The 56,521-nt window shown below is 70.9% G+C and carries 49 protein-coding genes (1 of these 49 cut by a window edge); 25 read left to right on the top strand and 24 right to left on the bottom strand.

Going from position 1 to position 56,521, the window contains the following annotated elements:
* The 5 genes in view from ACFV9O_RS01105 to paaA are tightly spaced (each overlapping or abutting the next) and all read right to left on the bottom strand, a layout consistent with a single transcriptional unit that may run on beyond the window.
* A protein-coding gene (locus ACFV9O_RS01105; RefSeq protein ID WP_385410808.1) for a 2Fe-2S iron-sulfur cluster-binding protein crosses the window boundary here: on the bottom strand, positions 1 to 310 show its beginning. Its footprint begins 743 nt before the window's first position; only the first 310 of its 1,053 coding nucleotides appear in the window; its start codon is at positions 308 to 310; its stop codon lies off the left edge, out of view.
* Positions 311 to 805 carry a 1,2-phenylacetyl-CoA epoxidase subunit PaaD gene (paaD, locus tag ACFV9O_RS01110; protein WP_385410810.1) on the bottom strand — a complete coding sequence of 165 codons (495 nt, stop codon included), beginning with the start codon at positions 803 to 805 and terminating at the stop codon, positions 311 to 313.
* Positions 799 to 1,500, bottom strand: a complete 702-nt coding sequence (paaC, locus tag ACFV9O_RS01115; RefSeq protein ID WP_385410811.1) for a 1,2-phenylacetyl-CoA epoxidase subunit PaaC — start codon at positions 1,498 to 1,500, stop codon at positions 799 to 801. Before paaC ends, paaD begins: the two co-directional genes overlap by 7 nt.
* Positions 1,497 to 1,787, bottom strand: coding sequence for a 1,2-phenylacetyl-CoA epoxidase subunit PaaB (gene paaB, locus ACFV9O_RS01120; protein ID WP_385410813.1), 291 nt, complete (start codon positions 1,785 to 1,787; stop codon positions 1,497 to 1,499). The genes paaC and paaB overlap by 4 nt, the downstream gene beginning before the upstream one ends.
* The gene (gene paaA, locus ACFV9O_RS01125) at positions 1,784 to 2,809 is read right to left on the bottom strand and encodes a 1,2-phenylacetyl-CoA epoxidase subunit PaaA (protein ID WP_385410815.1); all 1,026 of its coding nucleotides are present in this window, start codon (positions 2,807 to 2,809) and stop codon (positions 1,784 to 1,786) included. The genes paaB and paaA overlap by 4 nt, the downstream gene beginning before the upstream one ends.
* 117 nt (positions 2,810 to 2,926) lie before the next feature.
* Between paaA and ACFV9O_RS01130 the strand changes: the two genes are divergently transcribed.
* From ACFV9O_RS01130 to ACFV9O_RS01140, 3 genes are all read left to right on the top strand, one after another.
* Positions 2,927 to 3,661 (top strand): DUF5819 family protein, encoded by a 735-nt coding sequence (locus tag ACFV9O_RS01130; RefSeq protein WP_385410817.1) that lies wholly within the window; start codon positions 2,927 to 2,929, stop codon positions 3,659 to 3,661.
* Between the two features lie 155 nt (positions 3,662 to 3,816).
* Complete coding sequence (locus ACFV9O_RS01135; RefSeq protein ID WP_385411109.1) at positions 3,817 to 4,998, top strand: HTTM domain-containing protein; 1,182 nt, start codon at positions 3,817 to 3,819, stop codon at positions 4,996 to 4,998.
* Entirely contained in the window at positions 4,995 to 5,657 is a 663-nt protein-coding gene (locus ACFV9O_RS01140) for a TrmH family RNA methyltransferase (RefSeq protein WP_385410818.1), read from the top strand. Before ACFV9O_RS01135 ends, ACFV9O_RS01140 begins: the two co-directional genes overlap by 4 nt.
* Before the next feature lie 107 nt (positions 5,658 to 5,764).
* Here ACFV9O_RS01140 and paaN read toward each other — a convergent pair whose 3' ends face one another.
* Entirely contained in the window at positions 5,765 to 7,426 is a 1,662-nt protein-coding gene (paaN, locus tag ACFV9O_RS01145; RefSeq protein WP_385410820.1) for a phenylacetic acid degradation protein PaaN, read from the bottom strand.
* A gap of 125 nt (positions 7,427 to 7,551) precedes the next feature.
* Here paaN and ACFV9O_RS01150 point away from each other — a divergent pair, with 125 nt between their 5' ends.
* The gene (locus tag ACFV9O_RS01150; RefSeq protein WP_385410822.1) at positions 7,552 to 9,084 is read left to right on the top strand and encodes a 3-hydroxyacyl-CoA dehydrogenase; all 1,533 of its coding nucleotides are present in this window, start codon (positions 7,552 to 7,554) and stop codon (positions 9,082 to 9,084) included.
* A gap of 5 nt (positions 9,085 to 9,089) precedes the next feature.
* A complete protein-coding gene (locus ACFV9O_RS01155; RefSeq protein WP_385410824.1) occupies positions 9,090 to 9,683 on the top strand; it encodes a TetR/AcrR family transcriptional regulator in 594 nt (197 codons plus the stop codon).
* Between the two features lie 98 nt (positions 9,684 to 9,781).
* Here ACFV9O_RS01155 and ACFV9O_RS01160 read toward each other — a convergent pair whose 3' ends face one another.
* Positions 9,782 to 10,297 (bottom strand): Lrp/AsnC family transcriptional regulator, encoded by a 516-nt coding sequence (locus tag ACFV9O_RS01160; protein ID WP_385411110.1) that lies wholly within the window; start codon positions 10,295 to 10,297, stop codon positions 9,782 to 9,784.
* 213 nt (positions 10,298 to 10,510) lie between these two features.
* Here ACFV9O_RS01160 and pdhA (ACFV9O_RS01165) point away from each other — a divergent pair, with 213 nt between their 5' ends.
* From pdhA (ACFV9O_RS01165) to ACFV9O_RS01195, 7 genes are all read left to right on the top strand, one after another.
* The gene (gene pdhA / locus ACFV9O_RS01165) at positions 10,511 to 11,671 is read left to right on the top strand and encodes a pyruvate dehydrogenase (acetyl-transferring) E1 component subunit alpha (RefSeq protein WP_385411112.1); all 1,161 of its coding nucleotides are present in this window, start codon (positions 10,511 to 10,513) and stop codon (positions 11,669 to 11,671) included.
* Entirely contained in the window at positions 11,668 to 12,684 is a 1,017-nt protein-coding gene (locus tag ACFV9O_RS01170) for an alpha-ketoacid dehydrogenase subunit beta (RefSeq protein ID WP_385410826.1), read from the top strand. The genes pdhA (ACFV9O_RS01165) and ACFV9O_RS01170 overlap by 4 nt, the downstream gene beginning before the upstream one ends.
* Positions 12,684 to 14,249, top strand: a complete 1,566-nt coding sequence (locus ACFV9O_RS01175) for a dihydrolipoamide acetyltransferase family protein (protein WP_385410828.1) — start codon at positions 12,684 to 12,686, stop codon at positions 14,247 to 14,249. The genes ACFV9O_RS01170 and ACFV9O_RS01175 overlap by 1 nt, the downstream gene beginning before the upstream one ends.
* Before the next feature lie 142 nt (positions 14,250 to 14,391).
* On the top strand, positions 14,392 to 15,249 hold the full coding sequence (locus tag ACFV9O_RS01180) for an NTP transferase domain-containing protein (protein WP_385410830.1): 858 nt from the start codon (positions 14,392 to 14,394) through the stop codon (positions 15,247 to 15,249).
* Between the two features lie 167 nt (positions 15,250 to 15,416).
* Positions 15,417 to 16,745, top strand: a complete 1,329-nt coding sequence (locus ACFV9O_RS01185) for a molybdopterin molybdotransferase MoeA (RefSeq protein WP_385410831.1) — start codon at positions 15,417 to 15,419, stop codon at positions 16,743 to 16,745.
* Positions 16,746 to 16,765: 20 nt separating this feature from the next.
* The gene (locus ACFV9O_RS01190; protein ID WP_385411114.1) at positions 16,766 to 17,821 is read left to right on the top strand and encodes a potassium channel family protein; all 1,056 of its coding nucleotides are present in this window, start codon (positions 16,766 to 16,768) and stop codon (positions 17,819 to 17,821) included.
* 32 nt (positions 17,822 to 17,853) lie between these two features.
* Positions 17,854 to 18,912, top strand: coding sequence for an NAD(P)H-quinone oxidoreductase (locus tag ACFV9O_RS01195; RefSeq protein WP_385410833.1), 1,059 nt, complete (start codon positions 17,854 to 17,856; stop codon positions 18,910 to 18,912).
* A gap of 85 nt (positions 18,913 to 18,997) precedes the next feature.
* Here the strand turns inward: ACFV9O_RS01195 and ACFV9O_RS01200 are convergent, their stop codons facing one another.
* The 6 genes from ACFV9O_RS01200 to ACFV9O_RS01225 all read right to left on the bottom strand — a co-directional run bounded on the left by ACFV9O_RS01200 (position 18,998) and on the right by ACFV9O_RS01225 (position 26,961).
* Positions 18,998 to 19,534, bottom strand: a complete 537-nt coding sequence (locus ACFV9O_RS01200) for a bacterial proteasome activator family protein (protein ID WP_385410834.1) — start codon at positions 19,532 to 19,534, stop codon at positions 18,998 to 19,000.
* 109 nt (positions 19,535 to 19,643) lie between these two features.
* The gene (locus tag ACFV9O_RS01205; RefSeq protein ID WP_385410836.1) at positions 19,644 to 22,505 is read right to left on the bottom strand and encodes an FtsX-like permease family protein; all 2,862 of its coding nucleotides are present in this window, start codon (positions 22,503 to 22,505) and stop codon (positions 19,644 to 19,646) included.
* Positions 22,502 to 23,263, bottom strand: coding sequence for an ABC transporter ATP-binding protein (locus ACFV9O_RS01210; RefSeq protein WP_385410837.1), 762 nt, complete (start codon positions 23,261 to 23,263; stop codon positions 22,502 to 22,504). The genes ACFV9O_RS01205 and ACFV9O_RS01210 overlap by 4 nt, the downstream gene beginning before the upstream one ends.
* Positions 23,264 to 23,369: 106 nt before the next feature.
* Positions 23,370 to 23,984, bottom strand: a complete 615-nt coding sequence (locus tag ACFV9O_RS01215; protein WP_385410838.1) for a PadR family transcriptional regulator — start codon at positions 23,982 to 23,984, stop codon at positions 23,370 to 23,372.
* Positions 23,985 to 24,104: 120 nt separating this feature from the next.
* Positions 24,105 to 25,055: a hypothetical protein gene (locus ACFV9O_RS01220; protein WP_385410840.1), complete on the bottom strand. Its 951-nt coding sequence runs from the start codon at positions 25,053 to 25,055 to the stop codon at positions 24,105 to 24,107.
* A gap of 256 nt (positions 25,056 to 25,311) precedes the next feature.
* Positions 25,312 to 26,961 carry a protein kinase gene (locus ACFV9O_RS01225; protein WP_385410841.1) on the bottom strand — a complete coding sequence of 550 codons (1,650 nt, stop codon included), beginning with the start codon at positions 26,959 to 26,961 and terminating at the stop codon, positions 25,312 to 25,314.
* A gap of 307 nt (positions 26,962 to 27,268) precedes the next feature.
* On the opposite strand from ACFV9O_RS01225, the gene ACFV9O_RS01230 reads away from it, so the two are divergent.
* Positions 27,269 to 28,909, top strand: a complete 1,641-nt coding sequence (locus ACFV9O_RS01230) for a protein kinase (RefSeq protein ID WP_385410842.1) — start codon at positions 27,269 to 27,271, stop codon at positions 28,907 to 28,909.
* A gap of 8 nt (positions 28,910 to 28,917) precedes the next feature.
* Here ACFV9O_RS01230 and ACFV9O_RS01235 read toward each other — a convergent pair whose 3' ends face one another.
* From ACFV9O_RS01235 to ACFV9O_RS01245, 3 genes are all read right to left on the bottom strand, one after another.
* On the bottom strand, positions 28,918 to 29,967 hold the full coding sequence (locus tag ACFV9O_RS01235) for a phosphotransferase (protein WP_385410843.1): 1,050 nt from the start codon (positions 29,965 to 29,967) through the stop codon (positions 28,918 to 28,920).
* Between the two features lie 15 nt (positions 29,968 to 29,982).
* Positions 29,983 to 30,414, bottom strand: a complete 432-nt coding sequence (locus tag ACFV9O_RS01240) for a pyridoxamine 5'-phosphate oxidase family protein (protein ID WP_385410844.1) — start codon at positions 30,412 to 30,414, stop codon at positions 29,983 to 29,985.
* Between the two features lie 113 nt (positions 30,415 to 30,527).
* Positions 30,528 to 31,190 carry a response regulator gene (locus tag ACFV9O_RS01245; RefSeq protein ID WP_385410846.1) on the bottom strand — a complete coding sequence of 221 codons (663 nt, stop codon included), beginning with the start codon at positions 31,188 to 31,190 and terminating at the stop codon, positions 30,528 to 30,530.
* 325 nt (positions 31,191 to 31,515) lie between these two features.
* On the opposite strand from ACFV9O_RS01245, the gene pdhA (ACFV9O_RS01250) reads away from it, so the two are divergent.
* The 3 genes from pdhA (ACFV9O_RS01250) to ACFV9O_RS01260 are packed head-to-tail and all read left to right on the top strand — an operon-like array spanning position 31,516 to position 35,104.
* A complete protein-coding gene (pdhA, locus tag ACFV9O_RS01250; protein ID WP_385410848.1) occupies positions 31,516 to 32,679 on the top strand; it encodes a pyruvate dehydrogenase (acetyl-transferring) E1 component subunit alpha in 1,164 nt (387 codons plus the stop codon).
* Positions 32,680 to 32,682: 3 nt separating this feature from the next.
* Positions 32,683 to 33,663 carry an alpha-ketoacid dehydrogenase subunit beta gene (locus tag ACFV9O_RS01255; RefSeq protein ID WP_385410849.1) on the top strand — a complete coding sequence of 327 codons (981 nt, stop codon included), beginning with the start codon at positions 32,683 to 32,685 and terminating at the stop codon, positions 33,661 to 33,663.
* Positions 33,664 to 33,673: 10 nt separating this feature from the next.
* Entirely contained in the window at positions 33,674 to 35,104 is a 1,431-nt protein-coding gene (locus ACFV9O_RS01260; protein WP_385410851.1) for a dihydrolipoamide acetyltransferase family protein, read from the top strand.
* 98 nt (positions 35,105 to 35,202) lie between these two features.
* Here the strand turns inward: ACFV9O_RS01260 and ACFV9O_RS01265 are convergent, their stop codons facing one another.
* Positions 35,203 to 36,138 carry a D-alanyl-D-alanine carboxypeptidase family protein gene (locus tag ACFV9O_RS01265; protein WP_385410852.1) on the bottom strand — a complete coding sequence of 312 codons (936 nt, stop codon included), beginning with the start codon at positions 36,136 to 36,138 and terminating at the stop codon, positions 35,203 to 35,205.
* A 183-nt stretch (positions 36,139 to 36,321) separates the two neighbouring features.
* Here ACFV9O_RS01265 and ACFV9O_RS01270 point away from each other — a divergent pair, with 183 nt between their 5' ends.
* Positions 36,322 to 36,960: a GntR family transcriptional regulator gene (locus ACFV9O_RS01270; protein WP_385410853.1), complete on the top strand. Its 639-nt coding sequence runs from the start codon at positions 36,322 to 36,324 to the stop codon at positions 36,958 to 36,960.
* Positions 36,957 to 38,270 (top strand): nitrate/nitrite transporter, encoded by a 1,314-nt coding sequence (locus ACFV9O_RS01275; protein ID WP_385410855.1) that lies wholly within the window; start codon positions 36,957 to 36,959, stop codon positions 38,268 to 38,270. The genes ACFV9O_RS01270 and ACFV9O_RS01275 overlap by 4 nt, the downstream gene beginning before the upstream one ends.
* A 116-nt stretch (positions 38,271 to 38,386) precedes the next feature.
* Here ACFV9O_RS01275 and ACFV9O_RS01280 read toward each other — a convergent pair whose 3' ends face one another.
* A complete protein-coding gene (locus ACFV9O_RS01280) occupies positions 38,387 to 39,211 on the bottom strand; it encodes a maleylpyruvate isomerase family mycothiol-dependent enzyme (protein ID WP_385410857.1) in 825 nt (274 codons plus the stop codon).
* A 166-nt stretch (positions 39,212 to 39,377) separates the two neighbouring features.
* On the opposite strand from ACFV9O_RS01280, the gene ACFV9O_RS01285 reads away from it, so the two are divergent.
* Entirely contained in the window at positions 39,378 to 40,193 is an 816-nt protein-coding gene (locus ACFV9O_RS01285) for a carbon-nitrogen family hydrolase (RefSeq protein WP_385410859.1), read from the top strand.
* A gap of 10 nt (positions 40,194 to 40,203) precedes the next feature.
* Here the strand turns inward: ACFV9O_RS01285 and ACFV9O_RS01290 are convergent, their stop codons facing one another.
* Complete coding sequence (locus ACFV9O_RS01290) at positions 40,204 to 40,692, bottom strand: LURP-one-related/scramblase family protein (protein ID WP_385410861.1); 489 nt, start codon at positions 40,690 to 40,692, stop codon at positions 40,204 to 40,206.
* 39 nt (positions 40,693 to 40,731) lie between these two features.
* On the opposite strand from ACFV9O_RS01290, the gene ACFV9O_RS01295 reads away from it, so the two are divergent.
* Positions 40,732 to 42,513, top strand: coding sequence for an NHL domain-containing thioredoxin family protein (locus ACFV9O_RS01295; protein WP_385410863.1), 1,782 nt, complete (start codon positions 40,732 to 40,734; stop codon positions 42,511 to 42,513).
* A 289-nt stretch (positions 42,514 to 42,802) separates the two neighbouring features.
* Here ACFV9O_RS01295 and ACFV9O_RS01300 read toward each other — a convergent pair whose 3' ends face one another.
* The 3 genes from ACFV9O_RS01300 to ACFV9O_RS01310 all read right to left on the bottom strand — a co-directional run bounded on the left by ACFV9O_RS01300 (position 42,803) and on the right by ACFV9O_RS01310 (position 46,399).
* Entirely contained in the window at positions 42,803 to 43,033 is a 231-nt protein-coding gene (locus tag ACFV9O_RS01300; protein WP_385410865.1) for a DUF6458 family protein, read from the bottom strand.
* Positions 43,034 to 43,110: 77 nt separating this feature from the next.
* Positions 43,111 to 44,412, bottom strand: a complete 1,302-nt coding sequence (locus ACFV9O_RS01305; RefSeq protein WP_385410867.1) for a M18 family aminopeptidase — start codon at positions 44,410 to 44,412, stop codon at positions 43,111 to 43,113.
* 160 nt (positions 44,413 to 44,572) lie between these two features.
* Positions 44,573 to 46,399 (bottom strand): acyl-CoA dehydrogenase, encoded by a 1,827-nt coding sequence (locus ACFV9O_RS01310; protein ID WP_385410869.1) that lies wholly within the window; start codon positions 46,397 to 46,399, stop codon positions 44,573 to 44,575.
* A gap of 280 nt (positions 46,400 to 46,679) precedes the next feature.
* Here ACFV9O_RS01310 and ACFV9O_RS01315 point away from each other — a divergent pair, with 280 nt between their 5' ends.
* The 3 genes from ACFV9O_RS01315 to ACFV9O_RS01325 all read left to right on the top strand — a co-directional run bounded on the left by ACFV9O_RS01315 (position 46,680) and on the right by ACFV9O_RS01325 (position 49,528).
* Positions 46,680 to 47,183 carry an SseB family protein gene (locus ACFV9O_RS01315; RefSeq protein WP_385410870.1) on the top strand — a complete coding sequence of 168 codons (504 nt, stop codon included), beginning with the start codon at positions 46,680 to 46,682 and terminating at the stop codon, positions 47,181 to 47,183.
* A 124-nt stretch (positions 47,184 to 47,307) separates the two neighbouring features.
* A complete protein-coding gene (locus ACFV9O_RS01320) occupies positions 47,308 to 48,264 on the top strand; it encodes a pirin family protein (protein WP_385410872.1) in 957 nt (318 codons plus the stop codon).
* A 145-nt stretch (positions 48,265 to 48,409) separates the two neighbouring features.
* Entirely contained in the window at positions 48,410 to 49,528 is a 1,119-nt protein-coding gene (locus tag ACFV9O_RS01325) for an AI-2E family transporter (RefSeq protein WP_385410874.1), read from the top strand.
* On the opposite strand, the gene ACFV9O_RS01330 is transcribed toward ACFV9O_RS01325, so the two are convergent.
* On the bottom strand, positions 49,450 to 51,630 hold the full coding sequence (locus ACFV9O_RS01330; protein ID WP_385410875.1) for a SpoIIE family protein phosphatase: 2,181 nt from the start codon (positions 51,628 to 51,630) through the stop codon (positions 49,450 to 49,452). The genes ACFV9O_RS01325 and ACFV9O_RS01330 overlap by 79 nt on opposite strands.
* Before the next feature lie 159 nt (positions 51,631 to 51,789).
* Between ACFV9O_RS01330 and aspS the strand changes: the two genes are divergently transcribed.
* On the top strand, positions 51,790 to 53,577 hold the full coding sequence (aspS, locus tag ACFV9O_RS01335) for an aspartate--tRNA ligase (RefSeq protein ID WP_385410877.1): 1,788 nt from the start codon (positions 51,790 to 51,792) through the stop codon (positions 53,575 to 53,577).
* A gap of 228 nt (positions 53,578 to 53,805) precedes the next feature.
* Positions 53,806 to 54,567 carry a hypothetical protein gene (locus ACFV9O_RS01340; RefSeq protein WP_385410878.1) on the top strand — a complete coding sequence of 254 codons (762 nt, stop codon included), beginning with the start codon at positions 53,806 to 53,808 and terminating at the stop codon, positions 54,565 to 54,567.
* A 162-nt stretch (positions 54,568 to 54,729) separates the two neighbouring features.
* Here the strand turns inward: ACFV9O_RS01340 and metG are convergent, their stop codons facing one another.
* On the bottom strand, positions 54,730 to 56,346 hold the full coding sequence (metG, locus tag ACFV9O_RS01345) for a methionine--tRNA ligase (RefSeq protein ID WP_385410879.1): 1,617 nt from the start codon (positions 56,344 to 56,346) through the stop codon (positions 54,730 to 54,732).
* Positions 56,347 to 56,521 lie beyond the last annotated feature (175 nt).

Genomic DNA, 56,521 nt, shown 5'->3' on the forward strand with positions numbered 1-56,521 from the left:
CCATCGGCTGCATGACGTCGACCGTGTGCCCGACGGACAGCTCCTTCAGGGCGTACGTCGAGAACTCGCCGCCCTCGACCAGCCGGATACCCACGCGCAGCACGGGATCCTCGCCGGCGCGGGCGGCGGGCGCGCAGATCGAGTACGTACGCCGGATTTCCTCGCCGTTCGCCCCTGTGCGGCGGATGGCGATGTGCTGGCCGGGCGTGTGGCGGAAGGCGTCGCGCAGCTCGGCGGGGACCGCGAGGGTGACGGCCACCGAGTCGTCCGTGAGCCGCTCGACCTCGCTGACCCGGAGCGGATGGAACATCTACAACTCCTTGAAGTGGTCGAACGGTTCGCGACAGGCAGCGCAGCGGCGCAGTGCCTTGCACGCCGTGGAGGAGAACCTGCTCAGCAGCTCCGTGTCGGTGGAGCCGCAGTGCGGGCAGCGCACGGTGAGCGTGAGGGGAACCGGCCCGCTCACGGCGCCCGGGCGCGGTGGGGCTATCCCGAACTCCTCGAGCTTGCGGCGTCCTTCCGCGCTGATGTCGTCCGTGGACCAGGCAGGGGAGAGCACCTTGACGACCGACACCTCCGCCACGCCGTGGTCGTGGAGCACCCGCTCGATGTCCGAGGTCATCGCCTCGATGGCCGGGCAGCCGGTGTAGGTGGGGGTGAGCTCGACCTCGACCCGGCCGGGGCCGAGGATCTGCACCCCGCGGAGCACACCGAGCTCCTCCAGCGTCAGCACGGGCAGCTCCGGGTCGGGCACGGACCCGGCCAGTCGGCGCAGCTCGGTTTCCAGCAGTGTGTCGGTCACCATGACGCCCCCGGGTGGCTGCGGTGCAGATGCTGCATCTCGGCCAGCATCCGCCCGAACGACTCGGTGTGCAGTCCCTGCCGCCCGGCCCCCGCCGCCCAGGCGCCCTTGTCCGCCGTGGCCGGGACGGTCAGCGTGGCACGCTCCAGCACGGCGGTGACCGACTCCAGCCAGCCCGCCTGCAGCGACTCCCAGTCCACGTCCAGGCCCTCCACCGGCTGGAACATCTCGCCGGTGAACCGCCACAGCGCGTCACAGGCCCGCTGCATCCGCTCATGGCTCTCGGCCGTGCCGTCGCCCAGTCGCAGGGTCCACTGCTCGGCGTGGTCCTGGTGGTAGGCGACTTCCTTGACCGCTTTCGCCGCCAGCCCCGCGAATTCGCTGTCGCCGGCCGCCAGCTGTGCGAAGAGCAACCGCTGGAACGTGGAGAAGTACAGCTGCCGGGCGATGGTGTGCGCGAAGTCGCCGTTCGGCTGCTCGACCAGCTGGAGATTGCGGAAAGCACGCTCCTCGCGGAGATACGCCAGCTCGTCCTCGTCGCCGACGAGGGAGAGCAGGGTCCGGGCCTGCCCCAGCAGGTCGAGGGCGATGTTGGCCAGGGCGACCTCTTCTTCCAGGACCGGTGCGTGGCCGGCCCACTCCCCCAGCCGGTGCGAGAGCACCAGAGCGTCGTCGCCCAGCGCGAGTGCGGCGGTCACAGGTGCTTCACCCCCTCCGGGATGTCGTAGAAGGTCGGGTGGCGATACGGCTTGTCGGCTGCCGGCTCGAAGAACGGGTCCTTCTCGTCCGGGGAGGAAGCGGTGATCGCCATGGACGGCACCACCCAGATCGAGACGCCCTCATTGCGCCGGGTGTAGAGATCCCGGGCATTGCGCAGCGCCATTGCGGCGTCCGGCGCGTGCAGGCTGCCCGCGTGGGTGTGGGACAGCCCGCGCCGCGAACGCACGAACACCTCCCACAGTGGCCAGTCGGTCGAGCTGCTCATGCCGTTGCCTCCACCTGCGCCTCGTCGCGCTTTTCGTTCGACTGGTTCGACTGGTTCGACTCGTTCGACGTGCTGGACGCCGTCTTCGCGGCGTACGCCGCAGCAGCCTCGCGGACCCAGGCGCCTTCCTCATGGGCTCGGCGGCGCTGGGTGATCCGTTGCTCGTTGCACGGACCGTTGCCCTTCAGGACCTGCCAGAACTCGTCCCAGTCGATCGCCCCGAAGTCGTAGTGACCCCGCTCCTCGTTCCACCGCAGATCCGGGTCGGGGAGCGACAGGCCCAGCGCCTCCGCCTGCGGGACGCAGATGTCCACGAAGCGCTGGCGCAGCTCGTCGTTCGAGTGGCGCTTGATCTTCCAGGCCATGGACTGCGCCGAGTGCGCCGATGCGTCGTCCGGGGGGCCGAACATCATCAGGGACGGCCACCACCAGCGGTCCACCGCGTCCTGCGCCATCTCGTGCTGGGCGGGCGTGCCCTGCGAGAGCGCGAGCAGCAGCTCGTACCCCTGGCGCTGGTGGAAGGACTCCTCCTTGCAGATCCGGACCATGGCGCGCGCGTACGGCCCGTAGGAGCAGCGGCACAGCGGCACCTGGTTGGTGATCGCCGCGCCGTCCACCAGCCAGCCGATCGCGCCGACGTCGGCCCAGGTCAGCGTCGGATAGTTGAAGATCGACGAGTACTTCTGGCGGCCGGAGTGGAGCTTGTCGAGGAGCTCGTCGCGGCTCGCCCCGAGCGTTTCCGTCGCGCTGTACAGATACAGGCCGTGGCCTGCCTCGTCCTGCACCTTGGCCATGAGGATCGCTTTGCGGCGCAAGGAGGGCGCGCGCGTGATCCAGTTCGCCTCCGGCTGCATGCCGATGATTTCCGAATGCGCATGCTGGGCCATTTGGCGGACCAGCGAGGCGCGGTACTCATCGGGCATCCAGTCGCGAGGCTCGATGCGCTCGTCGGCGGCCACGGCAGCGTCGAACCGCGCCTGGTGCGTCGTAGCCGCAGTCGTCTCTGCAGTCACTGCCGTCATCGGGCCCCCTACCGACCGATCGTTCGGTTGAATGACTTCAATGGTGGGTCTGAGGCCCGTAAGGTGTCAACCCTGTGGATAACCGGTGGACCGAAGTGACCATGGGATCGGGGCGGGATGGACGCGTACGGCAACGAGGGCGCGAGGCGCGAGGAGGCGCCTCCGGGCGACGAGGGCGCCCCGGGCGGCATAGTGAGCCTCTCGCTCCCCTATCAGGTCGTGGCCGCGGTCGCTCTGGCGATCATCGGTGTGTTCGCCTGCGCCCACCTGGCCATGGTCTTCCTCCATGTCGCGCCCTCGAACACCGTGACCAAGCAGCACGGCGAGGCTGTCGACGGATGGATCTACCCCGAGTTCGAGCAGAACTGGAAGCTCTTCGCCCCCAACCCGCTGCAGCAGAACATCGGCGTCCAGGTCCGGGCGGAGGTCACGGACGGTGACGGTGTCCGCAGCACGAGCGAGTGGATCGACCTCTCGGCCGAGGACGCCGAGGCGATTCGCGGCAATCTTCTCCCCAGCCACGCCGACCAGAACGAGCTCCGCCGTGCCTGGGACTTCTACGCCAACTCGCACACCGACGACAACCGGCCCAACGGCCTGCGCGGCCAGCTCTCCGAGCGCTACATCCGCCGCATCGTGATGATGCGCCTCGAGCACCACGACCTCGCCGGAAAGGTCGAGCGCGTCCAGCTGCGGTCCGTCACCCGCTCCGTCAAGGCCCCGGTGTGGAGCAAGGAGAAGACGGACACCCGGCCGTACTACCGGGTCCTCCCCTGGTGGAAGGTGACCGATGCGGATCTTCCCCTGAACACGCGGAACGACGCCGCGGCAAGCACGGAGGCGGCCAAGTGACCCAGGCCCTCGACGCGGAGACTCCCGACCGCGACAACCGAGACAACACCGTGAGCGCCGAGAGCCGCACAGGCCGCGGAAGCAACGAGAGCCGCGAACGCCCTGAGAGCCGCGAAGACCGCGCGCGCCCCGAGCGCCGGGCCCCGGACCGCCGGCTGGCCCAGGCCATCCAGCGCGTGACGTCGAGCGCCCTCGGCCCGTACCAGAGCGCGATCGTCCGCATCGGCTTCTCGGCCACGTGGCTGCTCTTCCTGCTGCGTGAGTTCCCGAACCGCCGGGAGCTGTACGGGCCCGAGGGCCCCTGGGGCTGGGACATGGCCCAGCAGCTGATCGCCAACAACCATGCCTTCACCGCGCTGATGTGGTCCGACAGCACAGTCTGGTTCGAGGTCGTGTACGCCGTCGCCGTGCTCTCCGGGGCACTGCTGATGCTCGGCTGGCGGACCCGGACCATGTCGGTGCTCTTCATGGTCGGCGTGCTGTCGCTGCAGAACCGGTCGATCTTCATGGGCGACGGCGGCGACAACGTCATCCACCTCATGGCGATCTATCTCGTCCTCACCCGGTGCGGGCAGGTGTGGTCTCTGGACGCCCGGCGCGCCCGGAGCGACGCCGCACGCGGTCAGGACGGCGCGGCACGGGACTGGGCGGGTCCGGTGCTCTGGTCGGTGCTCGGCACGGTCCTGCTCGCGGGGACGGTGCTGGACCGGCTCGGCGGGGAGTGGTGGCTCCTCACCCTGCTCTGGGCGCTGTGGGTCTTCCACGGGGTGTGGTGGGCGGTGAACCGCCGCGCACCGGGCAGCGAGCTGCGCACACTGCTCGACGTCCTCGCCAACCTCATCCACAACGCCACCCTCGCCGTGATCATGGCCGAGGTCTGTCTGATCTACGCCACCGCCGGCTGGTACAAGATCCAGGGCTCGCGCTGGCAGGACGGCAGCGCCCTGTACTACCCGCTCAAGCTCGACTACTTCACCCCCTGGCCCGCTCTCTCGGACATCCTGGCCGGCAGCGGCCTGATCGCGATGCTGCTGACGTACGGCACGGTCATCGTGCAGGTCGCCTTCCCGTTCACGCTCTTCAACCGCAAGGTCAAGAACGTCCTGCTGGTGGCGATGATGCTGGAGCACGCCGGCATCGCCGTCCTGCTCGGCCTGCCGTTCTTCTCGCTGGCGATGATCGCAGCGGATGCGGTCTTCCTGCCGACCGTGTTCCTGGTGTGGCTCGGAGGCCGCGTGGCGCTGGGGCGGGACAGGGTGCTCCGACGGGGGCGGGAGCGGGTCCCCGAGGAGGGCGGTGCGTCCGAGGAGCAGGCTCCACGTACTCTCGTCGGGTGAGCAGCGAGACCCAGGAACCGGTTCAGTACGACGACGGCTACGGCCTGGAGGTCGGTGTCGGTCCCCATCCGCGCCCCTGGCCCGAGGGCGGACCGTACGACCCCGAGCTGCTCGCCCACGGGGACCGGCGCAATGTCGTCGACCGGTACCGGTACTGGACACGGGAGGCGATCGTCGCCGACCTGGACACCCGGCGCCATGACTTCCATGTGGCCGTGGAGAACTGGGGTCACGACTTCAACATCGGCTCCGTGGTCCGGACCGCCAACGCCTTCCTGGCGAAGGAGATCCACATCGTCGGGCGGCGGCGCTGGAACCGGCGTGGAGCGATGGTCACCGACCGCTACCAGCATGTGCGTCACCACGCCGACACGGAATCGCTGACCGCGTGGGCGGCGGCCCAGGAACTGCCGATCATCGGCATCGACAACCTGCCGGGCGCGGTGCCGCTGGAGCGGACGGAGCTGCCCCGGCGATGCGTGCTGCTCTTCGGCCAGGAGGGCCCCGGGCTGACCGAGGAGGCGCGCAAGCACGCGGCCATGGTCTGCTCGATCGCCCAGTTCGGCTCGACCCGCTCGATCAACGCGGGCGCGGCCGCGGCGATCGCGATGCATGCGTGGGTGCAGCGGTACGCGGAGGTCCCGGGCCAGGCGGGCTGAGGCCGCCGGCTGTACGTGAGCCGCGTAGGCGGCCCTGCTGCTGGTGGCCGCACATCGGGAGGCGGGTTCCGTGGCCCGCGGCCGCAGGCCACGGAACGCCGTCCTCGTCAGGCCTGGCGGCGCACTTCCACCACGCGGAAGCGGTTCGACACGAAGGCGCCGTCGCACAGCGCGGCGTTCGCAGCCGGGTTGCCGCCCGAGCCGTGGAAGTCGGAGAAGGCCGCCGTCTGGTTCACGTAGACTCCGCCGGTGAGGTTGAGCGACAGCTGGGCCGACTCCTCCAGGCAGACCTCCTCGATGGCCCGCTCGGACTCCGTCGACGTCGTGTACGCCCCGACCGTCATCGCGCCCTTGTCACGCACCGTCCGGCGCAGCAGCTCCACCGCGTCCTTCGTCGAGTCGACCGCGACCGCGAACGACACCGGCCCGAAGCACTCCGACAGATACGCGGCCTCGTCGTCGGGCTTGGCCCCGTCCAGCTTGACGATCACCGGCGTGCGCACCACGGCGTCCGGGAACTCGGGGTTGGCGACCTCGCGCGAGGCCAGGGCCACCTCGCCCAGGCCGGCCGCCGCCTCCAGGCGGGCCTTCACATCGGGGTTGACCAGGGCGCCCAGCAGGGCGTTCGCCCGGGCGTCGTCGCCGAGCAGACCGGCCACGGCGGCGCCGATGTCGGCGACCACCTCGTCGTACGACTTCCGGCCCGCGTCCGTCGTGATGCCGTCGCGCGGGATCAGCAGGTTCTGCGGGGTGGTGCACATCTGGCCGCTGTACAGCGAAAGGGAGAAGGCCAGGTTGGACAGCATCCCCTTGTAGTCGTCGGTGGAGTCGATGACGACCGTGTTGACCCCGGCCTTCTCCGTGTAGACCTGGGCCTGGCGGGCGTTGCTCTCCAGCCAGTCGCCGAAGGCCGTGGAGCCCGTGTAGTCGATGATCTTGATTTCGGGGCGCACGGCGAGGGTCTTCGCGATGCCCTCGCCCGGGCGCTCGGCGGCCAGCGCGACCAGGTTCGGGTCGAAGCCCGCTTCGCTCAGCACCTCGCGCGCGATCCGCACCGTGAGCGCCAGGGGGAGCACGGCGCGCGGGTGCGGCTTGACCAGCACTGGGTTGCCGGTGGCCAGGGAGGCGAACAGGCCCGGGTACCCGTTCCACGTGGGGAACGTGTTGCACCCGATCAGCAGCGAGATGCCGCGCGGGGCCGCGGTGAACTGCTTCCGCAGCTCCAGGGGGTCGCGCTTGCCCTGGGGCTTGGACCAGTCCGCGGCGGCCGGGGTGCGCATCTGCTCCTCGTACGCATACGCCACCGCCTCCAGGCCGCGGTCCTGGGCGTGCGGGCCGCCCGCCTGGAACGCCATCATGAACGCCTGGCCGCTCGTGTGCATGACAGCGTGTGCGAACTCATGGGTGCGGGCGCTGATGCGGGACAGGATCTCCAGACAGACCAGGGCGCGGGTCTCGGGACCGGCATCGCGCCACGCCGCCATGCCCGCGCGCATCGCGGGCAGCAGTACGTCGAGGTCGGGATGGGGATATTCGATGCCCAACTCCGGGCCGTACGGCGACACCTCGCCGCCCGTCCAGCCGTCGGTGCCGGGCTGGTCCAGCTCGAAGCGGGCGCCCAGCAGGGACTGGTAAGCCGCGAGGCCGTCGGCCGCCCCCGTCTCGCCGTACGCCTTGGGGTGCTCGGGGTGCGGCGACCAGTACGCCCTGGAGCGGATCGCTTCGAGGGCCTGGTCGAGCGTGGGCCGGTGGGTCTCGGTCAGCTGCATGGAAGACCAACTCCTCGTCGAGCTGGGCAGGGAAACGCGGACAGAGTTAGAGTAACCGAACGATCGGTCGGGACAAGGGGGGTCCGCAGAAAGCTGTGGACAACTCGTAGGGGAGGATCACAGCCATGACCGCCATCGAGGCCACCCAGGGGACCAGCGCCGTCGCGCCGAGCCGTACCGTCGCGGTCGTCGGTGCCGGGACCATGGGCCAGGGCATCGCCCAGGTCGCCCTCATCGCCGGCCATCGTGTGCGCCTCTACGACGTCGTCCCCGGCCAGGTGGAGGCGGGCGCGGGCGCGATCCTCTCCCGCCTGGAGCGGCTGGTCGAGAAGGGGCGGCTGGACGAGGAAGCACGCGGCGCCGCGGAGCTCCGGCTGGAGCCGACGACCGACCTCAAGGAGCTCGCGGACAGCGCGCTGGTCGTCGAGGCCGTCGTCGAGAAGCTGCCCGTCAAGCAGGAAATCTTCGGCGCGCTGGAGGAGATCGTCGCCGAGGACTGCATCCTCGCCACCAACACCTCGTCCCTCTCCGTCACCGCCATCGCGGGCGCCCTGCGCCTGCCCGGCCGGTTCGTCGGACTGCACTTCTTCAACCCGGCGCCGCTGCTCCCCCTCGTTGAGGTCGTCAGCGGATTCGCCACCGACGAGGACACGGCGACGCGCGCGTACGAGACAGCCAAGGCCTGGGGAAAGACCCCGGTGCGCTGCACCGACACCCCTGGGTTCATCGTCAACCGCATCGCGCGGCCCTTCTACGCGGAGGCATTCGCCGTCTACGAGGAGCGGGGCGCCGACCCCGCCACCATCGACGCGGTGCTGCGCGAGTGCGGCGGCTTCCGGATGGGCGCGTTCGAGCTCACCGACCTGATCGGCCAGGACGTCAACGAGGCGGTCACCCGCTCCGTGTGGGAGGCCTTCTTCCGGGACCCGAAGTTCACGCCGTCGCTCGCCCAGCGGCGGCTGGTCGAGTCCGGACGCCTGGGCCGCAAGTCGGGACAGGGCTGGTTCTCGTACGCGGACGGCGCCGAGCGCCCCGTGCCCCACACCGCACCAGTGACGGAACCGCCCTCGCACATCACCGTGGAGGGCGATCTGGGCCCCGCCCGGGAGCTGCTCGCGCTGTGCCACGAGGCCGGCATCACGGTCCACGAGGAGGAAGAAGACCGGGGGACCCGCATCCTGCTGCCGAGCGGCGGGCAGCTGGCGCTCGCCGACGGCCAGACGTCCGTCGAGTTCCGGGACGTCGTCTACTTCGACCTGGCGCTCGACTACCGGGCGGCGACCCGCATCGCCCTGTCCGCCTCCGAGATCACCGAGTGGGAGACGCTCCGGCAGTCGATCGGCCTGTTCCAGGCTCTCGGCAAGAGCGTCAGCGTCATCGGCGACGTACCAGGCATGATCGTCGCGCGTACGGTCGCCATGCTGGTGGACCTCGCGGCCGACGCCGTGGCCAAGGGCGTGGCTTCCGCCGAGGACATCGACACGGCGATGCGGCTCGGCGTCAACTACCCGGTCGGCCCGGTCGAATGGGGCCGCAGGCTCGGCCGCGCCTGGGCGCACGAGCTGCTCGACGAGCTCCACGCGCGCGTGCCCACCGGCCGCTACGCGCCGTCCCTGGGTCTCTATCGCCAGTCCTACGTCCAGATGAAGAGCGAGTAGGCCTCATGACGACCGCCAAGCGCGACACCTACACCCCGGAGACACTGCTCTCCGTCGCCGTCCGCGTCTTCAACGAGCGCGGCTACGACGGCACCTCCATGGAGCATCTCTCCAAGGCCGCCGGTATCTCCAAATCGTCGATATACCACCACGTCGCGGGCAAGGAAGAGCTGCTGCGCCGAGCGGTGAGCCGGGCGCTCGACGGGCTCTTCGCGATCCTCGAGGAGCCGGGGGCCACGCGCGGTCGCGCCATAGAGCGAGTCGAGTACGTGACCCGGCGCACCGTCGAGGTGCTCATGGCCGAGCTGCCCTACGTCACCCTGCTGCTGCGGGTGCGCGGCAACACCAGGACCGAGCGCTGGGCCCTGGAGCGGCGCCGGGAGTTCGACCACAAGGTGGCGGATCTGCTCAAGGCGGCGGCGGCCGAGGGCGATCTCCGGGCCGACATGGACATGCGGCTGGCGACCCGGCTGCTCTTCGGCATGGTCAACTCCCTGGTGGAGTGGTATCGGCCGCAGGCCGGCACCGGCTACGACCGGGAGCAGGTCGCCGACGCGGTCGTGCGGCTCGCGTTCGACGGGCTGCGCACGACCCCGTAGAGCGGGCTGCGCCCGGCCGGCCCCGCCCACCGGTTGGCACGGGCCCTGGTGAGTCCGCGCACGCTCGGCGCAGGCTGCGCACGATCACGCGTGCGCTCTCAGCGCGAAGGATCAGGATCGAGATCGGTCTCCTCGAAGACCAGCAGGGTGCGGGTGGAGAGCACCTCGGGGATCGACTGGAGTTTGGTCAGGACGAGTTCGCGCAGCGTGCGGTTGTCCGGCGTGTGGACCAGCAGCAGCACGTCGAAGTCGCCGCTGACCAGGGCGATGTGTGCGGCCCCCGGCAGCGCCTGGAGCTGCTCGCGCACCGTCCGCCAGGAGTTCTGCACGATCTTGAGCGTGATGTAGGCGGAGGCGCCGTGCCCGGCGCGCTCGTGGTTCACGCGGGCGCTGAAGCCGCGGATCACGCCGTCGTCGATGAGCCGGTTGATGCGGGCATACGCATTGGCGCGGGAGACGTGCACCCGCTCGGCGACGGAACGTATCGAGGCACGACCGTCCGTCTGCAGGATGCGCAGGATGTCCCGGTCGATCGCGTCCAGGGGGCGGGGCGGCGGGCTCTGGGCGGCTCCGGACACGGCTTCGTAAACCGTCCGGTCCTCGCCATCGGCCATTTGTTCAGCTGTCACGTCCCCCCGCCTCTCTGTCGTGGACGACCTGTTCCTATCCCAAGCTGTGGAGAACCGTTTGTCCACAGGCTGAAGGTGCCTGTAGCCAAAATGCGCCCACGACCGAACAATCGGTAGGTGAGGCGCCTCACACTCCGCGCCCTCATGGGTCCTTATGCCCGCTCCCACGAGGAGGTGCTCGCGTTGAAGAAGAGCAGCATGACGGTCGAAGAGCGGCCGGGTGCCGCTTATCGGCCCACCCCGCCGCCGGCGTGGAAGCCGCGCACCGACCCCGCGCCGCTGCTTCCGGACGCCGAGCCGTACCGCGTGCTCGGTACGGAGGCTGCCGCCGGGGCGGACTCCCAGCTGCTGCTGCGGCTGTACGCCGAGCTGGTGCGCGGCCGCAGGTACAACGCGCAGGCGACCGCGCTCACCAAGCAGGGCCGGCTCGCCGTCTATCCGTCGAGCACCGGCCAGGAAGCGTGCGAGGTCGCCGCCGCGCTCGCCCTGGAGGAGCGCGACTGGCTCTTCCCCAGCTACCGGGACACCCTCGCGGCCGTGGCCCGCGGCCTCGACCCCGTCCAGGCGCTCACGCTGCTGCGCGGCGACTGGCACACCGGGTACGACCCGCGCGAGCACCGCATCGCACCTCTGTGCACCCCCCTCGCCACCCAGCTCCCGCACGCAGTGGGCCTGGCGCACGCAGCTCGCCTCAAGGGCGACGACGTCGTCGCACTCGCCATGGTCGGCGACGGCGGCACCAGCGAGGGCGACTTCCACGAGGCGCTCAACTTCGCCGCCGTGTGGAAGGCCCCCGTCGTCTTCCTCGTGCAGAACAACGGCTTTGCGATCTCCGTCCCGCTCGCCAAGCAGACCGCCGCGCCCTCGCTCGCCCACAAGGCGGTGGGCTACGGAATGCCGGGCAGGCTGGTCGACGGAAACGACGCGGCGGCGGTGCACGAGGTGCTCACGGAGGCCGTCGAGCGGGCGCGGCGCGGCGGTGGCCCCACCCTCGTCGAGGCCGTCACGTACCGCATGGACGCGCACACGAACGCCGACGACGCCACCCGGTACCGGGCCGACGCCGAGGTGGAGGCCTGGCGTGAGCACGACCCCATCCGGGTGCTGGAGCGAGAGCTGACCGGGCGTGGTCTGCTCGACGAGGACACCGTACGCGCGGCCGCCGAGGCCGCGGAGACGATGGCCGCACAGCTGAGGGAGCGGATGAACGCCGATCCGGTGCTCGACCCGATGGACCTGTTCGCGCATGTCTACGCCGAGCAGACCAGCCAACTGAGGGAGCAGGCCGCGCAGTTGCGTGCCGAGCTGGACGCCGAGGACGGGGAAGGCGCGCACGGCGCGGAGGGTGACGCACGATGAGCACGGCAACTGCCGGGCGGGCCGCCAAGCCCGCCACGATGGCCCAGGCCCTCCAGCGCGCGATGCGCGACGCGATGGCCGAGGACCCGTCCGTCCACGTCATGGGTGAGGACGTCGGCACGCTGGGCGGCGTCTTCCGGGTCACCGACGGGCTCGCCAAGGAGTTCGGCGAGGACCGCTGCACGGACACGCCGCTCGCCGAGGCCGGCATCCTCGGTACGGCTGTCGGCATGGCGATGTACGGCCTGCGGCCCGTCGTGGAGATGCAGTTCGACGCCTTCGCCTACCCGGCGTTCGAGCAGCTGATCAGCCATGTCGCCCGTATGCGCAACCGCACGCGGGGCGCCATGCCGCTGCCGATCACGGTGCGCGTTCCGTACGGCGGCGGGATCGGCGGCGTCGAGCACCACAGCGACTCCTCCGAGGCGTACTACATGGCGACTCCGGGGCTCCATGTCGTCACGCCCGCGACCGTCGACGACGCCTACGGGCTGCTGCGGGCGGCGATCGCCTCCGACGACCCGGTGGTCTTCCTGGAGCCGAAGCGGTTGTACTGGTCGAAGGCCGACTGGTCGCCGGACGCCCCGGCGGCGGTGGAACCGATCGGCCGCGCGGTGGTACGGCGCTGTGGACGCAGCGCCACCCTCATCACGTACGGCCCGTCCGTGCCGGTCTGTATGGAGGCGGCCGAGGCGGCACAGGCCGAGGGCTGGGACCTCGAGGTCGTCGATCTGCGCTCGCTCGTGCCGTTCGACGACGAAACGGTGTGTGCGTCGGTGCGGCGCACCGGGCGCGCGGTCGTCGTCCATGAGTCCAACGGCTTCGGCGGTCCCGGCGGGGAGATAGCGGCTCGGGTCACCGAGCGCTGCTTCCACCGCCTGGAGGCGCCGGTGCTGCGCGTGGCCGGCTTCGACATCCCGTACCCGCCGCCGATGCTCGAGCGGCACCATCTGCCGGGTGTGGACCGGATTCTGGACGCGGTCGCCCGGCTGCAGTGGGAGGCGCAGAGCTGATGGCCCAGGTGCTCGAATTCAAGCTGCCTGACCTCGGTGAAGGTCTGACCGAGGCGGAGATCGTGCGCTGGCTGGTCTCGGTCGGCGATGTCGTCGCCATCGACCAGCCGGTCGTCGAGGTCGAGACGGCCAAGGCGATGGTGGAGGTGCCGTGCCCGTACGCGGGCGTGGTGACCGCGCGCTTCGGCGAGGAGGGCACGGAGCTGCCCGTCGGGGCGCCGCTGCTGACCGTCGCGGTGGGCGGATCGGAGCCGGCACCCGGGGACTCCGCGGCCTCGGCCGGATCCGGCGCATCGGGTACCTCCGGCACCTCCGCCTCCGAGGACGAGACCTCCGGCAATGTGCTGGTCGGGTACGGCACCGGCGCCCCGGCGGCCCGGCGGCGCCGGATCCGGCCGACGGCGTTGTCCGGCACTGCACACTCCCCGGTATCCGGCGGCGGGGGTGCTCCGGGTGCCGGCCGGGCTGGGGCCCATGTGCCGCCCGGGGCTGCCCATGCGTCCGCGTCGGGAGACCGGCCGGGGGGCGGGCACAGCTTCCCGGAGCCCGTGTGGGACAGCGCTGTCGAGAGCCCGGCGCCCGATGTGCTCGCCGACGAGGAGTTCGCGACAGCTCCTGTCGCCCCTGCCGCCGCTCCCGCCCCTGCGGCGCCGGACCGTGCAGGACCCGTGGCGGTGATCTCGCCGCTGGTGCGACGGCTGGCCAGGGAGCACGGGGTCGATCTGCGGCAGCTGCACGGATCCGGGCCCGAGGGGCTGATCCTGCGGGCCGATGTGGAGCAGGCGGTACGGTCCCTCGCGGGCGCCGCCGCGCCGCAGCAGCCCGCCCCCACTCCGCCGCCCGCTTCCGCGCCTGCGCCCGCACCGGTTGCCGCAGGAGCTGAGCGGATCCCGCTGCGCGGGGTGCGCGGGGCCGTCGCGGAGAAGCTGTCCCGCAGCCGCCGGGAGATCCCGGACGCGACCTGCTGGGTCGACGCGGACGCGACCGAGCTGATGGCCGCGCGCCGGGCGATGAACGCGGCGGGCGGGCCGAAGATCTCGCTCCTCGCCCTGTTCGCCCGGATCTGCACGGCCGCTCTCGCCCGCTACCCCGAGCTGAACGCCACGGTGGACCTGGACGCCAGGGAGATCGTGCGTCTGCCCGCGGTGCATCTCGGCTTCGCGGCCCAGACCGAGCGCGGTCTGGTCGTCCCCGTCGTACGGGACGCACACAGCCGTACTGCCGAGTCGCTCACCGAGGAGTTCGCCCGGCTGACCGAGACGGCCCGGCGGGGCGCCCTCACCCCGGCGGACCTCACCGGCGGCACGTTCACGCTGAACAACTACGGGGTGTTCGGGGTCGACGGGTCCACCCCGATCATCAACCACCCGGAGGCGGCCATGCTCGGGGTCGGCCGCATCGTGCCGAAGCCCTGGGTGCACGAGGGCGAGCTCGCGGTCCGGCAGGTCGTGCAGCTCTCGCTCACCTTCGACCACCGGGTGTGCGACGGCGGCACGGCGGGCGGCTTCCTCCGGTATGTGGCCGACTGCGTGGAGAATCCGGCAGTGCTGCTGCGCACGCTGTAGCCCGGAGCGATTCCGGGCAGGCGAGCGGGTCCGGGCCGTCTCGAGCACTCGAGTGTCGTCTCGAGCGGTTCGAGCCGTCCCGAGCGGTGTCAGAGCCGTCACGAACGGTTCCGTCCGGGTGATCGCGGCCCATACTGCTGGGGTGACTGCGCAAGCGGAGTACGACGCGATCGTGCTCGCCGGAGGTGCCGCCAAGCGGCTCGGCGGGGCGGACAAACCCGGAGTGAGCGTGGGCGGCCGGGCGCTGCTCGACCGCGTGCTCGCGGCGTGCAGAGGCGCCGGCCGCACCGTCGTCGTCGGCGACCGGCGGGCGACCGCGCGCCCCGTGAGCTGGGCGCGCGAGAGCCCGCCCGGCGGCGGACCGCTCGCCGCGCTCGACGCGGGAGTGCGGCAGACCGGGGCCGGCACCGTTCTCGTGCTCTCCGCGGATCTGCCGTTCCTCGGCGATGCGACGGTGCGGCGGCTGCTCGACGCGCTGGGCCCCGAAGGGCCGGAGGCCGTTCTGCTCACCGACGCGGACGGCCGTGACCAGCCGCTCGTCGCCGCGTACCGGACGGATCCGCTGCGCCGCGCACTGGCTCTCATCGCCACCGAGCACGGCGGAATCGCCGGGCTTCCGCTGCGGCGGCTCATGCAGGAGCTGAAGGTCGACCGGGTCGCCGCGGGGCCGCTCGACGCCTTCGACTGCGACACCTGGGAGGACATTGCCGCGGCCAGGGCCAGAATCAGGGAGCATGGGAACGTGCTGGATGAATGGATCACCGCAGTCAAGACCGAACTCGGCGTCGAGCTCGACGTCGACACCGGCGTCCTCCTCGACCTGGCCCGCGACGCCGCGCACGGCGTCGCCCGGCCCGCAGCACCACTCACCACGTTCCTCGTCGGCTATGCGGCGGCCAAGGCGGGCGGAGACAGCGCCCAGGCCGTAGCCGAAGCAGCGCGCAAGGCGGCCGCCCTCGCCGACCGCTGGGCGGCGGAAGCGGACGAGGCCGGCAGCTGATGACCACCCAGGACCGCGAACCCGACGCTCCGGGCGTGCCCGGACAGGCTCATGCAGGAGGGTCCGGTCCGGGCCCGGGCGTCGGCGGCCGCCACGCAGACACTCCAGCCACCGCCCCGGCTCCGTCCACGGCCCCGGCTCCAGCCACGGCCACGGACACCGCCGCCATGGCTCGCAGCGCAGCAGCCGCCGCCGAAGACGACGGCGTGGAGGATGCTCTCGCCCTCGTGGGCCGGCAGCCCGGCCCGGGCCAGGGGCGGCCCGCTGCCGGAACCGAGCGGCATCGGGCGACCCCCTGGGGCGAGGCTCGTGCCCGCGCGGCGCGTGCGGGCCGCGGCACTCCGCCTCCGGTCCGCCCCGAGCCCCTCGACCGCGCCCTCGGGCAGGTGCTCGCCGAACCGCTCACCGCGCTCACCGATCTCCCGTCCTTCGACACCTCCGCCATGGACGGCTGGGCCGTCGCAGGACCGGGCCCCTGGACAATCCGGGTGAGTGGGAGCGGCATCCTCGCCGGGCACAGCGAGCCGGAGGCCCTCACGGACGGTACGGCCGTACGGATCGCCACCGGCGCCCGGATCCCGGCCGGGGCCACAGCCGTCATCCGCAGCGAGCACTCCCGCATCGACGGGGGCGGTCATCTCCATGCCCAGCGGCAGGTGACGCACGGACAGGACATCAGGCCCCGAGGTCAGGAGTGCCGCTCCGGCGACCAACTCCTGCCCGCCGGGACCCCGGTGACCCCGGCCGTGCTCGGGCTCGCGGCGGCCGCCGGTTACGACCAGCTGCTCACCGTCCGCCGGCCGCGCGTCGAGGTGCTCGTACTCGGCGATGAGTTGCTCACCGAGGGGCTGCCCCGGGACGGGCTCATCCGTGATGCCCTCGGGCCGATGATCGGGCCCTGGCTGCGCGCGCTCGGCGCCGAGGTGCTCGCCACCCGGCGGATCGGTGACGACGCGGAGGCGCTGCACCGGGCCGTCACATCATCGGAGGCCGATCTCCTCGCCACCACGGGCGGGACGGCGGCCGGACCGGTCGACCATGTCCACCCGGTGCTCCGGAAGACGGGAGCCGAATTGCTCGTCGACGGCGTCGCCGTACGGCCCGGACATCCCATGCTGATGGCCAGGCTCGCGCCCGGCCGCTATCTGGTGGGGCTGCCCGGGAATCCGCTCGCCGCGGTCTCCGGGCTGCTCACCCTTGCCGAGCCGCTGCTGCGGGGCATGTCCGGGCGGGAGGCCGCGGGAGCCGCCCCGGACCCGTACCGCGCCTGCCTGCGGGACGAGGTGCAGGGTCATCCTTACGACACCCGGCTGGTGCCGGTGGTCCGCCGCGGCGACCGGCTCGTACCACTGCACTACAACGGTCCGGCCATGCTCCGGGGCATCGCCGCCGCGCACGGTCTCGCCGTCGTACCGCCGGGCGGGGCGCGCGCCGGCGATGAGCTGGAGGTCCTGGACCTGCCGTGGTCGCCGAGCGGCGAAGGGTGTTTCACGTGAAACTTGCCGGCCAGGACGCGATGGCCCGGCAGGCCGAGGAACAGCTGGTCACCGCGCGTGTGACGATGCCGCGCCCGGTCGTCGAGCGCCCCCTGCACCAGGTCGCCAAGCGCCTGATGATGGCGCTCGGCGTGCTGTTGCTGACGGTGTTCATCGTCTGGCTCGACCGCGGCGGCTACCACGACAACGCGGACGAGAGCGTCGACTTCCTCGACGCCGTCTACTACGCGACCGTCACCCTCTCCACCACGGGCTACGGCGACATCGTGCCGCGCAGTGACAGCGCTCGGCTGGTCAATGTGCTGCTGGTGACACCGCTGCGCGTGCTCTTTCTGATCATCCTGGTCGGCACGACTCTCGAGGTTCTCACCACACGGACCCGGGAGCAGTGGCGGCTGAACCGCTGGAGGGACACCGTGCGTGACCACACCGTAGTCGTCGGCTTCGGCACGAAGGGGCGTTCCGCGATTCAGACCCTGTGTGCGACGGGCCTGAAGAAGGATCAGATCGTCGTCGTGGATCCGAGTTCCAAGGTGGTCGAGGCGGCGAACGCGGACGGGTTCGCAGGCGTGCTCGGCGACGCGACCCGCAGCGAGGTGCTGCTGCGGGCGGAGCTGCAGAAGGCGCGCCAGATCATTATCGCCACGCAGCGTGACGACACGGCCGTACTGGTCGCCTTGACGGCGAGACAGCTCAATCGTGGGGCGAAGATCGTCGCCGCCGTACGGGAAGAGGAGAACGCGCCGCTGCTGCGGCAGTCCGGGGCGGATGCGGTGATCACCAGCGCCAGTGCGGCGGGCCGGCTGCTCGGGCTGTCCGTGCTCAGCCCGAGTGCGGGCAGGGTGATGGAGGACCTGATCCAGCAGGGCACCGGGCTCGATGTCATAGAGCGGCCGGTGACGAAGAGTGAGGTCGGCAAGAGCTGCCGGGAGACGGACGACCTGGTGGTGAGCGTCGTGCGCGGGCACCGGCTGCTCGGGTACGACGATCCCGAGGCGAGCCCGCTGCAGTTGACGGACCGTCTGATCTCCATCGTGCGGGCGACGAACGTGCCGCCGCAGGGCGCTGCCGAGTAGCGGTTCGGGGGCGTCGGAGTAGCCTCGCGGCCATGCATGCGATCACGATTCCCGAACCAGGTGGTCCCGAGGCGTTGGTGTGGGCGGAGGTCCCCGATGCCCAGGCAGGCGAGGGGGAAGTCCTCGTCGAGGTTGCCGCGAGCGCCGTCAACCGCGCCGATCTTCTGCAGCGGCAGGGCTTCTACGACCCGCCACCCGGGTCGTCCCCCTACCCCGGGCTGGAGTGCTCGGGGCGCATCGTCGCGCTCGGCCCCGGGGTGTCCGGGTGGAGCGTCGGCGACGAGGTGTGTGCGCTGCTGGCGGGCGGCGGATACGCGGAGAAGGTGGCGGTGCCGGTCGGGCAACTGCTGCCGCTGCCGGAAGGAGTGGACCTGGTCACGGCAGCGGCGCTGCCGGAGGTGACCTGCACGGTCTGGTCCAACGTGTTCATGGTGGCGCATCTGCGGCCGGGCGAGACGCTCCTGGTGCACGGCGGTGCGAGCGGGATCGGCACGATGGCGATCCAGCTGGCGAAGGCGGTGGGCGCGAAGGTCGCGGTCACCGCGGGTGGGCCGGAGAAGCTGGAGCGCTGCGCGGAGCTGGGCGCGGACATCCTCATCGACTACCGCGAGCAGGACTTCGTGGAGGAGATCCGGAAGGCGACGGGAGGTGCGGGGGCGGACGTCATCCTCGACATCATCGGCGCGAAGTATCTGGACCGGAATGTACGGGCGTTGGCCGTGAACGGCCGCCTGGCCGTGATCGGGCTGCAGGGCGGGGTGAAGGGCGAGCTGAATCTGGGGGCGCTGCTGGGGAAGCGGGGGGCGGTGACGGCGACGTCGCTGCGCGGGCGGCCGTTGCATGAGAAGACGGCGATCGTGGCGGCGGTCCGGGAGCACGTCTGGCCGCTGGTCGAGGCCGGGACGGTGGGGGCAGTGGTGGATCGCACCGTGCCGATGCGGGAGGCGGCGGAGGGGCACCGGGTGCTGGAGTCGGGTGCGAACGTGGGCAAGGTGCTGCTGGTGGCGCCGGCGGCGGGCGTCGCCGACGCGGACGCACACACGGGCACGGAGGCGGACGCTTCTGCGGGCACGGCTGCGTCCGAGGGCTGAGCGGGGAACGGGTTACTGGTTACGTACAGCCGTGGGCCCCGTTCCCTCTGGGGAACGGGGCCCACGCGCAGGTGTCTGTGAGCGGCTAGAGGTACGGGCCCGAGCGGATGGCGCCGTGGGAGGTGTCGTCGTCCGTGGGGGCGCCGGGCGGGAGGGCGCGGCGCATTTGCTCGAGCTGGGCGCGCGCCGCCATCTGCTGGGCGAACAGCGCCGTCTGGATGCCGTGGAAGAGGCCCTCCAGCCAGCCGACCAACTGGGCCTGCGCGATGCGCAGTTCCGCCTCCGACGGAATCACGTCGTCCGTGAACGGAAGCGAGAGGCGCTCGAGCTCCTCGACCAGCTCCGGAGCGAGGCCGTCCTCGAGCTCCTTGACCGAGCCGCGGTGGATCTCCTTGAGTCTGACGCGGCTGGCCTCGTCGAGAGGTGCCGCCCGCACTTCCTCCAGCAGCTGCTTGATCATGCTTCCGATGCGCATGACCTTCGCAGGCTGTTCCACCATGTCCGTCACGGGGACCTCGCGCACTTGGTCGTCAGCTTCGCCGCCGCCGAGCGCCATTCCGTCCTGTCCCACTACGAGGACGTGGGGGCTCTGCGGCGACCGTTCATTCCTCGGCATCTCCATGCCGCCATTCTCTCGCACATGTGCTTTCCCACAGGGTGTGCCCCCGTACGAGCGTGATCCACCCTCGTACGGGGGCACAGAGCCGTCACAGAGCCGCGGAATCAGCCGGTCAGGTGGCCTCCCGCCGGGCCAGGGCCCCGCGGGACCGGGTGACCAGGGCCGCGAGGACGGCCGCGCCGACCGGGACCGCGACGATCAGGACCGCCAGGGTCTCCCAGGGGATGACGACCGGCACGTTCGGCGGGCCGCTGAAACCGCCGAAGCCCGAGTCGAGTGCCTGCTCGTACCACTTCATCTGCTCGCGCTCCTCGGTCAGCCGGAGTCCGACCGCGGGCAGCACACCGGCCGCGGAGCCCAGCACCACACCCATGGCGGCCACCACACCGCACTGGAAGCCGCTCAGCGTGCGCCGTACCCTCGGCGGGGCGCCGACGGCCGCCAGCGTCTTCAGGTCCGCCTCGGCGTCGGCCTGGGCGAGCCCGGTGGCGATACCGGCCGCACCGATGGTGATCAGCCCGGCGAAGACGGTCAGCGCCAGCAGCACGATGCTGTTCTCGCTGGTGTAGCCCTCCTCGATGTGGAGCATGACGTCGGCGCCCGACTTGTCGAGCTCACCGTTGAGCTTCTGGCGCTGCTCGGTGGTCGGCGCCTGCTCGGTCGTGTAGTACGCGCCGTACGGGACCGTGGTGAGGCCGGCCGCCTTGGCCGCCGCCGGGGGCACGATCATGGAGATGCCGTACGACGTGACCTCCCCGGGCGCCTGGTGGACGGGGAACGTCCTGACGGTGCCCGGCGCCTCCTTGCCCTCCTCGGCGGCCTTGTCAGCGGCCTTCGTGTCGGTGATCAGCCGGATACCGATCGTGCCGTTCTTTTCCACGTTGCGCTTGTCGAACGAGACGACCTTGCCGTCCGCCAGGGCCTTCACGGCTCCCGGGTCCTCGATGGCGAGGGCGTCCAGCAGCTTCGCGTCGCCGACGACCACCCCGCCCTCGACGTACGCGGAGCCGCGGTTCTCCTGGCAGCGCCAGTCCTTGGAGAGGGCGCGGCGCTGCGCCACGGTGAACTTCTCCGCCGGGTCCTCGTCCCCGGGACCGAACGCCCACAGCGGGCACTGGTTCGCCTTCGGTACGACGACCTCGTAACGGCCGCAGTCGGGGCTGCCGCTGTAGGACATCGTGCACTGCTTCTTCCCGACGGAGATGCGGTCCACATCGGCCCGCACATCGACCGGCAGGTACTTCTGCACCGCCGCGCGGGCCTGGGCGACGTCCCGGCCGCCGGGCTCGTCCATCACCAGGGACACCCCGCCGCGCGGCAGCTGGGCCTCGTACTCGGCCGCGCCCTGGGCGTCCCGGCTTGCCGCGTACGTGGCCACCGCGACCGTCCCCGCGACCGCTGCCAGCACCGCGGCCACCGCGGGAGCCGTACGGCCCCGGTTGCGCACGGCGTCGCGCAGCGCGAGCCGGGGCGAGAGCGGCAGCCAGCGCCCGGTGCGGCCGAAGAGGCCCACCAGTGCGGGCGTCAGGGCCACCACACCCAGCTCCGCGATCGCACTGCCGCCCGCGACGATGACGAACTGCTCCGAGTACAGGGACCCGTACAGGGCGAGCGCCGCGCCGAGCAGCACCGCGATCAGCCCGATCACCGGGAGCACCCGGCTGCTGCGGCGCACGCCCCGACGGCCGGTGAGCGAGGCCAGGACGGTCTGCCGGGAGGCGGTGACAGCCGGGACGATCGCGGCCAGCAGGCCGGTCATCACGGCGAGCAAGCCGATGCCGACCAGCTCCAGCGGCCGGATGTCGAAGCTGCCGAATCGCGCCCCGATGTACTCCTCGAGCAGCGGCCGGAGGGCGAAGGTGGCGACGAGACCGAGGACGGTGCCCACGACGGCTGCCACGAAGCCGATCACCAGGCCCCCCGCCAGGACGATGGCGCGGATGTGACGGCGGTCGCCGCCGTTGGCGCCGACCAGTCCGAGCTGGCGGCGCGAGCGCCGGGCGCCCACGGCGAAGGCGGGCCCGGCCAGCAGACAGATCTCCAGCATGGCGAGGCCGACGACGGTGCCGACCGCGGCCAGTGCCGCCGCACGGGCGCCGGCGCTCTCCTCGTAGCCGCCGCCCCAGTCCTCCCGCTGGAACAGGGGCACGTCCGCATCCGCGGGCGGATCGAGCTGAACGGCCCGCGAATTCACCAGGACGCCCTTGGTGTTGGCCTCCTTGACCATGTTCCACGTGAAACCGCCGGAAGCGCCGACCAGATAGGTGGTGCGCTTCTCGACGCCGGGCAGGTCGTCGGCCACCAGCGCCTTGTCGAGCGGGTCGAGCAGGGCGCCGGGGAGCGCGTTGACCTGGTCGGTGGCGAGCGAATCGGGCAGCTCGTACGAGCCGACGATGGTGTACTCCCGGTCGAGCCCGCGCGCCGTGAGCTTGGAACCCACGCTCAGCCCGCTGGACTCCAGGAAATGGGTCGTCGCCGCCACCTCGTCGGTCCCCTTGGGGAACCGGCCGCCGACCAGCGTCATGATGCCCGCGGCCATCGGGTCCGCGGACCTGAACTCACGCAGTTCGGTGCTCAGCAGGCCGTGCGCGGTGCGCAGCTTCCCGAAGCCTGTCGAGTCCTCCAGGGTCTTGGTGTCCGCCGGGAGGGCCTTGCGGATGTCGGCGTCGCCCTTGGGCCACGGCTTGTCCTCGAAGTCCCCGACCGGCGAGTAGGTGTTGCCGTCGGGGGCCTGGTGGATCGGCGTCCCGCTGGTGCCGGGGTCGGACATCCGGGCGTCGGCGGCGCCGAGCGTGCGCTGAAGGGTCTGCTCGGTGGAGAGTTCGGCGCTGCGCAGAGTCAGATCGGCGGCGCTGACGCCGAGGATCGGCAGGGCGATCATCGCCAGGACGAGGAAGCTGCGTCCCTTGGAACGCCAGGCGTCACGGCGGGCGATGCGTATCGCGGCCCGCCAGGAGTGGTACCAGTTCGTCACCGCTCGGCCGCCTGCCCGGTCAGCAGGGAGTCCGCCTCGCTGCGGACGGTCTGGTCGACGACCGCGCCGTCGCGCAGGAAGACCACCCGGTCCGCCCAGGCCGCGAAGCGCGGCTCATGGGTGACGAGGATGCCCGCCGCGCCCGCGTCGCAGCGGGCGCGCAGCAGGGCGAGCACGGACTCGCCGGTCTCGGAGTCCAGGGCGCCGGTCGGCTCGTCGGCGAGGACGAGACGGCGGTCGCCGACCAGGGCCCGGGCAATGGCCACGCGCTGCTGCTGTCCGCCGGACATCTCGTCGGGGAAGCGGTCCGCGAGATGGGCCAGGTCCATCTCCTCCAGCGCGGCGAGGGCCTCGACGCGGGCCTTGCGGGCGGAGGTGCCGTCGAGTTCGCGGGGCAGCGCGATGTTCTCGGCGGCGGTGAGCGCCGGGATCAGGTTGTAGTCCTGGAAGACGTAACCGATGCTGCGGCGGCGCAGGGCGGCGAGCGTCTTGCGGTCGGCGGTGGTGATGTCGGTGTTCTCGACGATCACCTGGCCGGAGCTCGGGGCGTCGAGGCCGCCGGCGATCGTGAGCAGCGTCGACTTGCCGGAGCCGGACGGGCCCATGACGGCGACGAGTTCACCGGGGAACACATCGAGGTCGACACCGCGCAGGGCGTGCACCTCGGTGGCGCCGCTGCCGTGGACGCGGGTCAGGTTCCGCAGCTGCAGCACGGGCTGCTGTGGTGACGGCTGCGGCTGGTGGGAGTGGTCGGACATGGAGGGGTCCCCCCTTGGGCGTACGCGCAGGGGCGTACGCGAGCGGATGTGAAGAGAGAGGTACGCGGGACAGAGACGTGTGTGGGACACGGAACGGAGCCGGAGCTCAGCCCCGCCGCCTCCGGTGGTCATGTGCGGGCGCCGGAGCCGGGGCGGGTGGGGGTGCGGGCTCCGGCGCCAGGGACGCCGTCGCGGAGAGCCGGATGAGCCGGGCCTCGCAGTGGTCGAGCCAGCGGGCCTCCGCCTCGGTCTGGAAGATGAGCTGTTCCAGTACGAGCAGCCAGGCGACCTCGTCGCGGTCGGTGGGAGCGGATTCCAGTGCCTGGGCCTTGAGCCGGGTGTAGTCCTGCATCGCCTTCACGGTGTGCCGGCGCTGGGACTGGATGACCGCGCGGATGTCGACCGTCGGCGCGCCGACCGCCATGGCGAGCTTGATGGCCAGCTCGTCGCGGGCCGGGCTGGTGCGGTCGACGGGCCGTTCGAACCAGGACTTCAGCTCGCTGCGCCCGGCGTCGGTGATGGCGTAGAGCGCGTGGCCCGCCGAATCCTCCCCGTCCTGTACGACCATGCCGTCGCGCTCCAGTCGGCTCAGGGTCGTGTAGACCTGGCCGACGTTGAGCGGCCAGGTGGCTCCCGTGCGGGACTCGAACTCCGTACGGAGCTGGGAGCCGTAGCGAGGACCGCGTTCGAGGAGGGCGAGAAGCCCGTGGCGGATCGACATACTCAGTATGTATACCGGGTATGCCGACGCGCACAACCGACCTGAGACGGACGTTGCGCGTAGGCCCTACGAGGGACGAGGGGCTCTTGAGGGGGTGCCGGTGCGGGTGCCGGCGCGGGCTCAGCGGCGGCGGAGCCGCAGTCCCATGTAGCCGAGACCCAGTCCCATCAGGGCGAATCCGGCGCCGAGCGTCATGACCGGAACTTGGCGCTCCAGCGGACGGGTGAGGGACGGTGGCGCCGCCTTGCCGACGGCGGCGGGTGCGGTGGGCGATGTGGGCGGCGGTACGGGGACCGCGGATTCCGACGCCTGCGCGTCGCGCGCCTCGCGCTGCTCCAGCAACTGCTTCCGCAACTCCGCCTCCTTGCGCCGGCGCTCGATCTCATGGCGCTCGTGCTCGCGCCGGCGCTCGAGCTCGTGGAGGCGCAGGTCGTCGTGCCCGGCTTCGGACGACGTGGGCGTGGTGGGGACGGGCGGGGCGGTACGGCCAGGACGCCGACGGCCCTCACCGGCCGGACGTCCGGCCAGCGAGGGCGAAGGGATCACGGAGGGGGAGGCCTTCGGGGTGCCCTTGGGGCGGGCGCCGACATTGCTCTTCGGGTCGGGTTTCGGGTCCTGTCCCGCGCCATCGCCCGGCCGTGCGTCCGTGTCCGTGCCCGCCCCTTGACCGGAATCCGCACCCGGGCTGGGCCCGTGACCCTTGTGCGCGGCGCCCCCCTTGCCCGGCTGCGCCGACGGCCCGGGCGCCTGCCCCCCGTTGGTCTGCGGCTTCGTCCCGTACACAAGCTTCCCGGCTCCGCTGGGCCGAACGGGTGGCGGCGCGCCCGTCGCCCCGGCCGCCCGACGCTCCTGAACACCCTGCGGCTCCTTGGTGTCCTGCCGGTCCTGGCCGCCCTCGGCACCCTGATGGTCTTCCTGGCCCTCCGGGCTGTCGTCGCGCCCCCGAAACGTTTCTGCGAAGCCCCAGGAGTCGTGGTCATCGGCGTAGGCCCCGACAGGCATGGTCGCCAGCACAACGGCCGCGAACGCTGCGATGGTCGTCACACAGTGCGTGCGGAGCTTCGGAGCCACGGAGTGACCCCCTCCCGTGCCAAGTCGCCGAGATGCAGGAATATCGGACTCAGCGTCACATACCCGAGCATTTCCGGCATCCCGGATGCGGGAGTCGGGGCGGCGCACGCAAACGGCCCGGCACGCCATCCGCGTGCCGGGCCGTTCCGAAGAAGGTGACCGACGGAGAAGGTGACCTGAGAAAGCGACCTGATAAAGCGACCTGATAAAGCGGCCTTAGAGGGCGACCTGAGAAGGCGGCCGAAGGTGAAGGTGACTACTGCCCCGGGTCTCCGGTGGCGATCTTCAGCTCGAACGTCTGGTTACCGGGCACCACGGCCGTTCCCTCGGTCGGGAACTGCTCGATGACCTGGTCCTCCGCGTACTGCGGATGGTCCACGGGGGTTTCCTTGATCTGCCAGCCCGCTGCCTGGATGCACGCCTTGACGGAGAGCAGGTCCTTGTAGATGAAGCTCGGAGCCTGGACCTTCTTCGGATCGTCACTGTCCTCGGTTGCGTCCGTGCACTCTTCCTTGTCCATCGTCCGGTAGCGCTCCGGTGGCTTGTGCTCGGCCGCCGCCGTCTGGCTCGCGCCCGGCGTGGAGCCGCCCGTGGTGCGCGGGTCGTCCTCGCCGCCCAGGTTCAGGGCGGTGATCAGGCCGCCGATCGCCAGGAGTGCCACCACGGCCGAGCCCACGATCACCGGCACGTTCCGGCTGCCGCCACCGCCGCCCGTCGAACCGGGCGTCTGCTGCGGCGAGATGGTGTACGGAGGCGGAGTCGTCGCCTGGTACGCGGGAGCCGGTGTCGCGGCCTGGTGGGGGTAGCCGTACGTCGGAGCCGGTGCGGGCGTCGGCGCCGGTGCCGGCGTCGCGGGCCCGTACGGACCCGGAAACGGACCGGAGACCGGGCCCGGCTGGTACGGCTGGTGCACGCTCGGCGGCGCCGGCGTGGCCTGGTCGACCGGCGGGAAGACCGCCGAGCCGACCCCCGCGCCGCTGCTGACCGGCCCCCCGGCGACGATCACCGGCGCACTCGTCTGCCCCGCGGCGGCGACGCGCATGCACTCGTCGCGCATCGCGGCCGCGTTCGGGAAACGCTCGTTCGGATTCTTCTTCAGTGCTCGCGCGACCAGCGCGTCCATCGCCGGGGTCACCGCGCGGTTGATGGAGGACGGAGCGACCGGCTCCTCCTGTACGTGCGCGTAGGCGATGGCCAGCGGCGAGTCCGCGTCGAAGGGCAGCCTGCCCGTCAGCAGCTGGAAGAGCATGATGCCGACCGAGTAAAGGTCGGAGCGGGCGTCGACACCGCGCCCCAGCGCCTGCTCGGGCGACAGGTACTGCGGCGTACCGACGACCATGCCGGTCTGCGTCATCGACGTGACGCCCGACTGCATGGCCCGTGCGATACCGAAGTCCATGACCTTGACGACACCGCGCCTGGTCATCATCACGTTGCCGGGCTTGATGTCCCGGTGGACCAGGCCCATTTCATGGCTGGTCTCCAGCGCCGCCAGCACGTCCGCGGTCACCTTGAGCGCCTTGTCCGCCGGCATCGCGCCGTACTGCTGGATGTCGGCGTTCAGGACCGAGCCGAGCGGCTTGCCCTCCACGTACTCCATGACGATGTACGGCATGAGTGCGCCGTCGAGCTCGTCCTCACCCGTGTCGAAGACCGACACGATATTGGTGTGGGACAGCTTGGCGACGGCCTGCGCCTCGCGCCGGAAGCGCTCGCGGAAGGACTGCTCGCGACCGAGCTCGGTGTGCAGCGTCTTGATCGCGACCTGGCGGTCCAGCGCGCTGTCGTAGGCCAGATAGACCGAGGCCATGCCGCCTTCGCCGAGCAGGTCGCGAAGCTGGTACCGGCCGCCGGCGACCGAACCGCCCGCGTAACGGCCGCCGCCGTGTGCCCCGTCCTGGCTCATCGTGCTTCCCCCTACGCGCGCCTGGCGGCCGCGGTGATCCGTATTTACGGGCCAAGTCTGCCCGAGGGCACGGACACGTCAAGCCGGGTGCCCGTTCCGTGACCGTACGCACAAGAAGCGTCTCGCAAGCGTTACAGGAAACCCATGGAGTTTGCATGGGCGCAGCGGCAACGGGTTTGATGGCCGGTCCATCTCGAACCGGGCCGCCGCGCGGAGCCTGTAGCGTGACGTGGCAAAGCACCAAAGCACCCGGGAAACACCGGCCGCGCAAGCGCTCGGCACGGCAAAGACACGACGGCGAGGACTGATGGCACCCGAACCCGAAGCAAGTGGCGGCGGAGTCTCGGATGCTGCGGACTCCTGGGGCGTCGGCGGCCTCGTCGGCGACGGGCGCTACCGCCTGACGCACCGCCTCGGACGCGGCGGCATGGCCGAGGTGTTCGCGGCGGAGGACGTACGGCTCGGCCGCACCGTCGCCGTCAAGCTGCTGCGCGCCGACCTGGCCGAGGACCCCGTGTCCAAGGCCCGCTTCACGCGCGAGGCGCAGTCGGTCGCCGGACTCAACCACCACGCCATCGTCGCCGTGTACGACTCCGGCGAGGACGTCGTGAACGGCCAGTCCGTGCCGTACATCGTCATGGAGCTGGTCGAGGGCAGCACGATCCGCGACCTCCTCATCAACGCCGAGGCGCCGCCGACCGAGCAGGCGCTCATCATCGTCTCCGGCGTCCTCGAAGCGCTCGCGTACTCGCATCAGCACGGCATCGTGCACCGCGACATCAAACCCGCGAACGTCATCATCACCAACAGCGGCGCCGTGAAGGTGATGGACTTCGGCATCGCCCGCGCGCTGCACGGCGCGTCGACGACGATGACCCAGACCGGCATGGTCATGGGCACGCCGCAGTACCTCTCTCCCGAGCAGGCGCTCGGCAAGGCCGTCGACCACCGCTCGGACCTGTACGCCACGGGCTGTCTGCTGTACGAACTGCTCGCGCTGCGTCCGCCGTTCACCGGTGAGACCCCGCTGTCCGTCGTCTACCAGCACGTCCAGGACGCCCCCGTGCCGCCGTCCGAGGCCTCGGACGTGGCGCCGCCCGAGCTGGACGGGCTCGTCATCCGCGCGCTCGCGAAGGACCCGGACGACCGGTTCCAGAGCGCCGAGGAGATGCGCGGCCTGGTGCAGTACGGGCTGCAGATGCTCCAGCAGCAGGGCAGCCACACCGGTACGTGGAACACCGGCCCGGTCGAGATGCACGAGGGCGGCCACACCCCGGCCATGGGCATGACCGCGACGACCGCGATGGGGCACTCGCCCCACGGTGACACCTCGCAGGGCCCGATCCTGCCGCCGAGCAACCCCGACGACGGGGCGTACATCGGCGGAGGCGCCGGCCCCCATGGTGGCGGCGGCCGCGGCAAGGTGTGGCTGTTCCTCGCCCTCGCGATGGTCGCCATCGCCGCGGGTGTCGTCTTCGCGCTGGACCGCGCGAACGACAGCGGCAAGAACCCGACCGACCAGACGACCGTCTCCAACACTCCGAATACGCCCGACGAGCCGTCCTCGACGCCGCCGGAGACGGATGACGAGGAGAGCGAGCAGCCGGAGCAGTCCTCGGGAGGCAACCAGCAGCCCTGGACGCCCTCCGACACCCCGTCGAACAACACTCCGTCGGCCCCGGAGAGCCCGACGGACGGTCCGACGGACACGCCGTCGACGGACGGTGGCACCAACGCGGGCACGACGGACGGCGGTACCGACGGGAGTACGACGGACGGCGGCACCGACGCGGGTACGACCGATGGCGGGACCGACGCCGGCACGACGGACGGTGGCGCCAACACCGGAACGACCGACGGCGGCGCCAACACCGGAACGACCGACGGCGGCACCAATGCCGGCACCACGGACGGCGGCACGACGACGCAGGGCGGCGCCACCCCCTAGCCCCGCGCTCACCCCGCGAAGGCCTCGCACACCGCCTCGTACTCCCGCGTCCACCACACCGCCAGGGCCGACGCCGCAGGAAACTGCGGGTCGGCCCTTCGGTCGTGCAGCTGGTAGCGCCAGCGCAGTATCCAGAAGTCGTTCAGCCGCTCCCACCACACCCGGTGCACCGCGGCGGCCAGCTCGGCGCTGTCCGCCCCGGCCGCCCGCCGGTAGGCGCGGGCGTACGCCCGTACCTTCGCCAGCTCCAGCTCTCCCGCCGGCCGTACGAAGAAGATCGCCGCGGCGCGTACGGCCTCCTCGGCGCGCGGCTGCACCCCCAGCCGGTCCCAGTCGACGATCGCGGCGGGCTCGGCGCCCTGGTAGAGGAGGTTCAGGGGGTGGAAGTCGCCGTGCACCCAGCCGCCGGCGGCGCCCGGGGGCGGTCGGCGGTGGGCGTGCCGCTCCAGCAGGGTGCGGCGCTCCAGCAGCCGGTGCTCGGCGAGGACGTCGAAGGTGTCCCGGGGGCGGTGGGTACGGGCCAGCTCCAGCAGCTCGTCGATCAGGGCGAAGGTCTCGTCCGGGTCGGCGCTGGGGTGCTCGTCGCGGCCGTGTTCCCTGCTGCCCCCGCTGCCCCCGCTGCTTTGGCCCGCCTCCATCACCCGCTCCAGTGCCGTGTGCACCAGGCCCAGCAGTGCGCCGAGGCGCCGGGACCCGGCCGTCGTCAGCTGGGCGCCCACACGGTGCCGGCCGTCCACCCAGGGGTGCAGGGCGTAGCAGCGGCCGCCGATGACCGCCACGGTGTCGCCCGCCGTGTCCTGGACGGGCGGGGCGACCGGGACGCCGAGGGACTGGAGGCGCTGGGTGGCGCGGTGCTGGCGGGCGATGGTGTCGCGGTCGGCCGTGGGCGCGTCCAGGTGGTGCTTGAGGAAGTAGGCGCCGCGGGTCGTTGCGAGGCGGTAGCCGCGGTTGAGGAGGCCCTGGGTGACGGGCTCGCAGGAGAGGGGCTCGCCGGGGTTCTCGTACCGGCGCAGCAGTTCACCCAGCGGAGGTGGGGCAGTAGCAGATGAGCGCGGCACCCGCCAGATGATAGATCACACAGCGTGTCGCGCAGGTCGCTCTTCGGAACAATCCAACACCGAGGCGAACCGGGGCCTGATGCGCAGGTACACCGGATCGAAGGGCTCCCCGTTCACATGGCGGGGGCCGGGATCGCCGAAGCTGTCCAACTCGGCCGCGGTCGGCGTGATGACCTCCGCGGTGCCGGTGAACTGGACCGACCACAGGGCGGCCGCGTCCGAATTCAGGTTGTCCGCGCCGTAGGCCACCACGCTGCCGTCGCAGGTCTGGTGGCATCCGAGGTCGGCGTGGACGCGCAGCAGGACGTAGCCGTCCGAGACGACGTGACGGGCCGGTGCGACGACGGGCATGGCGTGCAGGCTGGTCGCCAGCCGTCCGTACGACACCCGGGAGAGCAGCTCGACGGTGCGGAGTTCGTCGCTGGGGCGGGGATCATCGGAAGGCATGAACTCCACGATCCGCCGCTGGTCGGGGCCGGGAGAAGGGCCGCCCGGCCCGGCCCCGGGGGACGTAGGTCCCGAAACGGACCCTTCGTGGGTGTCCGCTCGGCCGCGCCTCCTCAGCGCTGCCGCTCCGCCTGCATCCTCGCCACGTACGCCGCGGCCTGCGAGCGCCGCTCCATGCCCAGCTTGGCGAGCAGGCTGGAGACGTAGTTCTTGATGGTCTTCTCGGCGAGGTGCAGCCGCTCGCCGATGGCCCGGTTCGTCAGCCCCTCGCCGATCAGGTCCAGGATCTTGCGCTCCTGGTCGGTCAGGCTCGCGAGTTTTTCGTCACCCTTGGGGTTGTTTCCGTCCCGCAGCCGCTCCAGGACGCGCGCGGTGGCGACCGGGTCCAGCAGCGACTTGCCCGCCGCCACGTCCCGTACGGCCGTCAGGAGCTCGGTGCCGCGGATCGCCTTGAGGACATAGCCGGAGGCCCCGGCCATGATCGCGTCGAAAAGGGCCTCGTCGTCGGCGTACGACGTCAGCATCAGGCACTTGATGTCCTCGTTGCGCGAGCGCACCTCACGGCACACCTCCACCCCGCTGCCGTCCGGAAGACGTACGTCCAGAACGGCCACATCGGGGCGCACCGTGGGAATTCTCACCAGGGCGTCCGCGGCCGTACCGGCCTCCCCGACGACCTCGATGTCGTCCTCGACCGACAGCAGTTCGTGGACGCCGCGCCGGACGACCTCATGGTCGTCCACGAGAAATACTGTGATTTTTCCTTCTTCGCCCACGAAAGCAGTCTCACATACTCACTCTTCCCGTGCCCGGGGTGAGCGGGATAACGTGCCCCTGTTCCGGCGGCCCGCAAGGCTGTGACCAGTGGTTGTTCCCGCTTTTCTCGATTTACTTGGAAATCCAAGCAAAATCGCAGGTCAAATGGGGTTTCGCAGTAGTGCGGCCCACTGGGTAACGTGCCTTTGGCAGGGCGCTCGCCGGGGCACCTGTCACGCCTGTTCCCGGCCGAGCGGCACCCACCCCGTGCACGGGTACGGACACAGGCGAGCCGCACTGGCTCCCGGCGGACCCCGGGGGCCGGACCGACGGAGGAGCACGCACGTGACCGTGGAGAGCACTGCCGCGAGCAAACCGCGCCGCAGCAGTAAGCGCGCCAGCGCCAGCGCCGCGAAGAAGCCACAGACTTCCGAGCCCCAGCTGGTACAGCTGTTGACGCCCGAGGGTGAGCGGGTCGAGCACCCGGAGTACGACATCGACCTGAGCCCCGAGGAGCTTCGCGGGCTCTACCGGGACATGGTCCTGACGCGTCGCTTCGACGCGGAGGCCACCGCCCTCCAGCGCCAGGGCGAGCTGGGCCTGTGGGCCTCGCTGCTCGGCCAGGAGGCGGCGCAGATCGGCTCCGGCCGGGCGCTGCGCGACGACGACTACGTCTTCCCGACCTACCGGGAGCACGGAGTCGCCTGGTGCCGCGGGGTCGACCCGACGAACCTGCTGGGGATGTTCCGTGGCGTGAACCACGGTGGCTGGGACCCGAACAGCAACAACTTCCACCTGTACACGATCGTGATCGGCTCGCAGACGCTGCACGCGACCGGCTACGCGATGGGTGTCGCCAAGGACGGTGCCGACTCCGCGGTCATCGCGTACTTCGGTGACGGCGCCTCCAGCCAGGGTGATGTCGCCGAGTCCTTCACGTTCTCCGCGGTCTACAACGCCCCGGTCGTGTTCTTCTGCCAGAACAACCAGTGGGCGATCTCCGAGCCCACCGAGCGCCAGACCCGGGTGCCGCTCTACCAGCGCGCCCAGGGCTTCGGCTTCCCCGGCGTCCGCGTCGACGGCAACGACGTGCTGGCCTGTCTCGCCGTGACCCGGTCCGCGCTGGAGCGCGCACGCCGCGGTGAGGGTCCGACGCTGGTCGAGGCGTTCACGTACCGGATGGGTGCCCACACCACCTCCGACGACCCCACCAAGTACCGGCACGACGACGAGCGGGCGGCCTGGGAGGCCAAGGACCCGATCCTGCGTCTGCGTACGTACCTGGAGAACCAGGGCTTCGCCGACGAGGCGTTCTTCACCTCCCTGGACGAGGAGAGCGACGTGCTCGCGAAGCGCGTCCGTGAAGCCGTCCGCGCCATGCCCGACCCGGACCACATGGCGATCTTCGACAATGTCTACGCGGACGGGCACGCCCTCGTCGACGAGGAGCGCGCGCAGTTCGCCGCCTACCAGGCGTCGTTCGCGGACGCTGCCGAGGAGGGCAAGTAAGCCATGGCCGTAGAGAAGATGTCCCTCGCGAAGGCGCTCAACGAGTCGCTGCGCAAGGCCCTCGACACCGACCCCAAGGTCCTCATCATGGGTGAGGACGTCGGCAAGCTCGGCGGAGTCTTCCGGATCACCGACGGGCTCCAGAAGGACTTCGGCGAGGAGCGGGTCATCGACACCCCGCTCGCCGAGTCCGGCATCGTCGGCACCGCGATCGGTCTCGCGCTCCGCGGCTACCGCCCGGTCGTCGAGATCCAGTTCGACGGTTTCGTCTTCCCCGCGTACGACCAGATCGTCACGCAGCTCGCCAAGATGCACGCCCGCGCGCTCGGCAAGATCAAGCTGCCGGTCGTCGTCCGTATCCCGTACGGCGGCGGCATCGGCGCGGTCGAGCACCACTCCGAGTCGCCCGAGGCGCTCTTCGCGCACGTGGCCGGCCTCAAGGTGATCTCCCCGTCGAACGCGTCCGACGGCTACTGGATGCTCCAGCAGGCCATCCAGAGCGACGACCCGGTCATCTTCTTCGAGCCGAAGCGGCGCTACTGGGACAAGAGCGAGGTCGACACCGAGGCCATCCCCGACCCGCTGCACGCCGCGCGCACCGTCCGCACCGGCAGCGACCTGACGCTCGTCGCCTACGGGCCGATGGTGAAGGTCTGCCTGGAGGCCGCCGCGGCCGCCCAGGAGGAGGGCAAGTCGGTCGAGGTCCTCGACCTGCGCTCGATGTCCCCGATCGACTTCGACGCCGTCCAGAAGTCGGTCGAGAAGACCGGCCGGCTCGTCGTCGTCCACGAGGCCCCGGTCTTCTACGGCTCCGGCGCGGAGATCGCCGCCCGCATCACCGAGCGGTGCTTCTACCACCTGGAGGCGCCGGTGCTGCGCGTCGGGGGCTTCCACGCCCCGTACCCGCCGGCCCGGCTGGAGGAGGAGTACCTTCCGGGACTTGACCGGGTGCTCGACGCCGTCGACCGCTCGCTGGCGTACTGAGGAGAGGGTCGTGACGACGATGACAGACACTTCTGCTCGTTTCCGTGAGTTCAAGATGCCCGACGTGGGCGAGGGACTCACCGAGGCCGAGATCCTCAAGTGGTACGTCCAGCCCGGCGACACCGTGACCGACGGTCAGGTGGTGTGCGAGGTCGAGACCGCCAAGGCGGCGGTGGAGCTCCCGATTCCGTACGACGGCGTGGTGCACGAGCTGCGCTTCGACGAGGGCACCACGGTGGACGTCGGCACCGCGATCATCACGGTGGACGTGGCACCGGGGTCGGGCGAGGCGCCCGCCCCCGCGGCCGCCCCCGCCCCCGCTCCCGCCGCCGAGCCGGAGGCCGAGGCCAAGCCCACGGGCCGCCAGCCGGTGCTGGTCGGGTACGGGGTCGCCGAGTCCTCCACGAAGCGCCGCCCGCGCAAGGGCGCGTCCGTACCCGAGCAGGCCCAGGCCCAGGCCGCGCAGGCCGCGGTGCAGGCCGAGCTGAACGGGCACGGGACCGCGATCCCTGCCGCGAACCCCGTCACCGACCGGCCGCTCGCCAAGCCGCCGGTGCGCAAGCTGGCCAAGGACCTCGGCGTGGACCTCGCCACGGTCGTGCCGAGCGGGCCCGACGGGATCATCACCCGCGAGGACGTCCACGCGGCGGTGGCCCCGGCCCCTGCTGCTGCCCCCGCACCGGCCGCCGTGCCGGCTCAGGTGACCGCGGCGGCTCCGGAGGCCGTCGCCGTGGCCGGCGCCCGGGAGACCCGTATCCCCGTCAGGGGCGTACGGAAGGCCACCGCGCAGGCGATGGTCGGCTCGGCCTTCACCGCGCCGCACGTCACCGAGTTCATCACGGTCGACGTGACCCGCACGATGAAGCTGGTCGAGGAGCTCAAGGCCGACAAGGACATGGCCGGGCTCCGCGTGAACCCGCTGCTCCTCATCGCCAAGGCGCTGCTGGTCGCGATCAAGCGGAACCCCGAGGTCAACGCCACGTGGGACGAGGCGAACCAGGAGATCGTGCTCAAGCACTACGTCAACCTGGGCATCGCCGCGGCCACCCCGCGCGGTCTGATCGTGCCGAACGTCAAGGACGCGCACGACAAGACCCTGCCGCAGCTGGCCGAGGCCCTCGGCGAGCTGGTCGCCACGGCCCGCGAGGGCAGGACGACCCCCGCGGCCATGCAGGGCGGGACGGTGACCATCACCAACGTCGGCGTCTTCGGCGTCGACACCGGTACGCCGATCCTCAACCCGGGCGAGTCCGCGATCCTCGCGGTCGGCGCGATCAAGCTCCAGCCGTGGGTCCACAAGGGCAAGGTGAAGCCCCGTCAGGTCACCACGCTGGCGCTGTCCTTCGATCACCGGCTGGTCGACGGCGAGCTCGGCTCCAAGGTGCTGGCGGACGTCGCGGCGATCCTGGAGCAGCCGAAGCGGCTGATCACCTGGGCGTGACCGGCCCGGCTCGTACCGGCTCGTAGCAGCTCACAACGACGAGGTCCCGTGACGCCATGTGCGTCACGGGACCTCGTGCGTGTGGTGTGTGAGCGCGATCAGTCGCGCTGGGCGCCCTGCGGCAGCTTCCGCAGCTGCATCGTGCCGGCGGTGGTGGTACCGAAGCCGTAGTCGAGCAACTTCGCCGCGTCGGTGTAGCGGTAGGAATCGTTCAGGATGACACCGATGAGGGTCTTGTCGCCGCGGGTGGCCGCGAAGACGAGGCAGGGACCGGCCGGCGTGTTCGTGCCGGTCTTGATGCCGTTGGCGCCGCTGTAGGAGCCGAGCAGCTGGTTCGTGTTGTACCAGGTGTACGTGCGGGTGCCGCCGGTGCTCGTGGTCGCGGAGGCCTTGTACGAGGTCGCCTTGGCGATCGCGCGGAAGTTGACGTTGGCCATCGCGTAGCGGGCGACCTTCGCCAGCTCGCGCGGGGTCGTGTAGTTGTTGCCCGTCGTCGAGTTGCCGTCGAAGGAGTCGAACTTCGTGTTCTTCAGGCCGAGCTCGGTGGCCTTCGTGTTCATCTTGGCGATGAAGGACTGGACGCGGGCCGTGCGGGTGGTGCCGGTGCCGAAGGTGTCGGCGAGGGCCATCGCCGCGTCGCAGCCGGACGGCAGCATCGTCGCGTAGAGCAGCTGGCGCACGGTGAGCACGTCACCGCTGCGCAGGTCGGCGGTGCTGGCGGCCTTGGCGGTGACGTAGTCGCGGTAGGCCTGCTTGGACGTCACCTTGCGGTTGAGATCGAGGCCCGGGGTGCTGAGCACCACGGCGGCCGTCATGATCTTCGTCGTGCTCGCCATCTGGCGCCGGGTGTCCGCGTACTTGCTGTAGAGCGGCGTGCCGTTGGAACCGAGCATCAGGTAGGCGCCGCTGGCGGAGACGGTCGGCGCGGTGGCCGCCTGGGCGGGCGACGCGGCCATGGGGGAGACGGTCAGCAGGACGCCGGAGGCAAGGGTGACCGCGGCGGCTCTGCGCACGCCCGTGAAGCTGTATTTCAAAGGAAACGCTCCGAGTTCGCGAATGCGCTCAAAAAGGACGTCTGTGGGGGCTGAGGGAAACGAGTGCCCGCGAACGAGACTCCTGAGGGCAAAAGAAGGATGTACGGAACCCGAAAAGTTTTCCGCGTCCTGCATCGTGGACGTGATTCCTGGATGTACCCCTCTTGTATCTAAGCTGTGCGCATGCCCGCCGCACCCGCCGCCGAACGTGTCTACACCCACATCAAGCAGGCGGTGCTCGACCGCCGTTACGAGGGCGGAACCCTCCTCACCGAAGGCGAGCTCGCCGAGGCCGTCGGCGTGTCCAGGACCCCGGTGCGCGAGGCCCTGCTGAAGCTGGAGATGGAAGGGCTGCTCAAGCTCTATCCGAAGAAGGGCGCGCTCGTCCTGGCCGTCTCCGCGCAGGAGATATCGGACGTCATCGAAACGCGGCTGCTGGTCGAGGAGTTCGCCGTCCGCAGGGCCGTGCCCGCCCCGCCGTCGCTGGTCGAGCGGCTGCGGGAACTCGTGGAGCGGCAGCGGCAGCACGCCGGGGCAGGCGACCTGGCCGCCGTCGCCGCCACCGACCGCGCGTTCCACGCCGAGATCGTCCGCCACGCCGGGAACGAGATCCTCTCCCGCCTCTACGACCAGCTGCGCGACCGCCAGCTGCGCATGGGCGTCGCCCTGATGCACGCACAGCCCGACCGTGTCACCAAGAACATCACCGAGCACGCCGACATGCTGGAGGCCATCAGAACCGGTGACACCGAGGCCGCGGCGGCCTGTGTGCACCGGCACCTGAGCTGGGTCAAGCTGCTCGTGCGGGGTGAGGACCGATGAGCCCCTCCGCGCGCTCCTCCGCCCTGTCCCTCCCCGGCGATCCACCCGGCGGCCGCCGCGCGTACACGGTCTGGGGCATCGGCGTCGCCGTCTACTTCGTCGCCGTCATCTTCCGTACGTCGCTGGGCGTCGCAGGCCTCGACGCCGCCGACCGCTTCGACGTCAACGCCTCCGCCCTCTCCACCTTCTCGATACTCCAGCTGCTCGTGTACGCGGGCATGCAGATTCCCGTCGGCCTCATGGTCGACCGGCTCGGCACCAAGAAGGTCCTCACCCTCGGCGTCGTCCTCTTCACGGCGGGACAGCTCGGCTTCGCGCTCGCCCCCTCGTACGGCATGGCCCTCGCCTCCCGCGCGCTGCTCGGCTGCGGCGACGCGATGACCTTCATCAGCGTGCTGCGGCTCGGCTCGCGCTGGTTCCCCGCGCGGCGCGGGCCGCTGATCGCCCAGGTCGCCGCGCTGTTCGGGATGGCGGGCAATCTCGTCTCGACCCTCCTCATCTCGCGGCTGCTGCACGGGCTCGGCTGGACCGCGACCTTCGCCGGCAGCGCGGTGGCGGGTCTGGTCGTCCTGGTCCTGCTGGTGCTCTTCCTGAAGGACCACCCCGAGGGCCACGAGCCCGCCCCGGCGACGCACGCAGGGGCCGCGTTCGTCCGCAGGCAGATCGCCGAGTCCTGGCGCGAGCCCGGCACCCGGCTGGGCCTGTGGGTGCACTTCACCACCCAGTTCCCCGCCATGGTGTTCCTGCTGTTGTGGGGGCTGCCGTTCCTCGTCGAGGCGCAGGGGCTGTCGCGGGAGACCGCGGGCGCGCTGCTCACGCTGGTGGTGGCCGTGAACATGGCCGTGGGCCTCGTCTACGGGCAGATCATCGCCCGGCACCACGCGGCCAGGACGCCGCTCGCCCTCGGCACGGTGGGGCTGACCGCCGCGGTGTGGGGCACCACCCTCGTGTACCCCGGTGACCAGGCGCCGATGTGGCTGCTGATCACGCTGTGCACGGTGCTCGGCAGCTGCGGGCCCGCCTCGATGATCGGCTTCGACTACGCCCGTCCCGCCAATCCGCCGGAACGGCAGGGCACGGCGTCCGGGATCGTGAACATGGGCGGTTTCGTCGCCTCCATGACGACGCTCCTGGCCGTGGGCGTGCTGCTGGACGCGACCGGTGACAACTACCGGATCGCGTTCTCGTCCGTCTTCGTGCTGGAGGCGCTGGGCGTGGTCCAGATCCTGCGGCTGCGGGCGCGCACGGCGCGGCGGGAGCGGGAGCGGCTCGTGGCGAGCAGGGTGGAGGCCGTACACGTACCGGCGTGACGGGCCGTGCGCGTACCGGGCCCGGCGTGACGCGCCGCGTCGGACCCGCCGGGGCCGCGCCGCCGAGGCGGCCGGGCGCCCGGCTGCGGGCCCCGGGGACGGCCCCGCCCGCGCCGCTACGGCGTGATGGCGAACGAGTCCAGGATCGCCGCGGCCAGATCCGCGTCGCCCTCGACCTTGATCCGGTCGGCGACGGCCGCGGGCCTGACCCGGCCGGCGGCGAGCCGTACGTACGTCTCCCAGTCCAGCGCGAGCGTCGCCGCAGGACCCAGCGAGGGAGCACCGTCGACCGTGCCGCGCCCGTCCGCGTCGACGCGCACGGTCCGCAGGAATTCCACCGGGCCGCTGACGTCGAAGACGATCGCCGAGTTCGGCGGGGCGCCCGCGTCCTTGGCGACGACCTTCGGCAGGATCGCGAGGAAGTTGTCGCGGGCGACGAGAGCGCCGGGGGAGTCGAGGTTGCCCGGCCTGCCGAGCGTCGTCCGCAGGTCCTGCTCGTGCAGCCAGACGTCGAAGGCCCTCATCCGATACGCCAGTTCCAGCGTCTGCTGGGCACCCAGCGGGGCACGGACCATGGTGTCGGGCGCACGGTTCTCGTTCCGCAGCTGCCGGTTGCGGCGGATGATCGTGTACTCCAGCTCGGAGGTCATCTCGGGCCCGGTGTGGTGCCGGCGCACATCGACCTGCATCTCCATGTAGCGCGCGAACTCGCTGCGCACGTGGTAGAGATCGCGGGGCAGGGTGTGAATCGGCCGGGGGTCACCGAGCATCTCGCACTCCATGCCGATGACGTGCGACACGAGGTCGCGCACCGACCATCCGGGGCACGGCGTTGCGCGGTTCCACTCCCCTTCGACGAGCGGCTGCACCAGCTCGGATATCGCTTCGATGGAGTGGGTCCAGGCGTCGGCGTAGGTCTGCAGGCTTGGATGGACGGTCACGGAACCCCTCGACGGTTGTGCGCGGGCTGGGTGCTGTGTGGGCTGCGGGGGGTCCGGGGGTATCCCCCGGGAGAGAACAGTACGCTGCCCCCGGGCACCCCGGCAGTGCTTTCAGGTGACGATCGTAGGCCCGTGTTGACGGCTCGAATGCCAGGACGGTGGTAGTGTGCGCGCCTCGCTCATCCAGATCGCAGTAGACCCGGACGAATCCATCGATTCCCGCAGGCAGCGAGCGGCTTCCCTGGTACGGGAGCAGGCCGGCGCCGATCTCGTCGTCCTGCCCGAGCTGTGGCCCGTCGGAGCCTTCGCCTACGAGCTGTTCGAAGCGGAAGCGGAACCGCTCGAGGGCCCCACGTACGAGGCGATGTCCAAGGCGGCGAGCGACGCGGGCGTCTGGTTGCACGCCGGCTCCGTCGTCGAACGGGCTGAATCCGACAGCGGCTCCGCCGCGGGTGAAGGCCCCCTCTACAACACGTCCCTGGTCTTCTCCCCCACCGGCGAGCTCGCCCGGATCTACCGCAAGATCCACCGCTTCGGCTTCGACAAGGGCGAGGCCGTGATGATGGCCGCGGGCACCGAGCTCGTCACCGTCCCGCTGCCCGACGCCACGCTCGGCCTCTCCACCTGCTACGACCTCCGCTTCCCCGAGCTCTACCGCGGCCTGGTCGACGCGGGCGCGGACGTCCTCGTCGTCGCGGCCGGCTGGCCCGAGCGCCGCCGCGCCCACTGGACCCTCCTCGCGCAGGCCCGCGCCGTCGAGAACCAGGCGTACGTTCTCGCCGTCGGCAGCGCCGGCACCCACGCGGGCGTCGAACAGGCCGGCCACAGCATCGTCGTCGATCCCTGGGGCGAGGTCCTCGCGGAAGCGGGCGCGGCGGAGGAGGTCCTCACCGTCGACCTCGACCCGTCGAAGGTCGCGACGACCCGTGAGCAGTTCCCGGCCCTCAAGGACCGCGTGCTGGGCCTGCCGGCACCGCGGTGAGAAGGCAGCCTCAGCCCCGTTCCCGCTCCGCCATCCGGATCACGCACACCGCGACCGCGATCAGCAGTGCCGCGTCCGCGTCCTCCCGTACGACGTCCACCGCGTACGTGTCCCTGACCGTGAGCCATCTGCGCGAGATGTCGGCCAGCAGCTCCCCCTCGTACTCGACCGCGAACTCCCGGTCCAGGATCTTCCCGCTGACATCCAGCTCCGTCCCGTCGGCCAGGATCACCCGGAAGTGGTTCCGCAACAGCGACAGCCGCTTGCGCCGGACGACGGCCAGTGCCTCCTCGCCGCGCTCGATCGTCATCGCGTCGCGCATGCTGAACAGCTTCTGCCGCAGCGTGACCAGCACCCGCCCGGCCGGGTCCTTCAGCTCGAGCGTGTCCCGCAGCCGCAGCGCCTTGCCGTCGACGAGGAAGGCGTGGCGCCCGCGTTCGTCGTCGATCCAGTAGTCGTCGCCGACGGCGAAGATCTTGTCGCGTACGAGGTACCTCATGCGGAATGCGTACCCCGCCCGGTGCGGTTGGATGGGGGTATGGCTACACGTGCACGCGTCCGGGCCCCCCAGCTGATCGGCAAGGGCGGCTGGCTGAACACCGGCGGAACCGATCTGACCCTCGCTGACCTGCGAGGACGCATCGTCGTTCTCGATTTTTGGACCTTTTGCTGCATCAACTGTCTGCACGTCCTGGACGAGCTCCGCGAGCTCGAGGAGAAGCACCGGGACACGCTGGTGATGATCGGCGTGCATTCGCCGAAGTTCGTGCACGAGGCCGAGCACCAGGCCGTCGCCGACGCCGTCGAGCGGTACAAGGTGCACCACCCGGTCCTGGACGACCCCGAGCTCGCGACGTGGAAGCAGTACGCCGTGCGGGCCTGGCCGACGCTCGTGGTGATCGACCCCGAGGGGTACGTCGTCGCGCAGCACGCCGGTGAGGGGCATGCGCACGCCATCGAGCGGCTGGTCGAGGAGCTGGAGACGGAGCACGAGGCGAAGGGGACACTGCGGCGCGGGGACGGGCCCTATGTGCCGCCGGAGCCCATGGCGACCGATCTGCGGTTCCCCGGGAAGGCCGTGGTGCTGCCGTCCGGGAACTTCCTGGTGTCCGACTCGACCCGGCATCAGCTGGTCGAGCTGGAGGCGGACGGCGAGACCGTCGTGCGGCGGATCGGGGACGGGGAGTTCCGGGAGCCGCAGGGCCTCGCGCTGCTGCCCGACGGCAAGGTCGTCGTCGCCGACACCGTGAACCACGCGCTGCGGACGTACGACCCGGAGACCGGTGCGATCGAGATCGTCGCCGGTACCGGGCGGCAGTGGCGGCAGGGGTCGCCCACGTCAGGTCCCGCGCGGGAGGTGGACCTGTCGTCGCCGTGGGACGTGGCCTGGTGGCAGGGCAAGGTGTGGATCGCGATGGCAGGCATCCACCAGCTGTGGACGTACGACCCCGAGGCCGGGACGGTCCAGGTGGCCGCCGGTACGACCAACGAGGGGCTCGTCGACGGGCCCGCGGCCGAGGCGTGGTTCGCGCAGCCGTCCGGGCTCGCCGCCACCGACGACCGGCTGTGGATCGCCGACTCGGAGACCTCCGCGCTGCGCTGGATCGACACCGAAGGGGTCGTCCACACCGCGGTCGGCACCGGTCTGTTCGACTTCGGCCACCGGGACGGGGCCGCCGGCCAGGCGCTGCTCCAGCACCCGCTCGGCGTGACCGCGCTGCCCGACGGCTCGGTCGCCGTGTCCGACACGTACAACCACGCGCTGCGCCGCTACGAACCGGCGAGCGGCGAGGTCACGACCCTCGCCACCGATCTGCGCGAGCCGTCCGGCGCCGTCCTCGTCGGCGAGGACATCGTGGTCGTGGAGTCGGCCAGGCACCGGCTGACCCGGCTGCGGCTGCCCGAGGAGGCCGTACGGGTCGAGGCGGTCGCCCACCACACGCAGCGCGCCGCGACCGAAGTCGCCCCCGGGACGCTGCGGTTGGACGTGGTCTTCCAGGCTCCGGCCGGGCAGAAGCTCGACACCCGGTACGGGCCTTCGACGCGGCTGCTCGTCTCCTCGACCCCGCCGGAGCTGCTGGCCGCCGGCGAGGGCGCGGGCACCGATCTGTTCCGGGAGCTGGAGCTGAACCCCTCGGTGACGGAGGGCGTGCTGCACGTCTCGGCGATGGCGGCGTCCTGCGACGACGACCCGGCGAACGAGTACCCGGCCTGCCACGTGCACCAGCAGGACTGGGGTGTTCCGGTCCGCGTGACGGACGAGGGCGCGGCCCGGCTGCCGCTCGTCCTCGCGGGGATGGACGAGGGGCCTGCCGCGTAGCCCCGACGGCAGGACCTGGAGGAGCAGAACCTGGCGCGCCGGCGGCTTTCCCCTCGCGCCGTCGAGGCAACCGGCCACCCACAACCCAGGGTTGTGGGTGGCCCTGCGGCCGCGGACGGCCGTCGTACCGCGTGATCAGTGCGCCCGCGAGCGCGATGCCCGTTGCCGCCGCCACGGTGCCCGCGACGGCGATCTTTCCGCGTGACGGCCCCTGGCGAGGTACGAGGCTCGTCCTCCGTCCCGGCAGAACCATGCGAAACACCGTGTCAGGCACGGTGTTTCGCAGGTTTCAGCGGCGGTATCCGGTCGTGCCGTCCTCGTCGACGACCGTCGGGGAGGATGGCGGCACCACCACCCGTCGCCGGCGCGCGATGCTCGTGAACGTGGCGACACCGATGATGCCGACCGCCATCATGATGAGACCGACCAGATCGAGATTGATGCTCTCGGCCTCCCAATCGGTCGCGAAGGTGAGAATCGCCCCCGCACCGATGAGCAGGATGCAGCCTCCCAGGCCCATGATCTCCGCCTCCCAATGTGCGTAGGTGGTACGGGTACCCCGACTCGTCGCACCTACGCGGGGGAGGCCGTCCGGCGTCAGCTCTCGAGGAACGCCACCAGCGCGTTGGCCAGCAGATACGGGTCGTCCGCGCCGCACAGTTCGCGGGCGCTGTGCATCGACAGGATGGCGACGCCGATGTCGACGGTCCGGATTCCGTGGCGCGCGGCGGTGATCGGGCCGATCGTGGTGCCGCACGGCATCGCGTTGTTGGAGACGAAGGTCTGCCACGGCACTCCGGCGCGCTCGCAGGCCGCCGCGAACGCGGCGCGGCCGCTGCCGTCGGTCGCGTACCGCTGGTTGACGTTGACCTTCAGGATGGGGCCGCCGTTCGCGCGCGGGTGGTGCGTCGGGTCGTGGCGCTCCGCGTAGTTGGGGTGCACGGCGTGGCCGGTGTCGGACGACAGGCAGACCGTGCCGGCGAAGGCGCGGGCCCGGTCCTCGTACGAGCCGCCGCGCGCGAACACCGAGCGCTCCAGGACCGATCCGAGCAGCGGGCCGTCCGCGCCGGTGTCCGCCTGGGAGCCGTTCTCCTCGTGGTCGAAGGCGGCGAGCACCGGGATGTACGACAGCGCGTCGCGGCCCGACACGGCGACGAGCGCGGCCGTGCCGGCGTGCACGGACAGCAGGTTGTCCATCCGCGGCCCGGCGACGAGCTCGCGGTCGCGGCCGAGGTACGCGGGCGCCTCCAGGGCGTGCGTCATGAGGTCCCAGCCGGTGATGTCCCCGGCGGCCAGCCCCGACTCCTCCTCCAGGAAGGAGATCAGGTCGCGCTCGCCGACACTGTCGCCCAGGCCCCAGATGGGCTGCATGTGCTTCTGCTTGTCGAGCTGCAGGCCCTTCTCGTAGATCGAGCGGTCCATGTGGATGGCCAGCTGGGGTACGCGCAGCAGCGGGCGGTCGATGTTGACCAGCCGGGTCGTGCCGTCGCGCAGCGAGAGCCGGCCGGCCAGGCCGAGGTCCCGGTCGAGCCAGGAGTTGAGCAGCGGCCCGCCGTAGATCTCGACGGCGACCTGCCGCCAGCCGTGCGCGCCCATGTCTGGCTGCGGCTTGACGCGCAGGTTCGGCGAGTCGGTGTGCGCGCCGACGATGCGGAACGGGGTGTGCGGCGCCGCGCTCTCGGGGACGTACCAGGCGACGAGCGCCCCGCCCCGCAGCACGTACTTCCCGCCGCTCGTCCCGTCCCAGGCGTCGGTCTCCTCGACCTGGCGGAAACCGGCCTTCTCCAGCCGCTCGGCGGCGTTCGCCACGGCGTGGTACGGCGACGGGGACGCCGCCAGGAAGGACATGAGGTCGTCGGTGTGGCCGCGGTCGAAGCGGGAGGGTGCGCTGCTGCTCATGGTGTTCACCTTAACGACGGAACGGGGCCCGCTCCCGGGAAGGGAAGCGGGCCCCGTACGAGGAGGCACTGCGGAGGCTGTGCAGCTGGGCCGGTTCAGGGCCGGATCCGGACGGGAGCCGGTCGGGTTCCGGACCGAACCCGACCGCCTCCCGGGCCGGCTAGAACGCGGCCTCGTCCAGCTCCATCAGCTCGTTGTCGACGCCCTCGGCGATCTCGCGGGCGAGCGAGACGCCCGGCAGGACGTTCGCGGCGAAGAACTTCGCCGCGGCGATCTTGCCCTGGTAGAAGGCCTTGTCCTTCGCGGACGCGGTCTGCAGCTTCTCGGCGGCGACGGCCGCGCCGCGCAGCAGCAGGTAGCCGACGACGACGTCGCCGGAGGCCATCAGCAGTCGGGTGGTGTTGAGGCCGACCTTGTAGATGTTCTTGACGTCATCACCGGTGGCGGTGAGGTCGGTCAGCATGCGGCCGACGATCCCCTCCAGGTCGACGGCGGCCTTGGCGAGCGCGTCACGGGCGCCGGCCAGCTCGTCGCCGCCGGTGCCGACCGCGAGGAACTTCTTGATCTCCTCGGCGAGGGCGTTCAGCGACTGGCCCTGGTCACGGACGATCTTCCGGAAGAAGAAGTCCTGGCCCTGGATGGCCGTGGTGCCCTCGTAGAGGGTGTCGATCTTGGCGTCCCGGATGTACTGCTCGATCGGGTACTCCTGGAGGTACCCGGAGCCGCCGAAGGTCTGCAGGGACTGGGCCAGCTGCTCGTAGGCCTTCTCGGAGCCGTAGCCCTTGACGATCGGGAGCAGCAGGTCGTTCAGGCCGTGCAGGGACTTGGCGTCCTCGCCCGCGGCCTCCTTGGCGGCGATCTCGTCCTGCACCGCGGCGGTGTAGAGGACGAGGGAGCGCATGCCCTCCGCGTACGCCTTCTGCGTCATGAGGGAGCGGCGCACGTCGGGGTGGTGCGTGATGGTGACCTTGGGCGCGGTCTTGTCCATGAACTGCGACAGGTCGGAGCCCTGGACGCGCTCCTTGGCGTACTCCAGCGCGTTCAGGTAACCCGTCGACAGGGTGGAGATCGCCTTCGTGCCGACCATCATGCGGGCGAACTCGATGATCATGAACATCTGGCGGATGCCGTCGTGCTTGTCGCCGATCAGCCAGCCCTTGGCGGGGTGCTTGTCGCCGAACGTCATCTCGCAGGTGTTGGACGCCTTGAGGCCCATCTTGTGCTCGACGTTCGTCGCGTAGACGCCGTTGCGCTCGCCCAGCTCGCCGGTCTCCCAGTCGAAGTGGAACTTCGGGACCAGGAAGAGGGACAGGCCCTTGGTGCCGGGGCCGTGGCCCTCGGGGCGCGCCAGCACGTAGTGGAGGATGTTCTCCTCCATGTCGTGCTCACCGGAGGTGATGAAGCGCTTCACGCCCTCGATGTGCCAGGAGCCGTCCTCCTGCTGGATGGCCTTGGTGCGGCCGGCGCCCACGTCGGAGCCGGCGTCCGGCTCGGTGAGGACCATCGTGGAGCCCCAGCGCTTCTCGACCGCGATCTGCGCGACCTTCTTCTGCGCCTCGTTGCCCTCCTCGAAGAGGACCCCTGCGAAGGCCGGACCCGAGGAGTACATCCATATCGCGGGGTTCGAGCCCAGCAGCAGCTCGGCGTAGGACCAGACCAGGGAGCGCGGCGCGGTGGTGCCGCCGATCTCTTCGGGCAGACCGAGGCGCCAGTACTCGGAGTCCATGAAGGCCTTGTAGCTCTTCTTGAAGGACGCCGGGACCGGAGCGGTGTTGGTCTCGGGGTCGAACACCGGCGGGTTGCGGTCGGCGTCCGCGAAGGACTCGGCGAGGTCGTTCTCCGCGAGGCGGGCGATCTCGTCGAGGATGCTCTTGGCGGTCTCGACGTCCATCTCCGCGAACGGGCCGGTGCCGTACAGCTTGTCGCGCCCGAGGACCTCGAAGAGGTTGAACTCGATGTCGCGGAGATTCGACTTGTAGTGCCCCATGGCGACGGCTCCGTAAGGGATCGGGGAGGCAGGGTTCCTCGTACCTCAGTACATCTACCAGCAAGTAGCTACGATGATGCTACCCACCGGTAATAACGTGCAACCCCGACCGGACAACTGTGACGCGCGGCGCATGCGGGCGGCCCTCACGAGAGGCCGGCGACCGGCGGTCGTCGCGGCCCGGGGTCGCGCGAAGCCACTCGTCCGGGCTCGGGGTCCGGTCGTCCGGTACGCGGAAGCGGCGCACCGGTGGGGGTGGGGACCCACTACGCTCGGGGGCATGTACGGCTACGACCAGAACCCCGGTGCTCAGCAGCACTACGGCGCCCCGCCGCAGCAGCCGATGTCCGGTGCCGGCATACCGGGTGCCGGATACGGCGGGCAGTCCGCCGGATACGGTGAGCAGCCGCTGTACCCCGAGCCGTCGCCGCCGTCGCTCGCGGACGCGGTGCGGGCGTTCACGACGGGGTCGCTGTCCGCGGAGGACTTCCAGCAGATCTTCGCGACGTCGAAGGTGTACTGCCCGCGCGGCGACAATCCCGGGTTCCTGGCGCTGCACAACACGCAGCAGCCGGTGATCCCGATGTTCACGTCGCTCAAGGAGCTTCGGCGGTACGCGGGCAAGGAGTCGAAGTACTTCGTGATCACGGGGGCCGAGGTGATCGATCTGCTGCCGACGGGGTACGGCTTCGTCCTGGACATGGAGGGCGATCACCGGATGGTGTTCGACGCGAAGGCCGTGGAGCAGATGGTCGACTTCGCGATGCGCCGTATGTACGGATGAGTCGGAATGCGGCCGATAGCGGCCGTCGTGACCTGCGCCCGGGAATTGATCCCGGGCGTTTCGCGTTCCGGGTGGCAAGAAGTTCATCGTTCAACTAAACTCGGATGCACAAGGAGGTCCCGCCATGCCTGCAGTGACTGTCGAGAACCCGCTCACCCTGCCGCGCGTCGCCGCGCCCGCCGATGCCCAGGCGCGCCCCGTGCTCGCCGTGACCACGGCGCCCAGCGGATTCGAGGGGGAGGGCTTCCCGGTGCGACGTGCGTTCGCCGGGATCAACTACAAGCACCTCGATCCGTTCATCATGATGGACCAGATGGGCGAGGTGGAGTACGCGCCGGGCGAGCCCAAGGGCACCCCGTGGCACCCGCACCGCGGCTTCGAGACCGTCACGTACATCATCGACGGCGTCTTCGACCACCAGGACTCCAACGGTGGTGGCGGCACCATCACCAATGGGGACACCCAGTGGATGACCGCGGGTGCCGGCCTCCTGCACATCGAGGCGCCGCCGGAGTCGCTGGTCATGTCCGGCGGCCTCTTCCACGGTCTGCAGCTGTGGGTGAACCTGCCGGCCAAGGACAAGATGATGCCCCCGCGCTACCAGGACATCCGCGGTGGCCAGGTCCAGCTGCTGACCAGCCCCGACGGCGGCGCGCTGCTGCGGGTCATCGCCGGTGAGCTGGACGGCCACGAGGGCCCCGGCATCACGCACACGCCGATCACCATGGTCCACGCGACCCTGCGCCCCGGCGCCGAGATCAACCTGCCGTGGCGCGAGGACTTCAACGGTCTGGTGTACGTCCTCGCCGGCCGTGGCAGCGTCGGTACGGACCGTCGTCCGATCCACAGCGGCCAGACCGCCGTCTTCGGCGCGGGCTCCTCGCTGACCGTCCGCGCGGACGAGAAGCAGGACTCGAACACGCCGGACCTGGAGGTCGTGCTGCTCGGCGGGCAGCCGATCCGCGAGCCCATGGCGCACTACGGGCCGTTCGTGATGAACACCCGCGAGGAGCTGCAGCAGGCCTTCGAGGACTTCCAGAAGGGCCGGCTGGGCACCATCCCCGCCGTGCACGGGATGTAAGCCCGGACCGCGCCGCGGTTGCTCCGCCGACCCACCCGCCGCGCCCGGCCCGCACTGCCGGGCGCGGCACCGTACCTGATGCGGCGTCACCCGTCCGGACCGGGCGGGCGCGCCGCGGCGTACCGGGCGTGATCGGCTGGGGGCCGTGCCCCCGTCGCAGCCCTCGCACCAGCCGCTCCTTCCCGCACCGGTGAGGCGTCTCGCCGCCTGGTGCGCGGTCGCGCTGCTCGTCGCCGGGGTCGCCGCCGTCGGGGTGTGGCTGGTCATCGTCCTCAAGACCGCCGTCACGCCCGTGTTGCTCGCACTGCTCGGCACCGCGCTCCTCCGGCCCCTGTACCGGCGGCTCATCCGGATGAAGGTGCAGCGTTCGCTGGCTGCCGGGCTGACCTGCGTCGCCGTGGTCGCGGTCGTCGGCGGGGCCGTGTACATCGTGGTCAGCGCCCTCATCGAGACCGGGGACGAGATCATCGCCGCGCTCAAGCGGGCCGCCGCGGATCTCGCGAAGTACTTCGGTGCAGCCGGGACGTCGCTCGACGACCTGGCGACCAACTCCAAGGATCTGCTGAGCAAGTTCGGCGGGACGGCCGCGTCCGGAGTGATCTCCGGGCTCAGCGTCGTCGGCGAGGTGATCGCGATCGCCGTCCTCGCCCTGCTGCTGATGTTCTTCTTCCTCCGTGACGGCGACCGTGCGGTCGGCGCCCTGCGCTCGCTCGTGCCCCGTTCCGCCGGTGACCTTGCGGAGGCCATGGGGCGACGGGCCTTCGGGGCCGTCGAGGGCTTCATGCGCGGGACCACGTTCATCGCGCTCATCGACGCGGTCTTCATCACCACCGGTCTGCTGATCCTGCGCGTGCCCGGCGCGGTCGGACTCGGGGCGCTCGTCTTCGTCGGCGCGTACATCCCCTATCTCGGGGCCTTCGTCTCCGGTGCGGTCGCCATCCTCGTCGCACTCGCGGACCGGGGGGTCGTGATCGCGCTGTGGGTGCTGGGCGTGGTCATCGCCGTACAGCAACTGGAGGGGCACGTTCTGCAGCCCATGATCCAGGGCCGGATGGTCCGGATGCATCCGGCGGTCGTGATGCTGGCGATCACGGCCGGGGCGACCATCGCCGGCGTCCTCGGGATGCTGCTCGCCGTGCCGCTGACCGCCGCCGCGTTCGGCGTGATCGGCGAGCTGCGCAAGCGCTACGAACCCGTCGGCGAGCCCACCGAGGGACCCGGCGGCAGCACCTCCGGAGCGCCCTCCGGCGGACCCGGCTCGTAGAGCTCGAACCAGATCGACTTGCCCTCGCCCCGCGGATTCACGCCCCAGGCGTCCGCGAGCATCTCCATCAGCACCAGACCGCGCCCGGACGACGCCATCTCGCCGGGCCGCCGCTTGTGCGGCAGCTCGTCGCTGGCGTCCGAGACCTCGACCCGCAGCCGCCGGCTCCCGTGCTCACCCGCCGCCTCCGCCACCAGCAGTGCGTCGCCGTCGGTGTGCACGAGCACATTGGTGACGATCTCGGAGACCATCAACACGGCCGAGTCGATCTGCTCCCCGTCCGCCCAGTCGTGCAGCAGATCGCGCATCTGCTGCCGGGCGACCGAGAGCCGTTCCGGCTCGGCCTGGGCGACGGTGAGGACGCTACGGCGCGGGGCCCGGCGGGCCGGCTTCCCGAGCCGGGACAGCAGCAGCACCGCGATGTCGTCCTCGCGCCGGTCGGCGAGCGGCCCCGTCGTGTAGTGCGAGGCGGGCCCGTGCACGGCCTGGACGAGCGCGTCGGCGAGCTTCTCCAGCTCCAGCGAGTCGCCCTCGCCGCGGTGCTCCTCCAGCACGGCCCGGATCCGGTCCCAGCCGCTCTGCAGGTCGTGGCCGCCGGTCTCCAGCAGCCCGTCCGTGCAGACCATGATCGTCTCGCCGGGTTCGAGCGCGATCCGCGTCGTCGGATAGTCCGTGTCCGGGTCGATGCCGAGCGGCAGTCCGCCGGCGGTGGGCCGCAGGATGACCGTTCCGTCGGCCATCCGGATCGCCGGGTCGGGGTGCCCGGCGCGCGCGATGTCGAGGGTGCCGGTCGCCGGGTCGCACTCCAGGTAGAGGCAGGTCGCGAAGCGGGGTCCGCTGTACGAGCCGATGCGGCCGACCACGTCGCCGTCGTCGTACGCCTCGCTCTCCGCGTACTCGTGCAGCCCCACCAGGAAGCGCGAGGCCCGTGAGAGCACGGCGTCGGGGCGATGCCCCTCGGATGCGTACGCGCGCAGGGCGATCCGCAGCTGCCCCATCAGCCCGGCAGCCCGGACGTCATGGCCCTGCACGTCCCCGATGACCAGCGCGATCCGCCCGCTCGGCAGCGGGATCAGGTCGTACCAGTCGCCACCCACCTGCAGCCCCCCGCCGGTCGGCACGTACCGCGCCGCCACCGACATCCCCGGGATGCCCGGCCCCAGGCTCGGCATCATCGAGCGCTGCAGACCGCGCGACAGCTCCCGCTCGTTCTCGGCGACCCCGGCCCGGGCGAGGGCCTGCGCCAGCATCCGCGCGACGGTGGTGAGCACGGACCGCTCGTCGGGCGTGAAGGCGACCGGATGACGGAAGGCCGCCATCCAGGCGCCCATCGTGCGCCCCGCGACGATCAGCGGGACGAAGGCCCAGGAGCGGCGGCCGAAGCGCTCGATGACCGGCCAGATGGTGGGGTAGCGGCGGCGGTACTCCCCGGGGGACGCGATGTAGAGCGCCCGGCCGGTACGGATGACCTCGGCGGCCGGGTACTCGGTCTCCAGCGGCATGTCGGCGAAGGGGCCGCCGTCGTCCGGGTCGTACCCGTGCTGACCGAGGACGTTCAGCCGGCCGCCCTCGATCCCGAAGACGGCGAGACCGTCGGGCGAGAAGCCCGGCATCGACAGGGACGCGGCGACCCGTAGCACCTCCGCGGTCGACCGCGCCTCGGCCAGCGCCCGGCCCGCGTCGAGCAGGAAGGCCTCGCGGGAGCGGCGCCAGTCGCCGGTGACGGGGGTGTGCGCGGCGGTCGTGCCGGAATGGGGCTCGGCGACCTCCTGGAGGGTGCCGGTCAGCTTGTAGTCGCCGGCCTCGATGACCGGCTTGGAGCGGACGCGCACGGTACGCAGCACCCGGCCCGCCTCGTCCACCACGCGCAGCCGGGCCTCGGCGAGGGTGTCCTCGGCGACCGCGAGATTCACGACGCCGTAGATCTCGTTCCAGTCGACCGGGTGGAAACGGGAGCGCACGGCGGCCTGGGTGAAGGTGCCCGCTCCGGAGGGCAGCCCGAGCAGCCGGGCGGCCTCGGCGTCGAGGGAGACCGTCCCGGAGGCGTTGTCCCAGCTCCACAGGCCGGTCGCGATCGCGGCCAGGACGTCCTCGGTGCGCATTTTCCTACTGTATTCACGTCTCGTGGGCATTTACATACCGGGCCTCCGGCCACACGCCGCCCGGGCCCATGCGTAATGACGGAAAGCGGATCCCGGCCGGAAGGTAACCTGAGTGGGTCTGCCCACATCCCCACCGCGACGAAGACTGGATGAACGACGATGCATCGGTACAGGTCCCACACCTGCGGCGAGCTCCGCGCCTCTGACGTCGGTACCGACGTCCGGCTGAGCGGCTGGCTGCACAATCGCCGAGACCTGGGTGGCATCCTCTTCATCGATCTGCGCGACCACTACGGTCTGGTCCAGCTGGTCGCCCGCCCCGGCACCGCGGCCAACGAGGCGCTCAGCCACCTCACCAAGGAGTCCGTCGTCCGCATCGACGGCAAGGTCTCCGCCCGTGGCGCCGAGAACGTCAACCCGGACCTGCCGACCGGCGAGGTCGAGATCGAGGTCACCGAGGTCGAGGTGCTCGGCGCCTCCGCCCAGCTGCCCTTCACGATCAACACGGACGACGGCGTCAACGAGGAGCGGCGCCTGGAGTACCGCTTCCTGGACCTGCGCCGCGAGCGCATGCACCGCAACATCATGCTGCGCACCGCCGTCATCTCCGCCATCCGGCACAAGATGACCGCGCTCGGCTTCAACGAGATGGCCACCCCGATCCTCACCGCGAGCTCCCCCGAGGGCGCCCGTGACTTCCTGGTGCCGTCCCGCCTCAACCCGGGCAAGTTCTACGCGCTGCCGCAGGCCCCGCAGCAGTTCAAGCAGCTGCTGATGATCGCGGGCTTCGACCGCTACTTCCAGATCGCGCCCTGCTTCCGCGACGAGGACGCCCGCGCCGACCGCTCGCCGGGCGAGTTCTACCAGCTCGACATCGAGATGTCCTTCGTCGAGCAGGAGGACGTCTTCCAGCCGGTCGAGAAGCTGATGACCGAGCTGTTCGAGGAGTTCGGCGGCGGCCGCCATGTCACCTCGCCGTTCCCGCGGATCCCGTTCCGCGAGGCGATGCTGAAGTACGGCTCCGACAAGCCGGACCTCCGTGCCCAGCTGGAGCTCGTCGACATCACCGACATCTTCGAGGGCTCCGAGTTCAAGGCCTTCGCGGGCAAGCACGTGCGTGCGCTGCCGGTGCCGGCCGTCCAGGACCAGCCGCGGAAGTTCTTCGACCAGCTCGGCGAGTACGCGGTCGAGCAGGGCGCCAAGGGCCTCGCCTGGGTGCGCGTGGGCGAGGACGGCACGCTGTCCGGCCCCATCGCCAAGTTCCTCACCGAGGAGAACGTCAAGGTCCTCACCGAGCGCCTCGGCCTGGCCCCCGGCCACGCGGTGTTCTTCGGCGCGGGCGACTTCGAAGAGGTCTCCAAGATCATGGGCGCGGTGCGGGTCGAGGCCGCGCGCCGTGCGGGCCACTTCGAGGAGAACGTCTTCCGGTTCTGCTGGATCGTCGACTTCCCGATGTACGAGCGGGACGCGGAGACCGGCAAGCTCGACTTCTCGCACAACCCGTTCTCCATGCCGCAGGGCGGCCTCGAGGCCCTGGAGACCCAGGACCCGCTGGACATCCTCGGCTGGCAGTACGACATCGTCTGCAACGGCGTGGAGCTGTCCTCCGGCGCGATCCGTAACCATGAGCCCGAGATCATGTTCAAGGCGTTCGAGATCGCGGGCTACGACCGCGAGACCGTGGAGCAGGAGTTCTCCGGAATGCTCCGCGCCTTCCAGTACGGCGCCCCGCCGCACGGCGGCATCGCCCCGGGCGTCGACCGCATCGTGATGCTGCTGGCCGACGAGCCGAACATCCGCGAGACGATCGCCTTCCCGCTGAACCAGAACGCGCAGGACCTGCTCATGGGCGCGCCCGCGGAGGTCGACGAGGCCCGCCTAAAGGAGCTCCACATCAGCGTCTACAAGGGCCCGGCGAAGCCGACGCCGTACAAGCCCACCAAGTGAGGCCATAGGCCGCACGGCCACACGTTCACACGAGGGGCCCGGAACCGGAAGGTTCCGGGCCCCTCGTGCGCGTTCTCGCGTAATTCGTGCTCCTTACGAGTCGTTCCCGCCGCCGGGGCCGACGCCGGGCGGCCCGAACGGGAAGGGAGGGCAGGGACGGATGAGGTACCGCCCATGACGGACCGGACGGTCAGTCGGACCGGACGGACCACGAGAGGACATCGCGGAGTGCTCAGCACCGTACTGACCAGAGCAGCGGCAGCGGGGACGGCTGCCGGACTGCTGGCCGCCGGACTGCTGCTCGGAGGCTGCGCGAAATCCACGCCGCCACGTCCGGCCGCCGGCCCGCCGCACCCCCAGGCAGCGAACGGGAAGGCCGTCCCGGCGCGGCCCGCCGAGATCCCGGGACTGGGCCCGGCGACCCGCGCCGACATCCCGGACGGCACCTCCCAGGCCGTCGTCGTGACCGGCGACGCCAAGGACTCCAGCGACTCCATGGCCGTCCTGTACGAGCGCGACCCGGACAAGGGCTGGCAGCAGGTGTCCGGGGCCTGGCCGGCGCACAACGCGCTCAACGGCTGGACCGACGAGCACTGGGCCGGCGACAACCGCTCACCCATCGGCGTCTTCGGCCTCACCGACGCGGGCGGCCGGCTCCCGGACCCGGGCACGAGGCTCCCGTACCACGAGACACCGGTCTTCAACGCCCAGGGAACCGGGTTCCTCGGGGAACCGCTCGAAGGCTCCTTCGACTACGTCGTCGCGATCAACTACAACCGCTACCCGGGCACGTCGCCGCTCTACGACGACGGCAGCCGACCCATGGGCTGGGACCGGGGCGGCGGGGTCTGGATGCACGTCGACCACGAGGGGCCCACGCAGGCGTGCGTCTCGCTGGCGCTGGAGCACATGCGGGAGCTCCTGCTGTGGCTGGACCCGAAGAAGGAGCCGGTGGTGGTGATGGGCGACGCGACGTCGCTGGCCCGCTAGAGCAAGGACGAGGGGCCCGGAACCTGTGCGGTTCCGGGCCCCTCGGGCCTGGCGTACGACGCGCGCGTCGCGGCGAAGGCCTCAGTCCTTCTTCGGCTCCTCGATGTGCGGGCTGTGTCCTCTGGGGGGCGACCCCCAGACCCCCGGGTTCCCGCGAAGGCCTCAGCCCTTCTTCGGCTCCTCGATGCGCGGGAACAGCACCGCGCCCTTCGTCACCGTCGAGCCGGCCGGGAGCCGGCCCCAGTCCGCCGCGTCCTGGACGCGCTGCTCCGCCAGGGCGCCGAGCGTCGGCTCCGCGCCCAGGGAGTCCCACAGCTTCTGGGACGTTTCCGGCATGACCGCGTTCAGCAGGACCGCGACGGCCCGCAGGGACTCGGCCGCCGTGTACAGGATGGTCGCGAGGCGGGCCTTGGCCTCGTCGGATTCGTCCTTGGCGACCTTCCACGGCTCCTGCTCCGTGATGTAGCCGTTGACCTGCTTCACGAAGTCGAAGATCGCCAGGATGCCGCCCTGGAAGTCCAGCTCCTCGCCGATCCTCCGGTCGGCCTCGGCCACGGCCTTCGCCAGGCCCTCCTGGACCGCCTTCTCGGCCTCGCCGTTCGCCGTCGCCTCGGGCAGCGTTCCGCCGAAGTACTTGCCGACCATCGCGGCGACGCGCGACGCCAGGTTGCCGTAGTCGTTGGCGAGCTCGCTCGTGTAGCGGGCGGTGAAGTCCTCCCACGAGAACGAGCCGTCCTGGCCGAACGCGATGGCGCGCAGGAAGTACCAGCGGTACGCGTCCACGCCGAAGTGCGAGGTCAGGTCCTGCGGCTTGATGCCCGTCAGGTTCGACTTCGACATCTTCTCGCCGCCGACCATCAGCCAGCCGTTGGCCGCGACCTTTCCTGGCACCGGCAGGCCCTGCGCCATCAGCATCGCGGGCCAGATGATCGCGTGGAAGCGGAGGATGTCCTTGCCGATGAGGTGCACGTTCGCCGGGAAGGTCTCGTCGAACTTCTCCGGGTTCTCGTTGTAGCCAACCGCCGTCGCGTAGTTCAGCAGGGCGTCGATCCACACGTAGATGACGTGCTTCTCGTCCCACGGGACCTTGACGCCCCAGTCGAACGTCGACCGGGAGATCGAGAGGTCCTGCATGCCCTGCTTGACGAAGTTCACGACCTCGTTGCGGGCGGACTCGGGCTGGATGAAGCCGGGGTTCGCCTCGTAGAACTCCAGCAGCTTCGGGCCGTACTCGCTGAGCTTGAAGAAGTAGTTCTCCTCCTTGAGGATCTCCACCGGCTTCTTGTGCACGGGGCACAGCTTCTGCCCGGCGAAGTCGCCCTCGCCGTCGATCAGCTCGCCGGGGAGCTTGTACTCCTCACAACCCACGCAGTACGGGCCCTCGTACCCGCCCTTGTAGATCTCGCCCTTGTCGTACAGGTCCTGCACGAACTCCTGGACGCGGTCCGTGTGACGCTTCTCCGTCGTCCGGATGAAGTCGTCGTTCGCGATCTCCAGGTGCTTCCAGAGGGGCTTCCAGGCCTCCTCCACGAGCTTGTCGCACCACTCCTGCGGGGTGACGCCGTTCGCCTCCGCGGTGCGCATGACCTTCTGACCGTGCTCGTCCGTGCCGGTGAGGAACCACACCTTCTCGCCGCGCTGACGATGCCAGCGCGTGAGCACGTCGCCTGCGACGGTCGTGTAGGCGTGGCCCAGGTGAGGAGCGTCGTTGACGTAGTAGATGGGGGTCGAGACGTAGAAAGCCTTCGTCCCCTGCTTCTCGGATCCAGTGGCCGCCATGGTCGAAATCCTAACGGCCACCGGAAGATCGACTCACACTCATAATGCGCGGCGGCCGGCCGGGCCGTCCGGCGGAGACGTCGCCGGAACATCCCGTCCGGCCGGAAGAGGGCATGCGGGCACTGGTCTCGGAGGACGCGGAAGTGCCGGCGGAGCCGACGCCACCGGGCTGCGG

Source organism: Streptomyces sp. NPDC059909 (assembly GCF_042730885.1).
Taxonomy (GTDB): Bacteria; Actinomycetota; Actinomycetes; order Streptomycetales; family Streptomycetaceae; genus Streptomyces.

What these genes read in the sequence shown, in the direction of transcription:
- ACFV9O_RS01155 (WP_385410824.1), top strand. Translation starts at nt 9,090, where the DNA reads ATGACGACCGCCAAGCGCGACACCTACACCCCGGAGACACTGCTCTCC.
- ACFV9O_RS01225 (WP_385410841.1), bottom strand. Translation starts at nt 26,961, where the DNA reads ATGAGCCAGGACGGGGCACACGGCGGCGGCCGTTACGCGGGCGGTTCG.
- paaD (WP_385410810.1), bottom strand. Translation starts at nt 805, where the DNA reads ATGGTGACCGACACACTGCTGGAAACCGAGCTGCGCCGACTGGCCGGG.
- ACFV9O_RS01160 (WP_385411110.1), bottom strand. Translation starts at nt 10,297, where the DNA reads ATGGCCGATGGCGAGGACCGGACGGTTTACGAAGCCGTGTCCGGAGCC.
- ACFV9O_RS01210 (WP_385410837.1), bottom strand. Translation starts at nt 23,263, where the DNA reads ATGTCCGACCACTCCCACCAGCCGCAGCCGTCACCACAGCAGCCCGTG.
- ACFV9O_RS01175 (WP_385410828.1), top strand. Translation starts at nt 12,684, where the DNA reads ATGGCCCAGGTGCTCGAATTCAAGCTGCCTGACCTCGGTGAAGGTCTG.
- ACFV9O_RS01200 (WP_385410834.1), bottom strand. Translation starts at nt 19,534, where the DNA reads ATGGAGATGCCGAGGAATGAACGGTCGCCGCAGAGCCCCCACGTCCTC.
- ACFV9O_RS01240 (WP_385410844.1), bottom strand. Translation starts at nt 30,414, where the DNA reads ATGCCTTCCGATGATCCCCGCCCCAGCGACGAACTCCGCACCGTCGAG.
- ACFV9O_RS01270 (WP_385410853.1), top strand. Translation starts at nt 36,322, where the DNA reads ATGCCCGCCGCACCCGCCGCCGAACGTGTCTACACCCACATCAAGCAG.
- ACFV9O_RS01215 (WP_385410838.1), bottom strand. Translation starts at nt 23,984, where the DNA reads ATGTCGATCCGCCACGGGCTTCTCGCCCTCCTCGAACGCGGTCCTCGC.
- aspS (WP_385410877.1), top strand. Translation starts at nt 51,790, where the DNA reads ATGCATCGGTACAGGTCCCACACCTGCGGCGAGCTCCGCGCCTCTGAC.
- ACFV9O_RS01300 (WP_385410865.1), bottom strand. Translation starts at nt 43,033, where the DNA reads ATGGGCCTGGGAGGCTGCATCCTGCTCATCGGTGCGGGGGCGATTCTC.
- ACFV9O_RS01185 (WP_385410831.1), top strand. Translation starts at nt 15,417, where the DNA reads ATGGCTCGCAGCGCAGCAGCCGCCGCCGAAGACGACGGCGTGGAGGAT.
- ACFV9O_RS01150 (WP_385410822.1), top strand. Translation starts at nt 7,552, where the DNA reads ATGACCGCCATCGAGGCCACCCAGGGGACCAGCGCCGTCGCGCCGAGC.
- paaB (WP_385410813.1), bottom strand. Translation starts at nt 1,787, where the DNA reads ATGAGCAGCTCGACCGACTGGCCACTGTGGGAGGTGTTCGTGCGTTCG.
- ACFV9O_RS01310 (WP_385410869.1), bottom strand. Translation starts at nt 46,399, where the DNA reads ATGGGGCACTACAAGTCGAATCTCCGCGACATCGAGTTCAACCTCTTC.
- ACFV9O_RS01255 (WP_385410849.1), top strand. Translation starts at nt 32,683, where the DNA reads ATGGCCGTAGAGAAGATGTCCCTCGCGAAGGCGCTCAACGAGTCGCTG.
- ACFV9O_RS01330 (WP_385410875.1), bottom strand. Translation starts at nt 51,630, where the DNA reads ATGCGCACCGAGGACGTCCTGGCCGCGATCGCGACCGGCCTGTGGAGC.
- ACFV9O_RS01195 (WP_385410833.1), top strand. Translation starts at nt 17,854, where the DNA reads ATGCATGCGATCACGATTCCCGAACCAGGTGGTCCCGAGGCGTTGGTG.
- ACFV9O_RS01230 (WP_385410842.1), top strand. Translation starts at nt 27,269, where the DNA reads ATGGCACCCGAACCCGAAGCAAGTGGCGGCGGAGTCTCGGATGCTGCG.
- ACFV9O_RS01315 (WP_385410870.1), top strand. Translation starts at nt 46,680, where the DNA reads ATGTACGGCTACGACCAGAACCCCGGTGCTCAGCAGCACTACGGCGCC.
- ACFV9O_RS01275 (WP_385410855.1), top strand. Translation starts at nt 36,957, where the DNA reads ATGAGCCCCTCCGCGCGCTCCTCCGCCCTGTCCCTCCCCGGCGATCCA.
- pdhA (WP_385411112.1), top strand. Translation starts at nt 10,511, where the DNA reads ATGACGGTCGAAGAGCGGCCGGGTGCCGCTTATCGGCCCACCCCGCCG.
- ACFV9O_RS01290 (WP_385410861.1), bottom strand. Translation starts at nt 40,692, where the DNA reads ATGAGGTACCTCGTACGCGACAAGATCTTCGCCGTCGGCGACGACTAC.
- paaA (WP_385410815.1), bottom strand. Translation starts at nt 2,809, where the DNA reads ATGACGGCAGTGACTGCAGAGACGACTGCGGCTACGACGCACCAGGCG.
- ACFV9O_RS01130 (WP_385410817.1), top strand. Translation starts at nt 2,927, where the DNA reads ATGGACGCGTACGGCAACGAGGGCGCGAGGCGCGAGGAGGCGCCTCCG.
- ACFV9O_RS01320 (WP_385410872.1), top strand. Translation starts at nt 47,308, where the DNA reads ATGCCTGCAGTGACTGTCGAGAACCCGCTCACCCTGCCGCGCGTCGCC.
- ACFV9O_RS01190 (WP_385411114.1), top strand. Translation starts at nt 16,766, where the DNA reads ATGGCCCGGCAGGCCGAGGAACAGCTGGTCACCGCGCGTGTGACGATG.
- paaN (WP_385410820.1), bottom strand. Translation starts at nt 7,426, where the DNA reads ATGCAGCTGACCGAGACCCACCGGCCCACGCTCGACCAGGCCCTCGAA.
- ACFV9O_RS01170 (WP_385410826.1), top strand. Translation starts at nt 11,668, where the DNA reads ATGAGCACGGCAACTGCCGGGCGGGCCGCCAAGCCCGCCACGATGGCC.
- ACFV9O_RS01295 (WP_385410863.1), top strand. Translation starts at nt 40,732, where the DNA reads ATGGCTACACGTGCACGCGTCCGGGCCCCCCAGCTGATCGGCAAGGGC.
- ACFV9O_RS01305 (WP_385410867.1), bottom strand. Translation starts at nt 44,412, where the DNA reads ATGAGCAGCAGCGCACCCTCCCGCTTCGACCGCGGCCACACCGACGAC.
- metG (WP_385410879.1), bottom strand. Translation starts at nt 56,346, where the DNA reads ATGGCGGCCACTGGATCCGAGAAGCAGGGGACGAAGGCTTTCTACGTC.